Origin of the sequence: Kitasatospora azatica KCTC 9699 (assembly GCF_000744785.1) — a bacterium.
GTDB classification, from domain to species: Bacteria; Actinomycetota; Actinomycetes; order Streptomycetales; family Streptomycetaceae; genus Kitasatospora; species Kitasatospora azatica.
This window is the reverse complement of record NZ_JQMO01000002.1, coordinates 1,254,846-1,311,797: the sequence shown is the minus strand read 5'-3', so window position 1 is coordinate 1,311,797 and position 56,952 is coordinate 1,254,846. Positions and strand designations below refer to the sequence as shown.

The 56,952-nt window shown below is 71.5% G+C and carries 53 protein-coding genes, 7 tRNA genes and 1 riboswitch (1 of these 61 cut by a window edge); of the genes, 44 read left to right on the top strand and 16 right to left on the bottom strand.

Annotated features, from left to right (window positions below; translation table 11 throughout):
- Positions 1-89: 89 nt before the first annotated feature.
- Entirely contained in the window at positions 90-299 is a 210-nt protein-coding gene (locus BR98_RS06155) for a hypothetical protein (RefSeq protein WP_035840928.1), read from the top strand.
- Between the two features lie 173 nt (positions 300-472).
- Here BR98_RS06155 and BR98_RS06150 read toward each other — a convergent pair.
- The 5 genes from BR98_RS06150 to BR98_RS06130 all read right to left on the bottom strand — a co-directional run bounded on the left by BR98_RS06150 (position 473) and on the right by BR98_RS06130 (position 1,058).
- A tRNA-Val gene (locus BR98_RS06150) sits at positions 473-547 on the bottom strand.
- A 56-nt stretch (positions 548-603) separates the two neighbouring features.
- A tRNA-Val gene (locus tag BR98_RS06145) sits at positions 604-675 on the bottom strand.
- An 81-nt stretch (positions 676-756) separates the two neighbouring features.
- Positions 757-828 (bottom strand) — tRNA-Val (locus tag BR98_RS06140).
- Positions 829-862: 34 nt separating this feature from the next.
- Positions 863-933: transfer RNA gene (locus BR98_RS06135), tRNA-Cys, on the bottom strand.
- A 52-nt stretch (positions 934-985) separates the two neighbouring features.
- A tRNA-Gly gene (locus tag BR98_RS06130) sits at positions 986-1,058 on the bottom strand.
- Positions 1,059-1,289: 231 nt separating this feature from the next.
- Here BR98_RS06130 and BR98_RS06125 point away from each other — a divergent pair.
- The 3 genes from BR98_RS06125 to BR98_RS06115 all read left to right on the top strand — a co-directional run bounded on the left by BR98_RS06125 (position 1,290) and on the right by BR98_RS06115 (position 4,094).
- Positions 1,290-2,318 carry a chorismate-binding protein gene (locus tag BR98_RS06125; RefSeq protein ID WP_035843154.1) on the top strand — a complete coding sequence of 343 codons (1,029 nt, stop codon included), beginning with the start codon at positions 1,290-1,292 and terminating at the stop codon, positions 2,316-2,318.
- 27 nt (positions 2,319-2,345) lie between these two features.
- Positions 2,346-3,164: an aminotransferase class IV gene (locus tag BR98_RS06120; RefSeq protein WP_035840925.1), complete on the top strand. Its 819-nt coding sequence runs from the start codon at positions 2,346-2,348 to the stop codon at positions 3,162-3,164.
- 93 nt (positions 3,165-3,257) lie between these two features.
- Positions 3,258-4,094, top strand: a complete 837-nt coding sequence (locus BR98_RS06115) for a GNAT family N-acetyltransferase (RefSeq protein WP_035840924.1) — start codon at positions 3,258-3,260, stop codon at positions 4,092-4,094.
- A 16-nt stretch (positions 4,095-4,110) separates the two neighbouring features.
- On the opposite strand, the gene BR98_RS06110 is transcribed toward BR98_RS06115, so the two are convergent.
- Positions 4,111-4,599, bottom strand: coding sequence for a DsbA family protein (locus BR98_RS06110; RefSeq protein WP_035840921.1), 489 nt, complete (start codon positions 4,597-4,599; stop codon positions 4,111-4,113).
- 102 nt (positions 4,600-4,701) lie between these two features.
- Here BR98_RS06110 and BR98_RS06105 point away from each other — a divergent pair, with 102 nt between their 5' ends.
- Positions 4,702-5,160 carry a hypothetical protein gene (locus BR98_RS06105; protein ID WP_035840919.1) on the top strand — a complete coding sequence of 153 codons (459 nt, stop codon included), beginning with the start codon at positions 4,702-4,704 and terminating at the stop codon, positions 5,158-5,160.
- A gap of 80 nt (positions 5,161-5,240) precedes the next feature.
- Here BR98_RS06105 and BR98_RS06100 read toward each other — a convergent pair whose 3' ends face one another.
- Positions 5,241-5,813: a CGNR zinc finger domain-containing protein gene (locus tag BR98_RS06100; RefSeq protein ID WP_035840915.1), complete on the bottom strand. Its 573-nt coding sequence runs from the start codon at positions 5,811-5,813 to the stop codon at positions 5,241-5,243.
- Positions 5,814-6,159: 346 nt separating this feature from the next.
- Positions 6,160-6,573, bottom strand: a complete 414-nt coding sequence (locus BR98_RS06095; protein ID WP_030056266.1) for an SsgA family sporulation/cell division regulator — start codon at positions 6,571-6,573, stop codon at positions 6,160-6,162.
- 311 nt (positions 6,574-6,884) lie between these two features.
- Between BR98_RS06095 and BR98_RS06090 the strand changes: the two genes are divergently transcribed.
- A tRNA-Val gene (locus BR98_RS06090) sits at positions 6,885-6,956 on the top strand.
- Between the two features lie 202 nt (positions 6,957-7,158).
- A tRNA-Val gene (locus BR98_RS06085) sits at positions 7,159-7,230 on the top strand.
- A 127-nt stretch (positions 7,231-7,357) separates the two neighbouring features.
- On the opposite strand, the gene BR98_RS06080 is transcribed toward BR98_RS06085, so the two are convergent.
- Complete coding sequence (locus BR98_RS06080) at positions 7,358-8,080, bottom strand: 3'-5' exonuclease (RefSeq protein ID WP_035843153.1); 723 nt, start codon at positions 8,078-8,080, stop codon at positions 7,358-7,360.
- Between the two features lie 247 nt (positions 8,081-8,327).
- Between BR98_RS06080 and thrS the strand changes: the two genes are divergently transcribed.
- Both thrS and BR98_RS06070 read left to right on the top strand, forming a co-directional pair.
- Positions 8,328-10,307, top strand: coding sequence for a threonine--tRNA ligase (thrS, locus tag BR98_RS06075; protein WP_035840912.1), 1,980 nt, complete (start codon positions 8,328-8,330; stop codon positions 10,305-10,307).
- Positions 10,308-10,388: 81 nt separating this feature from the next.
- On the top strand, positions 10,389-10,949 hold the full coding sequence (locus BR98_RS06070; RefSeq protein ID WP_035840908.1) for an HIT family protein: 561 nt from the start codon (positions 10,389-10,391) through the stop codon (positions 10,947-10,949).
- Positions 10,950-11,055: 106 nt separating this feature from the next.
- On the opposite strand, the gene BR98_RS06065 is transcribed toward BR98_RS06070, so the two are convergent.
- Positions 11,056-12,705, bottom strand: a complete 1,650-nt coding sequence (locus BR98_RS06065) for a hypothetical protein (protein WP_035840906.1) — start codon at positions 12,703-12,705, stop codon at positions 11,056-11,058.
- A gap of 162 nt (positions 12,706-12,867) precedes the next feature.
- Here BR98_RS06065 and BR98_RS06060 point away from each other — a divergent pair, with 162 nt between their 5' ends.
- The 16 genes from BR98_RS06060 (at position 12,868) to BR98_RS05985 (ending at position 28,809) form a co-directional block, all read left to right on the top strand.
- On the top strand, positions 12,868-13,266 hold the full coding sequence (locus BR98_RS06060; protein ID WP_035840903.1) for a thiol-disulfide oxidoreductase DCC family protein: 399 nt from the start codon (positions 12,868-12,870) through the stop codon (positions 13,264-13,266).
- 150 nt (positions 13,267-13,416) lie between these two features.
- Positions 13,417-14,064 carry a phosphatidylinositol phosphate synthase gene (gene pgsA / locus BR98_RS06055; RefSeq protein WP_035840894.1) on the top strand — a complete coding sequence of 216 codons (648 nt, stop codon included), beginning with the start codon at positions 13,417-13,419 and terminating at the stop codon, positions 14,062-14,064.
- Positions 14,065-14,158: 94 nt separating this feature from the next.
- Positions 14,159-15,124 carry a phosphatidylinositol mannoside acyltransferase gene (locus BR98_RS06050; RefSeq protein WP_051969357.1) on the top strand — a complete coding sequence of 322 codons (966 nt, stop codon included), beginning with the start codon at positions 14,159-14,161 and terminating at the stop codon, positions 15,122-15,124.
- Positions 15,121-16,290, top strand: a complete 1,170-nt coding sequence (locus BR98_RS06045; RefSeq protein ID WP_035840891.1) for a glycosyltransferase family 4 protein — start codon at positions 15,121-15,123, stop codon at positions 16,288-16,290. The genes BR98_RS06050 and BR98_RS06045 overlap by 4 nt, the downstream gene beginning before the upstream one ends.
- Positions 16,291-16,365: 75 nt before the next feature.
- A complete protein-coding gene (locus tag BR98_RS06040) occupies positions 16,366-16,911 on the top strand; it encodes a LemA family protein (RefSeq protein WP_035840888.1) in 546 nt (181 codons plus the stop codon).
- A 154-nt stretch (positions 16,912-17,065) separates the two neighbouring features.
- Positions 17,066-17,980, top strand: coding sequence for a pyridoxal 5'-phosphate synthase lyase subunit PdxS (pdxS, locus tag BR98_RS06035; RefSeq protein WP_035840886.1), 915 nt, complete (start codon positions 17,066-17,068; stop codon positions 17,978-17,980).
- Between the two features lie 92 nt (positions 17,981-18,072).
- Complete coding sequence (pdxT, locus tag BR98_RS06030; RefSeq protein ID WP_232247255.1) at positions 18,073-18,699, top strand: pyridoxal 5'-phosphate synthase glutaminase subunit PdxT; 627 nt, start codon at positions 18,073-18,075, stop codon at positions 18,697-18,699.
- 79 nt (positions 18,700-18,778) lie between these two features.
- Positions 18,779-19,543, top strand: coding sequence for a YebC/PmpR family DNA-binding transcriptional regulator (locus BR98_RS06025; RefSeq protein ID WP_035840880.1), 765 nt, complete (start codon positions 18,779-18,781; stop codon positions 19,541-19,543).
- A gap of 141 nt (positions 19,544-19,684) precedes the next feature.
- Positions 19,685-20,212 carry a crossover junction endodeoxyribonuclease RuvC gene (gene ruvC / locus BR98_RS06020; RefSeq protein WP_035840877.1) on the top strand — a complete coding sequence of 176 codons (528 nt, stop codon included), beginning with the start codon at positions 19,685-19,687 and terminating at the stop codon, positions 20,210-20,212.
- Positions 20,209-20,820 (top strand): Holliday junction branch migration protein RuvA, encoded by a 612-nt coding sequence (ruvA, locus tag BR98_RS06015; protein WP_035840874.1) that lies wholly within the window; start codon positions 20,209-20,211, stop codon positions 20,818-20,820. Before ruvC ends, ruvA begins: the two co-directional genes overlap by 4 nt.
- A 75-nt stretch (positions 20,821-20,895) precedes the next feature.
- Positions 20,896-21,972 carry a Holliday junction branch migration DNA helicase RuvB gene (ruvB, locus tag BR98_RS06010; protein ID WP_035840871.1) on the top strand — a complete coding sequence of 359 codons (1,077 nt, stop codon included), beginning with the start codon at positions 20,896-20,898 and terminating at the stop codon, positions 21,970-21,972.
- Positions 21,973-22,162: 190 nt separating this feature from the next.
- Positions 22,163-22,543, top strand: a complete 381-nt coding sequence (gene yajC, locus BR98_RS06005; RefSeq protein WP_035843148.1) for a preprotein translocase subunit YajC — start codon at positions 22,163-22,165, stop codon at positions 22,541-22,543.
- Between the two features lie 108 nt (positions 22,544-22,651).
- A complete protein-coding gene (secD, locus tag BR98_RS06000; protein ID WP_407639419.1) occupies positions 22,652-24,493 on the top strand; it encodes a protein translocase subunit SecD in 1,842 nt (613 codons plus the stop codon).
- Between the two features lie 4 nt (positions 24,494-24,497).
- Complete coding sequence (gene secF, locus BR98_RS05995; RefSeq protein ID WP_035840869.1) at positions 24,498-25,622, top strand: protein translocase subunit SecF; 1,125 nt, start codon at positions 24,498-24,500, stop codon at positions 25,620-25,622.
- A 17-nt stretch (positions 25,623-25,639) separates the two neighbouring features.
- Entirely contained in the window at positions 25,640-26,185 is a 546-nt protein-coding gene (locus tag BR98_RS05990; protein ID WP_035840867.1) for an adenine phosphoribosyltransferase, read from the top strand.
- 152 nt (positions 26,186-26,337) lie between these two features.
- On the top strand, positions 26,338-28,809 hold the full coding sequence (locus BR98_RS05985; protein ID WP_083976018.1) for a RelA/SpoT family protein: 2,472 nt from the start codon (positions 26,338-26,340) through the stop codon (positions 28,807-28,809).
- Between the two features lie 79 nt (positions 28,810-28,888).
- Here BR98_RS05985 and BR98_RS05980 read toward each other — a convergent pair whose 3' ends face one another.
- Complete coding sequence (locus BR98_RS05980; RefSeq protein WP_035840863.1) at positions 28,889-30,118, bottom strand: DUF349 domain-containing protein; 1,230 nt, start codon at positions 30,116-30,118, stop codon at positions 28,889-28,891.
- A gap of 229 nt (positions 30,119-30,347) precedes the next feature.
- The gene (locus BR98_RS05975) at positions 30,348-31,166 is read right to left on the bottom strand and encodes a peptidylprolyl isomerase (RefSeq protein ID WP_035840860.1); all 819 of its coding nucleotides are present in this window, start codon (positions 31,164-31,166) and stop codon (positions 30,348-30,350) included.
- Positions 31,167-31,449: 283 nt separating this feature from the next.
- Here BR98_RS05975 and BR98_RS05970 point away from each other — a divergent pair, with 283 nt between their 5' ends.
- From BR98_RS05970 to rpsD, 6 genes are all read left to right on the top strand, one after another.
- Positions 31,450-32,157, top strand: a complete 708-nt coding sequence (locus BR98_RS05970) for an MBL fold metallo-hydrolase (RefSeq protein WP_035840859.1) — start codon at positions 31,450-31,452, stop codon at positions 32,155-32,157.
- Positions 32,158-32,168: 11 nt separating this feature from the next.
- Complete coding sequence (gene hisS / locus BR98_RS05965) at positions 32,169-33,431, top strand: histidine--tRNA ligase (RefSeq protein WP_035840857.1); 1,263 nt, start codon at positions 32,169-32,171, stop codon at positions 33,429-33,431.
- Entirely contained in the window at positions 33,428-35,200 is a 1,773-nt protein-coding gene (gene aspS / locus BR98_RS05960) for an aspartate--tRNA ligase (RefSeq protein WP_035840854.1), read from the top strand. Before hisS ends, aspS begins: the two co-directional genes overlap by 4 nt.
- Before the next feature lie 82 nt (positions 35,201-35,282).
- Positions 35,283-36,101, top strand: coding sequence for a polyphosphate kinase 2 (gene ppk2, locus BR98_RS05955; protein WP_035840850.1), 819 nt, complete (start codon positions 35,283-35,285; stop codon positions 36,099-36,101).
- A gap of 31 nt (positions 36,102-36,132) precedes the next feature.
- The gene (locus BR98_RS05950) at positions 36,133-37,482 is read left to right on the top strand and encodes a replication-associated recombination protein A (RefSeq protein WP_035840848.1); all 1,350 of its coding nucleotides are present in this window, start codon (positions 36,133-36,135) and stop codon (positions 37,480-37,482) included.
- A 291-nt stretch (positions 37,483-37,773) separates the two neighbouring features.
- Positions 37,774-38,388, top strand: a complete 615-nt coding sequence (gene rpsD, locus BR98_RS05945; RefSeq protein ID WP_035840847.1) for a 30S ribosomal protein S4 — start codon at positions 37,774-37,776, stop codon at positions 38,386-38,388.
- On the opposite strand, the gene BR98_RS05940 is transcribed toward rpsD, so the two are convergent.
- Positions 38,376-40,583 (bottom strand): ATP-binding protein, encoded by a 2,208-nt coding sequence (locus BR98_RS05940; RefSeq protein WP_051969356.1) that lies wholly within the window; start codon positions 40,581-40,583, stop codon positions 38,376-38,378. The two genes, rpsD and BR98_RS05940, sit on opposite strands and share 13 nt — an antisense overlap.
- Positions 40,584-40,752: 169 nt before the next feature.
- Between BR98_RS05940 and BR98_RS05935 the strand changes: the two genes are divergently transcribed.
- The 7 genes from BR98_RS05935 to BR98_RS05905 all read left to right on the top strand — a co-directional run bounded on the left by BR98_RS05935 (position 40,753) and on the right by BR98_RS05905 (position 49,002).
- Positions 40,753-41,229, top strand: a complete 477-nt coding sequence (locus BR98_RS05935; RefSeq protein ID WP_035840841.1) for a DUF948 domain-containing protein — start codon at positions 40,753-40,755, stop codon at positions 41,227-41,229.
- Between the two features lie 6 nt (positions 41,230-41,235).
- Complete coding sequence (locus tag BR98_RS36060; RefSeq protein WP_157537431.1) at positions 41,236-41,667, top strand: DUF6167 family protein; 432 nt, start codon at positions 41,236-41,238, stop codon at positions 41,665-41,667.
- 15 nt (positions 41,668-41,682) lie between these two features.
- Positions 41,683-44,352 (top strand): alanine--tRNA ligase, encoded by a 2,670-nt coding sequence (gene alaS, locus BR98_RS05925; protein ID WP_035840838.1) that lies wholly within the window; start codon positions 41,683-41,685, stop codon positions 44,350-44,352.
- A complete protein-coding gene (gene ruvX, locus BR98_RS05920) occupies positions 44,352-44,828 on the top strand; it encodes a Holliday junction resolvase RuvX (RefSeq protein WP_035840836.1) in 477 nt (158 codons plus the stop codon). The genes alaS and ruvX overlap by 1 nt, the downstream gene beginning before the upstream one ends.
- 92 nt (positions 44,829-44,920) lie before the next feature.
- The gene (gene mltG / locus BR98_RS36055) at positions 44,921-46,102 is read left to right on the top strand and encodes an endolytic transglycosylase MltG (protein ID WP_051969354.1); all 1,182 of its coding nucleotides are present in this window, start codon (positions 44,921-44,923) and stop codon (positions 46,100-46,102) included.
- A gap of 219 nt (positions 46,103-46,321) precedes the next feature.
- Entirely contained in the window at positions 46,322-48,175 is a 1,854-nt protein-coding gene (gene mltG / locus BR98_RS05910) for an endolytic transglycosylase MltG (protein WP_051969353.1), read from the top strand.
- Positions 48,172-49,002 (top strand): shikimate dehydrogenase, encoded by an 831-nt coding sequence (locus BR98_RS05905; RefSeq protein ID WP_035840833.1) that lies wholly within the window; start codon positions 48,172-48,174, stop codon positions 49,000-49,002. Before mltG (BR98_RS05910) ends, BR98_RS05905 begins: the two co-directional genes overlap by 4 nt.
- A 22-nt stretch (positions 49,003-49,024) precedes the next feature.
- Here BR98_RS05905 and BR98_RS05900 read toward each other — a convergent pair whose 3' ends face one another.
- Complete coding sequence (locus BR98_RS05900) at positions 49,025-49,276, bottom strand: CBU_0592 family membrane protein (RefSeq protein WP_035840831.1); 252 nt, start codon at positions 49,274-49,276, stop codon at positions 49,025-49,027.
- A 19-nt stretch (positions 49,277-49,295) separates the two neighbouring features.
- A riboswitch (guanidine-III (ykkC-III) riboswitch) is annotated at positions 49,296-49,362 on the bottom strand.
- Positions 49,363-49,547: 185 nt separating this feature from the next.
- Here BR98_RS05900 and aroC point away from each other — a divergent pair.
- From aroC to BR98_RS05870, 6 genes are all read left to right on the top strand, one after another.
- Positions 49,548-50,732 carry a chorismate synthase gene (gene aroC, locus BR98_RS05895; RefSeq protein WP_157537429.1) on the top strand — a complete coding sequence of 395 codons (1,185 nt, stop codon included), beginning with the start codon at positions 49,548-49,550 and terminating at the stop codon, positions 50,730-50,732.
- The gene (locus BR98_RS05890; protein WP_035840827.1) at positions 50,729-51,265 is read left to right on the top strand and encodes a shikimate kinase; all 537 of its coding nucleotides are present in this window, start codon (positions 50,729-50,731) and stop codon (positions 51,263-51,265) included. The genes aroC and BR98_RS05890 overlap by 4 nt, the downstream gene beginning before the upstream one ends.
- A complete protein-coding gene (gene aroB, locus BR98_RS05885) occupies positions 51,262-52,350 on the top strand; it encodes a 3-dehydroquinate synthase (protein WP_035840825.1) in 1,089 nt (362 codons plus the stop codon). Before BR98_RS05890 ends, aroB begins: the two co-directional genes overlap by 4 nt.
- Complete coding sequence (aroQ, locus tag BR98_RS05880; protein WP_035840823.1) at positions 52,347-52,802, top strand: type II 3-dehydroquinate dehydratase; 456 nt, start codon at positions 52,347-52,349, stop codon at positions 52,800-52,802. Before aroB ends, aroQ begins: the two co-directional genes overlap by 4 nt.
- A gap of 72 nt (positions 52,803-52,874) precedes the next feature.
- Positions 52,875-53,825 carry an AAA family ATPase gene (locus tag BR98_RS05875; protein WP_035840820.1) on the top strand — a complete coding sequence of 317 codons (951 nt, stop codon included), beginning with the start codon at positions 52,875-52,877 and terminating at the stop codon, positions 53,823-53,825.
- Positions 53,826-53,854: 29 nt separating this feature from the next.
- The gene (locus BR98_RS05870; RefSeq protein ID WP_035840818.1) at positions 53,855-54,661 is read left to right on the top strand and encodes an Fpg/Nei family DNA glycosylase; all 807 of its coding nucleotides are present in this window, start codon (positions 53,855-53,857) and stop codon (positions 54,659-54,661) included.
- A gap of 39 nt (positions 54,662-54,700) precedes the next feature.
- Here the strand turns inward: BR98_RS05870 and BR98_RS05865 are convergent, their stop codons facing one another.
- Both BR98_RS05865 and BR98_RS05860 read right to left on the bottom strand, forming a co-directional pair.
- A complete protein-coding gene (locus BR98_RS05865) occupies positions 54,701-55,924 on the bottom strand; it encodes an MFS transporter (protein ID WP_035840816.1) in 1,224 nt (407 codons plus the stop codon).
- A 175-nt stretch (positions 55,925-56,099) separates the two neighbouring features.
- A protein-coding gene (locus BR98_RS05860; RefSeq protein ID WP_035840814.1) for a lipase maturation factor family protein crosses the window boundary here: on the bottom strand, positions 56,100-56,952 show its 3' portion. 551 nt of this gene lie beyond the right edge of the window; only the last 853 of its 1,404 coding nucleotides appear in the window; its start codon lies off the right edge, out of view — the gene reads right to left on this strand; its stop codon occupies positions 56,100-56,102.

Sequence of the window (56,952 nt, the reverse complement as noted above, 5' to 3'; positions counted from 1 at the left end):
TCCCCCGAGGTCAACCGTCCACCGCTCCCAGACCTTCCCCCGGCACCTCCCACAGCCCTTCCCGCCACGAGCCAGCAGGAGACAGGACCATGGCCACCCAGCTCCCCCGAGCCGAGCAGCGCCGAAACCCCGTTCTCGCCCGGCTTCAGCGCACCGGGCGGCCGGCCAGTGAGGAGCGTCACCCGGCCGTCGCCCTGGCCATCGCGCTGCCCTGCGCGGTCGCGCTGCTCCTGCTCTTCGGCGGCTGGGAGCAGATGGTCACCCAGACCAAGGCGGTGGCCGACCTGATCGGGCGCTGATCCCAGGGGACAGGGATCGGACGCCGGGCCGGTGGCAGGCGCGTCTCGCGGGGACACGCGGACGGGCGACAAGCGGGACCGCCCGCCACCGGCCACACCTCCACCTGCACGGGCCGTACCCGTGCGTGGCAACGCCGAAGGGCCGGACCCTCACTGAGGATCCGGCCCTTCTCTGGTGCGCGATACTGGGATTGAACCAGTGACCCCTACCGTGTCAAGGTAGTGCTCTCCCGCTGAGCTAATCGCGCCCGTCGAGCCGCGCCCGCCAAGTCCCGCAATCCGGAACCCTGCTGGCTGATGGCCGTGCGCGATACTGGGATTGAACCAGTGACCCCTACCGTGTCAAGGTAGTGCTCTCCCGCTGAGCTAATCGCGCCTGTCGAGCGTCACCGAGTGACGTTCAGGCTGGTGACCGCGCCGCCGAGCAGCGCCGTCCAAGATCCCCGAAGGGACCGAGTGCGCGATACTGGGATTGAACCAGTGACCCCTACCGTGTCAAGGTAGTGCTCTCCCGCTGAGCTAATCGCGCGGGGAGGCCCCGGACGGAACCGGGGACCTCGTCGAGGTGGAGACGGGATTTGAACCCGTGTACACGGCTTTGCAGGCCGTTGCCTCGCCTCTCGGCCACTCCACCAGGCAACTTCATTGAACTCTATCAGTAAGAACGATCTTGCTGTTCTCCACCGAGCGGACGACGAGATTCGAACTCGCGACCCTCACCTTGGCAAGGTGATGCTCTACCAACTGAGCCACGTCCGCCTGTCTTCCGGTCCCGTCCCCGCCTCTTGGCGGCTCCGTTTCCCGGCGACGTGTTGAACTTTAGCGGAAACCCGGGCCAGCTCAAATTCCGTTCCCGCAGCGTGCCGCCCGCACGACCGGCCCGCGAGCCGGCAGCGTCCTAAACTTCGAGACACCCCACCCTGTTTCCCCACCCCCGCAAGCAGGAGCACCGTGCCCCCCGCCAGCCGCCACCTCCGCCCCGACCAGCCGATGGCCCGCTTCGGCGGTCGGCTCGCCACCGGACTGTGCGAGGTCACCGACGACCCGGCCGCCCTGGAGACCGACGGCTGGTGGGCCGTCGCCTACGACTTCGAGGGCCGGCTCAGCTGCGCCCGCTTCGCCGAGGTCCACCCCGATCCCGCGCCCACCCCGGTCCACCAGCTCTGGCGCGGACCGCGCCCCGACAGCTGGCACAGCTCACTGGACCGGGCCGGCTACCTCGCGGGCGTGCGGCGGATCCGCGAACACATCGCGGCCGGCGAGGTCTACCAGGCCAACCTCTGCCGGGTGCTCACCGCGCCGCTGCCCGACCCCGACCCCGCACACAGCGACATCGAGGCCCTCGCCGGCCTGCTCGCCCTCGGCAACCCGGCCCCCTTCGCCGGCACCATCCGGCTGCCCGAGCACGGCGTGGAGATCGCCACCGCCTCACCCGAGCTCTACCTGCGCCGCGACGGCCGCACCGTCGCCTCCGGGCCGATCAAGGGCACCGGCCGCACCGAACACGACCTGCTGGAGAAGGACCACGCCGAGAACGTGATGATCGTCGACCTGGTCCGCAACGACCTGGGCCGCGCCTGCGCCACCGGCAGCATCACCGTTCCCGACCTGTGCGTGGTCGAGAAGCACCCCGGCCTGGTCCACCTGGTCTCCACCGTCGAGGGCACTCTGCGCGAGGGCGCCGGCTGGCCGGAACTGCTCAGCGCCACCTTCCCACCCGGTTCGGTCACCGGCGCACCCAAATCCAGCGCCCTGCGGATCATCGACGCCCTGGAGACCGCCCCCCGCGGCCCCTACTGCGGGGCCGTCGGCTGGGTCGACGCCGACCGCCGCCGCGCCGAACTCGCCGTCGGCATCCGCACCTTCTGGATCGACCGGAGCAACCCCGAGACCCCCCGGCTGCACTTCGGCACCGGCGCCGGCATCACCTGGGGCTCCGAGCCCGAACGCGAATGGGACGAGACCGAACTGAAGGCCGCCCGGCTGGTCGCGATAGCGTCGGGCGAGCACGTGCACTAGCCCTCACCGCCACCAGGAGCGACCACGATGATCTGGCTCAACGGAGCACTCGTCGACGAGGCCCGCGCCGAGGTCTCCGTCCTCGACCACGGACTCACCGTCGGCGACGGCGTCTTCGAGACCGTCAAGACCATCGACGGCCAGACCTTCGCCCTCACCCGCCACCTCGACCGACTGGCCCGCTCCGCCGCCGGCCTCGGCCTGCCCGAGCCCGATCTCGAAGCCGTCCGCAAGGGCTGCCAGGCCGTGATCGCCGCCAACCCGATGCCGCTCGGCCGACTGCGGATCACCTACACCGGTGGTCTGGCCCCGCTCGGCTCCGAGCGCGGCAACACCCCGCCCACCCTGGCGATCGCGCTCGGCACCGCCAACCCGCGCCCCGACACCACCGCCGTCGCCACCGTCCCGTGGACCCGCAACGAGCACAGCGCCGTGGCCGGCCTCAAGACCACCTCCTACGCCGAGAACGTGGTCGCCCTCGCCCACGCCCACCGCCAGGGCGCCTCCGAGTCGCTCTTCGCCAACACCGCCGGACAGCTCTGCGAGGGCACCGGCTCCAACGTCTTCGTGGTCCTCGGCGGCAAGCTGCTCACCCCGCCGCTCAGCTCCGGCTGCCTGGCCGGCGTCACCCGCGCCCTGGTCGCCGACTGGTGCGGCGCCGAGGAGGCCGAGCTGCCCTACCAGGTGCTGCACGAGGCCGAGGAGGTCTTCCTCACCTCCACCCTGCGCGACGTGCAGGCCGTCGCCCGGATCGACGACCGCGAACTGCCGGCCCCCGGCCCGGTCACCGCCCGCGCCATGGCCCTGTTCGCCGAACGCGCCGCCGACGACACCGACCCTCGCTAAGACGACACCGACCCTCGCCAAGACGACACTGAGCCTCGCGACGACGACACCGAGCCTCGTTAAGCCGCGTCCCGATCGGGGAAGAGGGCACTCATGACCACCACGCTGCGCCCCGCCGGCCCAGAGGAAGCGCTCCCGGGCGGCGGTCGCAGCCGCCGCTGGCTGGTCTGCGCCAACGGCCGCCCGGTGGGCACCGTGCAGACCAGCAGCACGCGCTTCGGCAGCCACCAGGTCGGCCGGATCGACGCGCTGGAGATCACCGACGGGCGGCGCCGAGGCCGGGGCACCGTCGCCGCCCTCGCCGCCGAGGAGGTGCTGCGCGGCTGGGACTGCGCGCGGGCCGAGGTCACGGTGCCCGTCGAGGCCACCGCCGCACACGCCCTCGCGCTGGCCCTCGGCTACACCGAGACCAGCCGCAAACTCGCCAAACCGCTCGGCCAACCGCCCATCACCGCAGCAGGACTGACGACTCGTCCGATCGACGCGGCGGAGTTCCCGGACTGGCTGGCCGCGATCGGAGTCGAGTACCGGTCCCAGCTGGTCCGAACCGGACTGACGGAGCATCAGGCCGCCGAGCGCTCCGCGGTGGATGACGCCCGGCTGCTGCCCCAACAGCACGCCACCGCCCGGGTCGCGCTGCGCCGGCTGCTCGCCCACGGCGAACCCGTCGGCAGCGTCTGGGTGGCCTTCGACGGTGGCCGGCTGCCCGACGGCAGCCCGCTCGGCTGGGTGATGAACGTCGAGGTGGCGGAGCACCGGCGCGGACACGGCTTCGGCCGCGAGCTGATGCTCACGGCCGAACGCGAATGCCTCGCCGCCGGGGTCCACCACCTCGGCCTCAACGTCTACACGGACAACACCGTCGCCATCCGCCTCTACGAGTCCCTCGGCTACCGAACCACCCGCCGGGTCCTCAGCAAGAGCCTCTAGCCCTCCGGCAGGACCTCTAGCCCTCGAGCAGCGCGGTGATCTTCTCCAGCAGGCCCGCCTGGCTCTTGCCGCCGTCCAGTCGCTGCCCGGCCACCACGTAGGTCGGCGTCCCGGTCACCCCGATCGCGTTGCCCTCGGCCTGGTCCGCGTCCACCGCGAGCATGTGCCGGCCGTCGATCAGCGCCAGCTCCACCTCGTCGGTGTCCATGCCGAGCTCGGCCGCCACCTCGATCAGCAGCTCCGGACCGCGCCGCTCCAGCTCCGCGACCCGGCCCAGCACCGCCTCCACGAACGGCCAGCCCTGCCCCTGGGCGAACGCCTCCTCGGCGGCCTCCGCGGCCGCGTAGGCATGCTTGTGCTTCTCCAGGGGAAAGTGCCGCAGCGAGACGGACAGGGCGTCGCCGTAGCGCTCACGCAGGGCACGGACGTCGTCGAGCGCGGTGCCGCAGTCCGGGCACTGCAACTCGCACCAGAACTCCAGGTGGGGGAGGGAACCTTCGATCATGCGCCCAGTGTTCCACCACCAGGGACCACCGACCGACCCAGGACGAACCAGGACCGGAGGCGTCATGCCCAGCACCGACCGCAGCACCCACCGGAGGCGGGCATGCTGACCGGCGCGCTCTGCTACGCCCTGAGCGCCGCCGGACTGGCCGTCGCGGGCCTCACCGGCTGGCGCCGCCGCTGGCGCAGCGCAACCCGCTGGGCCGGCTTCGCGCTGCTGCCGGCCGGCGTCTACCTCACCGGCCTGGTCCCGGTCGGCCGCACCATCGGCCGTGCGATCGCCGACTGGGCCGGCAAACTGATCTTCGACCCGCGAGTCTGGACCGGCATCGGCCTGCTCGGTCTCGGCCTGCTGCTGGTGTTCGCCGCCGGCCTCGGCCGCGGTCGCTCGAAGGACTCGGGCGAACGCCGTCAGGCCGCCCTCGCCACGCAGCCCCAGTCCGCCGCACCCGCGGCTGCCGCCCCGCCCGCCGTCGGACCGTCCCGCCACCCCAAGAGCGCCGCCGAGGAGCTCGGCGAGTTCTCCGACGTCGAGGAGATCCTGCGCAAGCGCGGTATCTGAGCGCTGCTGCCCGGACCTCGGACGCGGCGCAGCCCTGAACGCCGCAGCCCTGAACGCCGCAGATCCGAGAGCCGCAGCCCTCAGACCACGACGGCCTCGTCCGCCGCCGAGCGCTGCCGCGCCCGGTAGGCGGCGACGTGCATCCGGTTCCCGCAGGTCCGGCTGTCGCAGTAGCGGCGCGAGCGGTTCCGCGACAGGTCGACGAAGAGCCGTGCGCAGTCCGGTGCCTCGCAGCGCCGCAGCCGCTCCCGCTCGCCGGCCATCAGGATCAGCCCGAGCGCCATCCCCAGCTCGGCCGCCAGGTGGTCGGCGAGCGCGGCGTGCGGGGCGAAGTAGTGCATGTGCCAGCCGTGGTCGTCGTGGTCGGTCAGCCGCGGCGTCGCGTTCACGGCCGCCACCAGCGTGTTCACCAGACCCGCCGCCACCTCGGTGGACGGCGCGGTGAAGATCCCCCGCAGCTGCCCGCGCAGTCCGTGCACCGCCGCGAGGTCGGCCGGACCGACCGAGTCCACCTCGCTGATGTCGTTGCGGGTGACAAAGGCGCTGAGCGCCGCCGTATCGGGCAGCTGCTCGAAGCCGTTGATCTCCGGTGCGGTGTTGAGCAGCTCGACCAGGATGCCCAGGGCGCACTCGGTGTCATGGGTGATCAGCACGTGGGAGCTCCTCGCGTGCGCGGGACGGTCGGACCCGTCCGCTGGGGGTACCTCCCGGCCGAAGGCTGGGGGCCGGTCATCACCGCCGAACTCTACCGGTCCGGCCCGATACGACGCAGGAGGCGCCCGGCACCGGTGCTGCGCCCACCCGCTGGGACGGGTGGGGACAGCACCGGTGCCGGGCGCCTGCCGACCGCACCTCTTCGGGTGCGGCGCCGCAAAGCACGGTCCGTCGGTGTGCGCGGCTCAGACGCGAGGTTCGCGCCGGAGCCTGTGGCCGTGCCCCCGAGTAGGACAGCCACCAGCGGAGTCGATCGGCCGGCGAGGGGAGCTCCCCCCGCCGGCTTCAGCTCTCGGCGAGGATGTGCGACAGCTCCCGATCCAGATCGAAGTGACGATGTTCGGTGCCGGGTGGCACCGCGGCGTCGGTTCGCTTGAGAAAAGACTCAAGCGCCCGGGCCGGGGCCTCCAGCAGGGCTTCTCCCTCAGGAGAGCTCAGCGCGATGCAGACGACCCCCTGTCCGTGGCTGCGTGACGGCCACACCCGGACATCGCCGGTTCCGGTGGGTCGGTGCAGCCCCTCCGCGAGGAGGTCGCGGGCGAACACCCACTCCACGGTCTCGTCGGCACCGGTGTGGAAGGTGGCGTGCACGGCATAGGGGTCGGCAGTGTCGTAGCGCAGGCCCGCGGGGACGGGCAGTGACGACTCGCTGGACACGATGAGGCGCAGGTGCAGCTCGCAGCTGACCGTGGTGTTCATAAGCGCCAGGGCCTTTCGCTCAGTGTGCGCTCGGGGAATCGCACGTCGGCGAACGGACCATCCCACCCCTGGCGGCGATGTAAACCCCTCTGTCCCGATTCGGGCCCCGGCGGTAACCCTTCCGGCGCATTGCGCAATGCGCCGGAACCACTGCGGATGCGGATATCGGGACGCGCTGGTAGTGGTTGCGCGGCACCCCCGAGACTGGTTACGAATGGCGGCGGACGGCCTGGTGGGGCCCGGTGCCCACGGGGACTGACACGGATGGCGCAGAGCACCCCTCGGGATGCGGTAATGTTTTCCCTGCAGCCGGGCGATTAGCTCAGCGGGAGAGCACTTCGTTCACACCGAAGGGGTCACTGGTTCGATCCCAGTATCGCCCACCGGATTGCGTTGTAAGGCGTAGGACCCTGGTTATTTTTAGACCGGGGTCCTACGCCTTTTCGGTGTTCCGGGAAGTCGGTCGGAACTGAGGCTTCGTCACCGTGCCTTTTGACGGCGGCTGCTGTCGGGGCGTCGGGCGGGCGCTGATCAACCACGTTGCGGGGCACCCCGGGGAGGGTGCTATTGTTCTTCTCGTTGCCCGGGCGATTAGCTCAGCGGGAGAGCACTTCGTTCACACCGAAGGGGTCACTGGTTCGATCCCAGTATCGCCCACCCAGCAACATCGGGCTCGGACTCCGACTGGAGTCCGAGCCCGATGCGTGTTGATCGAGAAGCGCGAGCCCCAACTGACACGGCAGTTGGGGCTCGATGCATCTCTGAGAGGGCGTCAGGCGAACCGTCAGGCCGCCGGCCGCAGCGGCCAGGAGCGGTCCACCCGCTCGGTGGCGCCGGACCGGTCGAACCAGTCCTGCAGCCCACGGGCCTGCGCCGCGTGCCAGGTCCGCTGCCGCAGGTGCAGCTCGGCGGGGGAGAAGGTGCCCAGCGCCTTGTGGTGGCGCTCGCCCAGCACCCGCACCAACTGCAGTGCGGCCCAGGCGTCCGCGCCGGCGTCGTGCGCCCCCGCGAGCTCGACGCCGTAGTGCGCGCACAGGTCGGTGAGCGTGCGTCGGCCCTTGCGGTAGCGGTCGGCGTACTTGTCCAGCACCCGCGGATCGACCACCAGCAGCTCGGCGCCACCGAGGAAGGCGTCCAGCGAGCTCTGCCGGTGCCGGCGCAACTCCCGGTCGAGCAGCGTCAGATCGTAGGGCGCGTTCATCACCACCAGCGGCACCCCGGCTCGGGCCTGCCCGGCCAGTGCGCGCGCTATCTCGGCGGTCACCGCGGCCGGCGGGCGGCCGTGCGCGCGCACCTGCTCGTCGGTGATGCCGTGCACCGCGCGGGCGCCGTCGGGGATCGGAACGCCCGGATCGGCCAGCCAGGTCAGCCGCTCGGGCGGGGCGTCGGGGCCGGACTGCAGGACCAGGGCGGCCGAGACGATCCGGTCCTGTTCCACGTCCACGCCGGTGGTCTCGGTGTCGAAAGAGGCGAACGGGCCTTCGTACCAGTGGGAGCTTCTCACCATGACCACCCCTCAAATCCCCTGGACGGACCCCGGACCCGCCAGGTGCACCGCCGAGGACTGACGGTGCACCGGCTCGTGGTGCGGTTCCGAGCAGGTGATACCCCGGGGCCGTACCCCTTCAACCCATCCGGGAGCGCGTGACGCCAAGGTGGAGATGGGTGCACGGTCGACGCGGCGGGCTCGGTACCATCGGGGCAGCGCAGCAGGAAGCTGCGGCCATCAGATCCAGCACGTCAGGAGAACACCGGTGACGGACGTCCGGGTAACCATCAACCGCGAACCCGATCGGGAAGAGCGCGTGGTGACCACGGGCACTACGGCCGCCGATCTCTTCGTCGACGACCGCAGCGTGATCGCCGCCCGGGTGGCCGGCGCCCTCAAGGACCTCGCCTACCAGCTGCAGGACGGCGACGAGGTCGAGCCCGTCGAGCTCTCCAGCCCCGACGGCCTCAACATCCTGCGCCACTCCACCGCGCACGTGATGGCCCAGGCCGTGCAGGAGATCTTCCCCGAGGCCAAGCTCGGCATCGGCCCGCCGATCAAGGACGGCTTCTACTACGACTTCGACGTCGAGAAGCCGTTCCACCCCGATGACCTCAAGGCCATCGAGAAGAAGATGCAGGAGATCATCAAGAAGGGCCAGAAGTTCGCCCGCCGGGTGGTCACCGACGAGGCCGCCCGCGAGGAGCTGGCCGGCGAGCCCTACAAGCTGGAGCTGATCGGCCTCAAGGGCTCGGCGGCGACGGCCGGCGAGGGCGCGGACGTCGAGGTGGGCAGCGGCGAGCTGACCATCTACGACAACCTGGACCCGAAGAGCGGCGAGCTGTGCTGGGGCGACCTGTGCCGTGGGCCGCACCTGCCGAGCACCCGGATGATCCCGGCGTTCAAGATCATGCGGTCGGCGGCGGCCTACTGGCGCGGGAGCGAGAAGAACAAGCAGCTCCAACGCCTCTACGGCACCGCCTGGCCGACCAAGGACGAGCTGAAGGCGCACCTGGACTTCCTGGCCGAGGCGGCCAAGCGCGACCACCGCAAGCTCGGCAGCGAGCTGGACCTCTTCTCCGTCCCCGAGGAGATCGGCTCCGGCCTGGCGGTCTTCCACCCCAAGGGCGGCATCATGCGCCGGGTGATGGAGGACTACTCGCGCAAGCGGCACGAGGAGTCGGGCTACGAGTTCGTCTACACCCCGCACGCGACCAAGGGCACGCTCTTCGAGCTCTCCGGTCACCTGGACTGGTACGCCGACGGCATGTACCCGCCCATGCAGCTCGACGGCGAGAACGACTACTACCTCAAGCCGATGAACTGCCCGATGCACAACCTGATCTACCGCTCGCGCGGTCGGTCCTACCGCGAACTTCCGCTGCGGCTCTTCGAGTTCGGCACGGTCTACCGGTACGAGAAGTCCGGCGTGGTGCACGGCCTGACCCGCGCCCGCGGCTTCACCCAGGACGACGCGCACATCTACTGCACCAAGGAGCAGATGGCCGGCGAGCTGGACTCGCTGCTCACCTTCGTCCTGGACCTGCTGCGCGACTACGGGCTGAACGACTTCTACCTGGAGCTGTCCACCAAGGACCCGGAGAAGTTCATCGGCTCGGACGAGGACTGGGAGGAGGCCACCGAGACCCTGCGGGCGGCCGCCGAGAAGCAGAACCTCGAGCTGGTGCTGGACCCGGCGGGCGCGGCCTTCTACGGTCCGAAGATCTCGGTGCAGGCCAAGGACGCGATCGGGCGCACCTGGCAGATGTCGACGATCCAGGTGGACTTCCAGCTGCCGCAGCGCTTCGAGCTGGAGTTCCAGGGCGCGGACGGCAACCGGCAGCGGCCGGTGATGATCCACCGCGCGCTGTTCGGCTCGATCGAGCGGTTCTTCGCGGTGCTGCTGGAGCACTACGCGGGCGCGATGCCGCCGTGGCTGGCGCCGGTGACCGTGGTCGGCATCCCGATCACCGACGAGCACGTGCCGTACCTGCAGGAGGTCGCGGCCGAGCTGAAGAAGCACGGGATCCGGGTCGAGGTGGACGCCTCGGACGACCGGATGCAGAAGAAGATCAGGAACGCCCAGAAGCACAAGATTCCGTTCATGCTGCTGGCCGGCAACGACGACGTCGAGGCCGGCGCGGTGAGCTTCCGCTACCGCAGCGGTGAGCAGAAGAACGGTGTCCCGGTGGCCGAGGCCGTCGCGGAGATCGTGGACGCGGTGGCGCGCCGGATCCAGGTCTGAGCGAACTGAAGCAAGCGTGCTGCGGGGCAGTCTCCGAGAGGAGACTGCCCCGCACCGGTTTGTCCGGCAGGTCGGGCGAATATGCTGATCAGCATGACGAGTGAGCCGGTACTGCAGCAGGGCGTCGGGGAGCCGGACGGCTTCCGGCGCTTGTGGACCCCCCATCGGATGGCGTACATCCAGGGCGAGAACAAGCCCACCGGGCCCGCCCCCGACGACGGCTGTCCGTTCTGCACGATTCCGTCGCTGAGCGACGAGGACGGGCTGATCGTCACCCGTGGCGCGCACGTCTTCGCGGTGCTCAACCTGTACCCGTACAACGGCGGGCACCTGATGGTCGTCCCGTACCGGCACGTGGCCGACTACACCGAGCTGACCGACGAGGAGACCGTCGAGCTCGCCGCGCTCACCAAGAACGCGATGACGGCGCTGCGGGCGGCCTCCGGGGCGCACGGCTTCAACATCGGGATGAACCAGGGTGCGGCGGCCGGCGCCGGGATCGCGGCGCACCTGCACCAGCACGTGGTGCCGCGCTGGGGCGGGGACACCAACTTCATGCCGGTGGTGAGCCACACCAAGGTGCTGCCGCAGCTGCTGGCGGACACCCGCAAGATGCTGGCCGAGGCCTGGCCGCAGAGCTGACGAAGCACTGGCGCTGATGAAGCACCGGCGTTGACGGAACACCGGCGCTGACGCGAAAAACCGGAGGGGGCCCGCAAGGGCCCCCTCCGGCAGGTCCGAGGCCTCGTCACCAGGCGTCGTACTGGTCCGACTTGAACGGCCGCACGCCCTGCATCTCGGACTTGAGGATCAGCCCGCGGTTGCTGAAGCGGTCGGTGTTGATGTCGTGGTCGGTCAGGAACTCGATGGTGGCCGCGAGGACCGCGCTGACCACGGGGGTGGCGATCCGCATCGAGTCGTCGGCCATGAAGCGGCTGTTCCAGGGGTGGTCGGCCCAGGCGGTGCGCAGGCCGAAGGGCTCGGGGAGCTTCATCGTGCCGCCGAGCCAGGCCAGCAGCCCGGGGGCCTTGAGGAAGGGCGCGCGCAGGGCCTGGCGGAGGACCTCCATGTTGTCGACCAGCGGCAGCTGGATGGTCTCCTCCTCCCAGAACTTGCCGGTCTTGGCGCGGGTCACCTCCTTGGGCTTGGGCTTGTCGTGGAAGACGCCCTTGACCGGCCCGAGGGTGTGGCCGTTGACCGAGACCCGCAGGGTGTTGCTGAGCACGGTGACGGTGACCAGCACGCTGACGATCAACCGGCCCTTGTTGAGGACGAACTGGGTGCCGAGGTAGTGGCGCGGCCCGTCGAGGCCGAAGCCCTGCCGGTTGGCGATGTTGATCACGGCGTGGTCGCGCATCCGGTGCCCGTCCATGTCCGGCCCCTCGGGCCGGCCGATCTCGTCGGCGCCGGCGCCGACCTCCATGATCACCCACTGCTCGACCGAGGAGTTGGGGACGGCGCCGTTGCCGACCTCGCTGCGGCCCAGGCTGTTCAACCGGTCGGTGATCTTCTTGACCAGGTCCCAGGTGTGGAAGGTGCGGAAGTCCTCGTGGCCCTCGGCGGGCCTGAGGTCCTCGACCAGTTCCCAGGAGCCCCAGCGTCGGCCGAGGCCGAGTATCCCCTTGACGCCCGCGTAGTGCAGGACGTTGGTGTCCTGCTCCAGGGCGAGCTGGGTGAGGCCCTGCTTGAGTGTCGCGGCGCGCTCGTCCTGGTCGTTGCGCGGCACCGCCTGCGGGACGACGGCGGCTGTCACGTTGCCGTCGATCAGGTCGGACCAGCGGGCCCGCAGGTCCTTGACCGAGGCGACCACGATCCGCTTGGCCAGCAGCCAGCCGACCAGCGGCACGATCAGCACGATCCGGGTGTAGATGCCGCCGAGGCCGGCGAACGGCGGCTTGAGCGCGAGCACCACGGCCAGGCCGAGCGGCAGCAGCATCAGCAGCGGACCGTAGAGGGCGTCGCGGTTGGTCTTGCCGGTCCGCAGCCAGATCCGGACCCGGATCGCGGCCAGCCAGAGCAGCGTGCCGGGCAGGAAGAGCACGCCGGTCAGCAGGGTGACCAGCATCAGCCGCTTGTCCCGGGAGTCGCGCAGCGCCTCGGCGGCGAGGCAGTGCTCGACCACCATGCGGGGTTCGGTGCCGTAGGAGGGCACGATCGGTTTGCGGCCCTTGTTGAGGGTGCGGGCGATCACGGCCTTGCTGAAGGCTTCGCCGACGTTGGGCCGGAAGAACTCGTGCCAGCCCGCCTTGCCGACCACGCCGTCCTGGACGGCGGCGACGAAAGCGTCCAGATCGCTGTCGCGGTAGGCGGCAGACGAGAGTGCCTGGGTGACTGCGGTCTGCGGTCCGGCGTCCGTGCGGGGTATCTGCGCACCAGGGGTCATGTCCAGCTTGGTCATGGCGGCGGCCTCCCCTCCCTCCCTGTCAGCGGCAGGTTACCGTGCCGCTGCACCCTTGCGGCGGTGATCGTCTGAAGAACCGTCACCTGACGGTGGCAACTTCCCGTCAGCTTCCTTCCCCCGTGTGAAGCGGTTCGATCCCGATGGGGCAGGATCAGTCCCATGACTTCTGCTGATCCGGTGTTGGTCTTCGACGGGGACTGCGCGTTCTGCAGTTCATGTGTCCGGTTCGCCGAGCGGTACCTGCGGCAGACCCTGGCCTCGGCGGGGTGGACGGCGGTGCCGTTCCAGTTCGCGGATCTGGCGGCGCTGGGGGTGACGCGGGAGTGGGCGGAGCGCGAGGTGCTCTGGGTGACGCCGACCGGCCAGGTGTACGGCGGCGCCCGGGCGGTGGCGAAGCTGCTGCTGCGGTCCGGCAATGTCTGGGCCTACCTGGGCGGGGTGCTGAGCCTGGCGCCGGTGCGGCCGGTGGCGGCGGCGGTCTACCGGCTGGTAGCGAAGTACCGGCACCGGATGCCGGGCGGTACGGCGGCCTGCGCGTTGCCCCGCAGGGCGGCCTGAGCCCGATCGGGTGTGCGCGGCTCAGCGGTGCCGGTGGCCTGGATACCATGGGTCACGCCGGGTGGGCTGATCCGCTCGGCCGTCCGGCGCTGCTGCTGATGGCCGCCGGTGCACCACCTTGGACGTGAGATCGGAGCGGTCCGGAAGGCCATGCTCAACAAATACGCGCGTGCCTTCTTCACACGTGTCCTGACCCCGTTCGCCGCCCTGCTGCTGCGCTGGGGGGTGAGCCCGGACGCGGTGACGCTGATCGGTACGGCCGGTTCGGTGGCCGGCGCGCTGGTCTTCTTCCCGCGCGGGGAGTTCTTCTGGGGCACGATCACGATCACCCTGTTCATCTTCTCGGACCTGGTGGACGGGAACATGGCCCGGCAGGCCGGCACCTCCAACAAGTGGGGGGCGTTCCTGGACTCCACGCTGGACCGGGTGGCGGACGCGGCGATCTTCGGCGGCCTGGCGCTCTGGTACTCGGGCAGCGGCAACAACGACCTGCTCTGCGCGGTCTCGGTGCTCTGCCTGGCCAGCGGCCAGGTGGTCTCGTACACCAAGGCGCGGGCCGAGAGCCTGGGACTGCCGTGCGACGTGTCCGGGCTGGTGGAGCGGGCCGAGCGGCTGGTGGTCAGCCTGGTGGCGGCCGGGGTCGCGGGGCTGCACAAGTTCGGCGTGCCGTATGTGGAGTGGCTGCTTCCGGTGGCACTCTGGGCGGTCGGCGTCGGCAGTGTGATCACGGTGCTGCAGCGGATGCTGACGGTACGCCGGGAGGCCTTCGAGGCGGCGGCCGCCACCCGGGAGAGCTGACCGGGGACAACGACAGGACCCGAGAGACCCGAGAGACCCGAGCGAGCCACCGAGCCCGAGAGACCTGAGAGACCCGAGAGAACCGAGGAAGTCGATGCGGGAGAAGCTGGTCGAGACCGGGTACGCGGCCGGCTGGGCGACCTTGAAACTGCTGCCGGAGCCGGTGGTGCGCGGGCTGGGCAACCAGCTGGCGGACTTCGCCTGGCGGCGGCAGGGCAAGGGGGTGCGCCAGCTGGAGGCGAACCTCGGCCGGGTCCGCCCGCAGGCCTCCTACGTCGAGTTGCGCGAACTCTCCCGGGCCGGGATGCGCTCCTACCTGCGGTACTGGATGGAGTCCTTCCGACTGCCGGTGTGGAACGACCGCAAGATCGCCGACAGCATGCGGGTGGAGGGCGTCGAGCACCTGGTCGCGGCGATGGAGTCGAACCGGGGCGCGATCCTGGCGCTGCCGCACATGGGGAACTGGGACCTGGCCGGCGCCTGGGTGGTGCGGCACCTCGGCTTCAAGTTCACCACCGTCGCCGAGCGGCTGAAGCCGGAGACGCTCTTCGACCGGTTCGTCGCCTACCGCGAGGGCCTGGGCATGGAGGTGCTGGCGCTGACCGGCAGCGGCACCTCCGTGATAGGGACGCTGGCCCGGCGGCTGCGCGAGGGCAAGCTGATCTGCCTGGTCGGCGACCGGGACCTGTCCGAGTCGGGCACCCCGGTGCAGTTCTTCGGCGAGACCACCCGGATGCCGGCCGGACCGGCCGCGCTGGCCCAGCGCACCGGGGCGGCGCTGCTGCCGGTCTCGCTCTGGTACGACGGCCCGGTGATGGGCGCGCGGATCCACCCGCCGATCCCGGTGCCGGAGGACGCGGCCCGGCAGTCGGCCAAGGAGCGGATGACGCAGGCGATGGCCGACGTCTGGGCGGGAGAGATCGCCCGGCACCCGCAGGACTGGCACATGCTGCAGAAGTTCTGGCTGGCCGACCTGCCCAGCCGGCCCAAGGCCGACCCCGCACCGGCGTCGCCGCCCCCGGCCGTGCCCGAGCCGCCCGCCGAGGAGGTGGCCTCGTGAAGATCGGCATCGTCTGCCCGTACGACTGGGACGTCCCCGGCGGGGTGCAGTTCCACATCCGGGACCTGGCCGAGTACCTGATCGGCCAGGGGCACAAGGTCTCGGTGCTCGCGCCGGCTGACGACGAGTCAGGTCTGCCGTCCTACGTGGTCTCGGCGGGCCGGGCGGTGGCCGTGCCGTACAACGGCTCGGTGGCCCGGCTGAGCTTCGGGATCATCTCGGCGACCCGGGTGCGGCGCTGGCTGCGGGACGGCGACTTCGACATCCTGCACGTGCACGAGCCGGCCTCGCCGAGCCTGTCGATGCTGGCCGGCTGGGCGGCGACCGGTCCGATGGTCGCCACCTTCCACACCTCCAACCCGCGCTCGCGGGTGATGATCGCGGCCTCGCCGATCCTGCAGCCGACCCTGGAGAAGATCAGCGCCCGGATCGCGGTCAGCGAGTACGCCCGGCGCACCCTGGTGGAGCACCTGGGCGGGGACGCGGTGGTGATCCCGAACGGGGTGGATGTCTCGTTCTTCGCCAAGGCCGAGCCCGATCCGCGCTGGACCGGCTCGACGATCGGCTTCATCGGCCGGATCAACGAACCGCGCAAGGGCCTGCCGACGCTGCTGGCCGCGCTGCCGGCGATCCTCGCGGCCCGCCCCGAGGTGCGGCTGCTGGTGGCGGGCAAGGGCGACGAGGAGGAGGCGGTCGCCGGCCTGGCGCCCGAGGTGCGGGCCCGGGTGGAGTTCCTCGGCATGGTGAGCGACGAGGAGAAGGCCCGGCTGCTGCGCAGCGTGGACCTGTACGTGGCGCCGAACACCGGGGGCGAGAGCTTCGGGATCATCCTGGTGGAGGCGATGTCGGCGGCGGCCCCGGTGCTGGCCAGCGACCTGGACGCGTTCGCGCAGGTGCTGGACGACGGGCAGGCGGGCGAGCTGTTCCCGGTGGAGGACGCGGCGGCGCTGGCGGCGGCCGCGGTGCGGCTGCTCGGCGACCCGGAGCGGCTGGCCGAGCTGCGGGTGGCGGCCTCGGAGCACGTCCGGCGGTTCGACTGGTCGACGGTGGGTGCGGACATCCTGTCGGTGTACGAGACGGTCACCGACGGCATGGGCTCCGCGCCGAAGGTCCGCGAGGACGACCGCACCGGCTGGCGCGATCGGCTGGGGCTGGCCCGGAGCTGACGGACGGCCCGGCGCCCTGCCGGTCGCATTGCCGGTTGCTTGCCGCCGGGTGGACTGCCGGTAGCGTTGCGCCTCGTGACTACCTGGATCTGGGCCGCCGTCGCGGTGGTGCTCTTCGCGCTGTACCTGAGCTGGACGGCCGGCCGGCTGGACCGGCTGCACGCGCGGATCGACACCGCGCGGGCCGCGCTGGACGCGCAGCTGCTGCGCCGTGCCTCGGTGGCCCAGGAGTTGGCCACCTCCTCGCTGCTCGACCCGGCGACCTCGCTGGTGCTGTACGAGGCCTCGCACGCGGCCCGGCAGGCGGACGAGGAGCACCGCGAGGTGGCGGAGAGCGAGTTGAGCCAGGCGCTGCGGGCGGTCTTCGCCGAGCCGGAGCAGGTCACCGAGCTGCGGGCGGCGCCCGGCGGCGAGGAGGCGCTGCGCGATCTGACCTCGGCGGCGCGGCGGGTGCCGATGGCCCGGCGGTTCCACAACGACGCGGTGCGCGCGGCCCGCGCGCTGCGCACGCACCGGCTGGTGCGCTACTTCCGGCTGGCCGGCCGGGCGCCGTTTCCGCTCGCTTTCGAGATGGACGACGAGCCTCCGGCAGCCCTGGTCCCGCAAGGCGCTCCGGCGTAGGTCGGGCGTAGCCGCAGCGGTGTTCGGAGGGCGGTTTCCCTCCTCTTTGTCGATTCTGTCAAGCCGGGATGGACCGGGTGGCGCATCGATCGGGCGGTTCGACGGCCTACGATAGGGCGATAGCACACCGGTTCGTCTTCGAGTGAGGTCTCACGTGTCCACCAGCACTCCCGCTTCCGCCGACCAGCCGCAGATCGGTACCGCCCGGGTCAAGCGCGGAATGGCCGAGCAGCTCAAGGGCGGTGTGATCATGGACGTGGTCAACGCCGAGCAGGCCAAGATCGCCGAGGATGCGGGTGCCGTCGCCGTCATGGCGCTCGAGCGGGTTCCCGCCGACATCCGCAAGGACGGCGGCGTGGCCCGGATGTCCGACCCGGACATGATCGACGGCATCATCAACGCCGTCTCCATCCCGGTCATGGCCAAGTCCCGGATCGGCCACTTCGTGGAGGCCCAGGTCCTGCAGGCGCTCGGCGTCGACTACATCGACGAGTCCGAGGTCCTGACCCCGGCCGACGAGGTCAACCACTCCGACAAGTGGGCCTTCACCACCCCCTTCGTCTGCGGCGCCACCAACCTCGGTGAGGCGCTGCGCCGGATCGCCGAGGGCGCGGCCATGATCCGCTCCAAGGGCGAGGCCGGCACCGGCAACGTGGTCGAGGCGGTTCGCCACATGCGCCAGATCAACGCCGACATCCGCCGCCTGACCACCCTCGACGAGAACGAGCTGTACGTCGCGGCGAAGAACCTGCAGGCCCCGTACGAGCTGGTCAAGGAGGTCTCGCAGCTGGGCAAGCTCCCGGTCGTGCTGTTCTCCGCCGGTGGCGTGGCCACCCCGGCCGACGCCGCGCTGATGATGCAGCTGGGCGCCGAGGGCGTCTTCGTCGGCTCCGGCATCTTCAAGTCCGGCGACCCGGCCAAGCGCGCCGCCGCCGTCGTCAAGGCCACCACCTTCTTCGACGACCCGAAGGTGATCGCGGACGTCTCCCGCGGTCTGGGTGAGGCCATGGTCGGCATCAACTGCGACACCCTGCCGGAGACCGAGCGCTACGCCAACCGCGGCTGGTAACAGCTCCGCGCTCCGTCGGCCCGCCGCGCGCGATCCAGGCGCGGCGGGCCGCCCTGCTTCCCGCCTTTATCGACATGAAGAGGTTCTCAGCCGTGTCCACCACCACTCCTGTGATCGGCGTCCTGGCTCTGCAGGGCGACGTCCGCGAGCACCTGATCGCCCTCGCCGAGGCGGACGCCCTGGCCCGTCCGGTCCGTCGGCCCGAGGAGCTGGCCGAGGTCGACGCCCTGGTGATACCCGGTGGCGAGTCCACCACCATGTCCAACCTGGCGCTGGCCTTCGGGCTGATGGCGCCGCTGCGCGAGCGGGTCGCCGCCGGGATGCCGGTCTACGGCTCCTGCGCCGGCATGATCATGCTGGCCGAGAAGATCCTGGACGGCCGGGACGACCAGCAGAGCGTCGGCGGCATCGACATGACGGTGCGTCGCAACGCCTTCGGCCGGCAGAACGAGTCCTTCGAGTCGGCGATCGACTTCAAGGGCTTCGAGGGCGCGCCGGTGCACGGCGTCTTCATCCGGGCCCCCTGGGTCGAGTCGGTGGGCGCCGGGGTCGAGGTGCTGGCCGAGCTGCCGGCCGCCGACGGCGCCGAGTCGCGGATCGTCGCGGTGCGCCAGGGCAATCTGCTGGCCACCTCCTTCCACCCCGAGCTGACGGGTGATCACCGGGTGCACGCCCTCTTCGTGCGGATCGTCGAGGAGTCGCTGAGCACCCGGGCCTGACCGGTGCCCGTCCAGCCGTCCCGACACCGGTAAGATCTCCTCTGTTTCATTCCCCTTTGGCGACGTAAAGGAGCTGGTGATGTCCGGCCACTCTAAGTGGGCTACCACCAAGCACAAGAAGGCCGTGATCGACGCCAAGCGCGGCAAGCTCTTCGCCAAGATGATCAAGAACATCGAGGTGGCGGCGAAGACCGGCGGGCCCGACCCGGCCGGCAACCCGACGCTCTACGACGCCATCCAGAAGGCCAAGAAGAGCTCGGTCCCGATCGACAACATCAACCGCGCGGTCAAGCGCGGCGGCGGCCTCGAGGCCGGCGGCGCCGACTACGCCACGATCATGTACGAGGGCTACGGCCCGAACGGTGTCGCGGTGCTGATCGAGTGCCTGACCGACAACCGCAACCGCGCCGCCTCCGACGTGCGCGTGGCGATGACCCGCAACGGCGGCTCGATGGCCGACCCGGGTTCGGTCTCGTACCTGTTCAACCGCAAGGGCCAGGTCATCGTCCCCAAGAGCGACGGCGTGGACGAGGACAAGGTCCTCGAGGTCGTGCTCGAGGCCGGCCTGGACGTCGAGGAGGTCAACGACCTCGGCGACACCCTCGAGGTGCTCTCCGAGGCCACCGACCTGGTCGCGGTCCGCAGCGCGCTGGTGGACGCCGGCCTGGACTACGACTCGGCCGAGGCCAACTTCGTGCCCAGCATGCAGGTCGAGCTGGACGTGGACGGCGCCCGCAAGATCTTGAAGCTGATCGACGCGCTGGAGGACAGCGACGACGTGCAGAACGTCTTCGCCAACTTCGACATCTCCGACGAGGTCGGCGCGCAGCTCGACGCCGAGTAGTCCTGACGCCCCGTCCGGCCCGGTGGTCCCCGCGGGACTGCCGGGCCGGTGTCATTGGTGCCGGGGGCCAGGTGTCGCCGAGGGCGCTGTCAGTGCCGGCAGCTAGGGTCTGACCAGGCACGACTGACGAAGGGTGGGAGCGTGCGGGTACTGGGTGTGGACCCCGGGCTGACCAGGTGCGGTGTCGGCGTGGTCGACGGCGCGCCGGGCCGACCGCTGCGGATGGTCGCGGTCGGCGTGGTGCGCACCCCCGCCGAGTACGAGGTGCCGCTGCGGCTGCTGGCGATCGAGCAGGGTCTGGAGGAGTGGGTGGAGACCCACCGGCCCGACGTGGTCGCGATCGAGCGGGTCTTCGCCCAGCACAACGTGTCCACCGTGATGGGCACCGCGCAGGCCAGCGCGGTGGCGATGCTCTGCGCCACCCGGCGCGGGATACCGGTGGTGCTGCACACCCCGAGCGAGGTCAAGGCCGCCGTCACCGGCTCGGGGCGGGCCGACAAGGCCCAGGTCACCGCCATGGTGACCAGGCTGCTGCGACTGGACGCCCCGCCCAAGCCCGCCGACGCCGCCGACGCCCTGGCGCTGGCGATCTGTCACATCTGGCGCGGCAGCGCCGCCGACAAAATCGCCGCAGCCGTGGCCAGAACCCGCAAGGAGTACCGCCCGTGATCGCCTTCGTCCAGGGCCCGGTCGCCGCCATCACCCCGGGCAGCGCGGTGGTCGAGGTGGGAGGGGTCGGCATGCTGGTCAAGTGCACGCCCCGGACCCTCGCCGAGCTGAGGATCGGCCAGCACACCAGGCTCACCACCTCGCTGATCGTCAAGGAGGACTCGCTCACCCTCTACGGTTTCGCCGACGAGGACGAGCGGGCCACCTTCGAGATCCTGCTCACCGCCAGTGGCGTGGCCGCCACCATGGCGCTGGCCATGCTCGGCGTCTTCACCCCGGACGAGCTGCGCCGGGCGGTCGCCCAGGGCGACGCCAAGTCGCTGACCGCGGTGCCGCGGATCGGCCCCAAGCTCGCCCAGAAGCTGCTGCTCGAGTACAAGGACAAGCTCGGCGCCCCGCACGGCAGCGTGCCGGCCCAGCAGCCGGTGGCCAGCGGGCCGGCGCCCTGGAGCGAGCAGCTGCACGCGGCCCTGGTCGGGTTGGGCTACGCTCCGCGCGAGGCCGAGGAGGCGGTGGCCGCCGTCACCCCGGAGGCCGAGGCACAGCAGCGCACCGATGTGGGCGCCCTGTTGAAGTCCGCGCTGCGCAGCCTCAACCGCACCCGGTAGCCGCACCCGATGACCCTGCTCTGTTCCTAGATCTCCCTGACTACTCGTCACTTTGTCGACTTGGAGCCCGCTTTCATGAGCCCGTACGACTCCGACTCCGCCGACCGGTTGGTGGGCGCCGCGGCCGACGACGCGGACCAGGCGGTCGAGGCGGCGCTGCGGCCCAAGCTGCTGGACGAGTTCATCGGTCAGGAGCGGGTCCGCGAGCAGCTGTCGCTGGTGCTGCGGGCCGCCCGCAAGCGCGGCAGCGCCCCGGACCACGTGCTGCTCAGCGGCCCGCCCGGGCTCGGCAAGACCACCCTGTCGATGATCATCGCCGCCGAGCTGAACGCGCCGATCCGGATCACCTCCGGGCCGGCCATCCAGCACGCCGGCGACCTGGCCGCGATCCTCTCCTCGCTGACCGAGGGCGAGGTGCTCTTCCTCGACGAGATCCACCGGATGTCCCGGCCGGCCGAGGAGATGCTCTACATGGCGATGGAGGACTACCGGGTCGACGTGATCGTCGGCAAGGGCCCCGGCGCCACCGCGATCCCGCTGGAGCTGCCGCCGTTCACCCTGGTCGGCGCGACCACCCGGGCCGGCCTGCTGCCGCCCCCGCTGCGCGACCGGTTCGGCTTCACCGGCCACATGGAGTTCTACGCCCCCGCCGAGCTGCAGCGGGTGGTGCACCGCTCGGCCGCGCTGCTGGACGTCGAGATCGACCCGGCCGGCGCCGCCGAGATCGCCGGCCGCTCGCGCGGCACCCCGCGGATCGCCAACCGGCTGCTGCGCCGGGTCCGCGACTACGCCCAGGTCGAGCACGACGGCGTGGTCGACCAGCGGATCGCCGCTCGCGCGCTGCAGGTCTACGAGGTGGACGAGCGCGGTCTGGACCGCCTCGACCGGGCGGTCCTGCACGCGCTGCTGCGACTGTTCGGTGGCGGTCCGGTGGGCCTGTCAACGCTGGCCGTCGCGGTGGGGGAGGAGGCCGAGACGGTCGAGGAGGTGGCCGAGCCCTTCCTGGTGCGCGAGGGACTGCTGGCCCGTACCCCGCGCGGGCGGATCGCCACCGCCGCCGCCTGGCAGCACCTGGGCCTGACGCCACCGGTCCAGGCCGGACGCGGTAGCGTGCCCCCGCAGCAGGAGCTGTTCGGCACCGCCGAGCCCTGAGCCGAGGGGCATTGTGAGACGGGACACGTCAGGGACTCGCCACCTTCGGCGGCAGGATGCGATGCTTGGCGTTGTCCGATCAGAGCGGGTCTCCTAGACTTCGCCGGACCGCCCCGTCTCGCCTGGCGGGCCGACCATCGCCACTGGGCCATCCGTCAGATGCCCGTAAAGGACCCTGTCAGCTGTGCAAATGATCATTTTTCTCCTCCCGATCGCCGCGATCTTCCTGATGTTCCGATCGCAGAAGAAGCGGCAGCAGCAGGCGCAGACCATGCAGTCGGCCATGACTGAGGGCTCCGCCGTGCGGACCATCGGGGGGCTGTACGCGACGGTGAAGTCGGTCAACGACTCCACCGTCGAGCTGGAGCTCGCGCCCGGCGTGGTGACCCACTTCGCGAAGAACGCCATCGCCGCGGTGATCGACCCGCAGGAGTACGACGAGATCATCAACGGCCGTCCCGAGGAGGACGCGTCGCTCGATGGTGTCGAGACCGAGTCCGTCGAGGACGCGGCGTCGGACGAGGCCATCAGCCTCGACAAGACCGACAGCGAGAAGCCCGCAGCCAAGTAGTTCGGGCGGTCTGCACCACTTCACGGTTGTCCGCGGTTCGCGCCGCCCCCTGCCTGCGCAGGCCGGCGGCGCTGTGCCGACGGCATGGGACAGGGAGAAACGAGCAAGGTGGCAACACCCAAGTCGCGTCCGCGCGACGGTTATCCGGGGCGGGCTTTGGCCCTCATCCTGGTGGTCACCGTCGGACTGGTCGCCCTCATGTTCGGGACGGGCCACAGGACGCCTCGCCTCGGGATCGATCTCGCCGGCGGCACCAGCATCACGCTGACCGCCAAGTCCACGGACAAGGCCGCGATCAACCAGTCCAACATGGACATCGCGGTCGGGATCATCCAGAAGCGAGTCAATGCCTTCGGTGTCTCCGAGGCCGAGGTCCAGACCCAGGGCAATGACAACATCATTGTCAACATCCCCCGGGGGACCAACAGCCAGCAGGCCGCCGAGCAGGTCGGCACCACGGCCAAGCTCTACTTCCGGCCGGTGCTGGCCACCGCGATGTCGGGTCAGCCTCCCGTCGCCCCCAGCGCCAAGCCCAGTGGCAGCGCCTCGCCGAGCGGCAGTGCTTCGCCGAGCGCCTCGGCGTCCGCCAGTGGCGCCTCGGCCGCGGCCGGCTCGCCCAGCGCGAGCGGCAGTGCGAGCGCCAGCCCGTCCAAGGCCGGCCGCGCCGTCTCCGACGGTCTGAAGGCCGCAGACCCGAGCAGCAGCGCCTCCGCGCCGGCCTCCGGCTCCGCTTCCGCCTCGGCGAACTCCAGCGGCAGTGCCGCGCCCAGCGCCTCCGCCGCGCCCTCCGCCCCGAGCAACGCGGACATCACCGCGCTGACCACCCAGGGCACCGTCCCCGCCGAGCTGCAGCAGCAGTTCACCTCGCTGGACTGCTCCAACGCCACCCAGCGCCAGGACTACCAGGGCACCGACCCGAGCAAGAACGCGGTGGCCTGCTCCTACGACAAGGAGCAGGGCACCTGGTTCAAGTTCGCGCTCGGCCCGGTCGCGGTCAACGGCTCGGACATCTCCAAGGCCCAGGCCGGCTACGACACCCAGCGTGCCGCCGGCTGGCAGGTCCAGCTGGCCTTCAACGACACCGGCTCCAAGGCCTTCGCGGACACCACCGGCAAGCTCGCCGCCCAGCAGGCCCCGGCCAACCAGTTCGCCATCGTGCTGGACGGCAAGGTCGTCTCGCACCCGTACGTGCAGCAGTCGATCACCGGCGGCAGCGCCGTGATCTCCGGCACCTTCAGCCAGGACCAGGCCACCGGCCTGGCCAACGTGCTGAGCTTCGGCGCCCTGCCGCTGAGCTTCGACAAGAGCGACATCACCACCGTCACCGCGCAGCTCGGTGGCGACCAGCTGCACGCCGGTCTGATCGCCGGCGCGATCGGCCTGGCGCTGGTGGTCCTCTACTCGCTGATCTACTACCGCGGTCTGGGCCTGGTCTCGATCGCCGGTCTGGTGGTCTCCGCGATCCTGACCTACTCGATCATGGCCCTGCTCGGCGCCGGCATCGGCTTCGCGCTGAACCTGCCGGCGGTCTGCGGTGCGATCGTGGCGATCGGTATCACAGCGGACTCCTTCATCGTGTACTTCGAACGCATCCGCGACGAGGTCCGCGAGGGCGCCCCGCTGCGCCCGGCCGTCCAGCGCGCCTGGCCGCGCGCCCGCCGCACCATCCTGGTCTCCGACTTCGTGTCGTTCCTGTGTGCCGCGGTGCTGTACTTCGTCTCGGTCGGCAAGGTGCAGGGCTTCGCCTTCACCCTGGGCCTGACCACCCTGCTCGACATCGTGGTGATCTTCCTGTTCACCAAGCCGCTGATCACACTGCTGGCGCGGAAGAAGTTCTTCGCCGAGGGTCACCCCTGGTCCGGCCTGGACCCGAAGCGCCTGGGCGCCCGCCCGCCGCTGCGGAGCAGCCGTCGTCGCCCCGCCACCTCCGCCGCCGTCAAGGAGGCCTGACGCAATGTCGCGCTTCAGCAACCTCGGCCACCGTCTCTACCAGGGCGAGGTCAGCTTCGACTTCGTCGGCCGGCGCAAGCTCTGGTACAGCATCTCCGCGGCGATCGCCGGCGCGGCGCTGATCGGTCTGACCGTGATCGGCCTGCACCTGGGCATCGAGTTCAAGGGCGGCTCGGTCTACACCGTGCAGAAGGCCGGCCTGTCGGTCAGCCAGGCGCAGACCGAGATCGACAAGATCGTCGGCGACTCCACCTCCCAGGTGCAGTCCACCGGTGACGGCAAGATCCGGATCCAGGTCAGCTCCGGCGAGAAGGTGTCCTCGGACACCGTCGTCAAGCAGCTCTCCACCGACCTGTCGGTGCCGAGCTCGGACATCAACGCCCAGGTGGTCGGCCCCAGCTGGGGTCACCAGATCTCCCAGAAGGCGCTGCTCGGCCTGGTCATCTTCATGGTCCTGGTCACCGCCTACCTGGCGATCGCCTTCGAGTGGCGGATGGCGGTGGCCGCCCTGGTCGCCCTCATCCACGACCTGCTGATCACCATCGGCGTCTACGCCCTGGTCGGCTTCGAGGTCACCCCCGGTACGGTGATCGGCTTCCTGACGATCCTCGGTTACTCGCTCTACGACACGGTCGTCGTCTTCGACACCGTGAAGGAGAACACCAAGAACCTGGAGAAGCAGAACAAGCTCACCTACAGCGAGGCGGCCAACGCGGGCCTCAACCAGACCCTGGTGCGTTCGCTGAACACCACCGTGGTCGCCCTGCTGCCGGTCGCGGCGCTGCTCTTCATCGGCGGCGGCCTGCTCGGCGCCGGCACCCTGAACGACATCTCGCTGGCGCTGTTCATCGGTCTGTCGGCCGGTGCCTACTCCTCGATCTGCGTCGCCACCCCGCTGCTCGCGCAGCTCAAGGAGCAGACCCCGGAGATGAAGGCGCTCGCCAAGCGGGTCGCCCAGCGCCGCGCGGCGGATGCCAAGGCCGCGGCCGCGGCCGAGGCGGCCGGCGAGGGCGTCTCCGACGAGGCCGAGGACGTGGTGGTGGACAGCGTGGCTGCGGGTATGGTCGGTCAGCGTAACCAGCCGGTCAACCGGGCCCGTGGCAAGGGCCGTCCGTCCGGCAAGCGCTGAGCCCTGAAGGAAACCCTGTGACTGACACACTCCTGGCCGACCTGCTCACCAGCAGGATCCGGGACGTCCCCGACTACCCGAAGCCGGGGGTGCTGTTCAAGGACATCGCCCCGCTGCTCGCCGACGCCGAGGCCTTCGCGGCCCTGACCAAGGCGCTGGCGGGCCGGGCCGAGGAGCTCGGGGCGACCAAGATCGTGGGCCTGGAGGCGCGCGGTTTCGTGCTCGCGGCTCCGGCGGCCTTCGCGGCCGGGCTCGGCTTCGTGCCGATCCGCAAGAAGGGCAAGCTGCCCGGCGAGGTGTTCCAGCAGTCCTACGACCTGGAGTACGGCTCGGCCACCCTGGAGGTGCAGTGCGACGCCTTCGCGCCGGGTGAGCGGGTGCTGGTGGTGGACGACGTGCTGGCCACCGGCGGCACCATCGCCGCCTCGCTGGACCTGGTCCAGCGGACCGGCGCCCAGCTGGTCGGCGTGGTCGTGCTGATGGAGCTCGGCTTCCTGGACGGGCGCGCGAAGCTCGCCCCGCACCTGGGCGGCGCGCCGCTGGAGACCCTGGTCACGGTCTGAGTAGGCCCGAGCAGTAGCTCGCGGAGCAGCAACGAGAGCGGTGGTCGCGGTGGCGACCGCCGCTCTCGGCATGTCAGCCCCCGGGCGGCGAAACGTCGGCGCGCCCAGCTCGGTACCATGAAGGTTCATCCGGTGCGTACCGAGGAGTGTCATTGCCCGACGAGGTTGTGCCCACGGCTACCGCGCCCACCAGTCAGTCGGCCGGCGGGCCCGGCACGGGCGCCGCCGCGCCCGCGTCGTCCGGCGCCACGCCGGCGCGTCCGGCGCCGCCCTCCGGTCTGGCCCGCGCGGTGGCACCCGCCCTGCGCCAGGCCTCCCCCAGCGGCGGCATGCGGGCCCGGCTGGCCCGCTTCGGCGGCCAGCGCTCCTCGGTGCTCAACCCCGTCCTGGAACCGCTGTTCCGCAGCATCCGGGCCAACGACCCGAAGGCCGACCCGGCCCTGCTGCGCGACATCGAGCGCGCCTACGCGGTGGCCGAGCGCTGGCACCGCGGCCAGAAGCGCAAGAGCGGCGACCCGTACATCACCCACCCGCTGGCGGTGGCCACCATCCTGGCCGAGCTGGGGATGGACGCGGCGACCCTGATGGCCGGCCTGCTGCACGACACCGTCGAGGACACCGACTACGGCCTGGAGACCCTGCGCCAGGACTTCGGCGACTCGGTCGCGCTGCTGGTGGACGGCGTCACCAAGCTGGACAAGGTCAAGTTCGGCGAGGCCGCGCAGGCCGAAACGGTTCGCAAGATGGTCGTCGCGATGGCCAAGGACCCGCGGGTCCTGGTGATCAAGCTCGCCGACCGGCTGCACAACATGCGCACCATGCGGTACCTCAAGCGGGAGAAGCAGGAGAAGAAGGCCCGCGAGACGCTGGAGATCTACGCCCCGCTGGCGCACCGGCTGGGCATGAACACCATCAAGTGGGAGCTGGAGGACCTGGCCTTCGCCATCCTCTACCCCAAGATGTACGACGAGATCGTGCGTCTGGTCGCCGAGCGGGCGCCCAAGCGGGACGAGTACCTGGCCACCGTGATCGACCAGGTCCAGGGTGACCTGCGCGGCGCCCGGATCTCCGCCTCGGTGACCGGCCGACCGAAGCACTACTACTCGGTCTACCAGAAGATGATCGTCCGAGGCCGCGACTTCGCGGAGATCTACGACCTGGTGGGCATCCGGGTCCTGGTCGACACCGTGCGCGACTGCTACGCGGCGCTCGGCACCATCCACGCGCGATGGAACCCGGTCCCCGGCCGGTTCAAGGACTACATCGCGATGCCCAAGTTCAACATGTACCAGTCGCTGCACACCACGGTGATCGGCCCCGGCGGCAAGCCGGTCGAACTGCAGATCCGCACCTTCGACATGCACCGCCGCGCCGAGTACGGCATCGCCGCGCACTGGAAGTACAAGCAGCGCGCGGTGGCCGGCACCTCCAAGGTGCGCACCGACACGCCGTCCCAGGTCCGCAAGGAGGACAAGGCCGGCGCGGTCAACGAGATGGCCTGGCTGCGCCAGCTGCTCGACTGGCAGAAGGAGACCGAGGACCCGAGCGAGTTCCTCGAGTCGCTGCGCTTCGACCTGTCCAACAACGAGGTCTTCGTCTTCACGCCCAAGGGCGACGTGATAGCGCTGCCCGCCGGCGCCACGCCGGTGGACTTCGCCTTCGCGGTGCACACCGAGGTCGGCTACCGCTGCATAGGAGCCCGGGTCAACGGGCGGCTGGTGCCGCTGGAGTCGACCCTGGAGAACGGCGACCTGGTCGAGGTCTTCACCTCCAAGGCCGAGGGCGCCGGGCCGTCCCGGGACTGGCTCGGCTTCGTCAAGTCGCCGCGGGCCCGCAACAAGATCAAGGCCTGGTTCTCCAAGGAGCGCCGCGAGGAGGCGATCGAGCAGGGCAAGGAGGCCATCGCCCGCGCGATGCGCAAGCAGGGCCTGCCGATCCAGCGGATCCTCACCGGCGACTCGCTGGTCACCCTGGCGCACGAGATGCGCTACCCCGACATCTCCTCGCTCTACGCGGCGATCGGCGAGGGGCACGTCTCCGCGCAGTCCATCGTGCAGAAGCTGGTCCAGGCGCTCGGCGGCGAGGAGGGCGCCAGCGAGGAGTTCGCCGAGACCGCCACCGTCCCGACCCACGACGGCCGGGCCCAGCGCCGCCGCCGGGCCAAGGGCGACCCGGGAATCATCGTCAAGGGCGTGGACGACGTCTGGGTCAAGCTCTCGCGCTGCTGCACCCCGGTGCCGGGCGACCCGATCGTCGGCTTCGTGACCCGCGGCAACGGCGTCTCGGTGCACCGCGCGGACTGCGTCAACGTGGACTCGCTGACCCAGCAGCCGGAGCGGATGATCGAGGTCGAGTGGGCGCCCACCCAGTCCTCGGTCTTCCTGGTGGCGATCCAGGTCGAGGCGCTGGACCGGTCGCGACTGCTCTCGGACGTCACCCGGGTGCTCTCCGACCAGCACGTCAACATCCTGTCGGCGGCCGTCCAGACCTCCCGCGACCGAGTGGCGATGAGCCGCTTCACCTTCGAGATGGGTGACCCCAAGCACCTGGGGCACGTGCTCAAGGCGGTCCGCGGCGTGGAGGGCGTCTACGACGTCTACCGGGTCACCTCGGCCCGGAAGTAGGGCCGATACGGAAAGGGCCCCACCGTTCGCAACGGTGGGGCCCTTTCCGTTCGGGCTCGGTTCTGCTCGGGCTCCGGGGTCAGCCGCTGAACTCCTGCAGGCTCTTCAGCGCCTGGTCCAGCAGCGCCTGACGGCCCGCCAGCTCGCTCTCCAGCTTGGCGACCTTGCTCGCGTTGCCCGCGGCGCGGGCCTTGTTGAGCTCGGCCTGGAGCTTGTCCACCGCCGCCTGGAGCAGGCTGGTCATGCCGGTGGCCCGCGCCTTGGCCTCCGGGTTGGAGCGCTGCCACTCGGCCTCCTCGGCCTCGCGGATCGCCCGCTCCACCGAGTTGAGCCGCCCGTCCAGCCGCGGCTTGGCGTCGCGCGGCACGTGCCCGATCGCCTCCCAGCGCTCGCTGACGTCGCGCAGCGCCGCCTTGGCCGCCTTCAGGTCGGTGATCGGCAGGATCGCCTCGGCCTCGGTGGCCAGCGCCTCCTTGAGCTTCTGGTTCTCGGTCTGCTCCGCGTCGCGCTCGGTGAAGACCGCCGAACGGGCCTGGAAGAAGACGTCCTGGGCGCCGCGGAACCGCGCCCACAGCTCGTCCTCGGCGTCGCGCTGCGCACGGCCCGCGGCCTTCCACTGCGCCATCAGGTCGCGGTAGCGGGCCGCGGTGTCGCCCCACTCGGTGGAGCTGGACAGCGCCTCGGCCTCGGTGACCAGCCGCTCCTTGACCGCCCTGGCCTGCTCACGCTCGGCGTCCAGCTGAGCGAAGTGCGCCTTGCGGTGCTTGGAGAAGACCGACCGGGCGTGCGAGAAGCGGTGCCACAGCTCGTCGTCGCTCTTGCGGTCCAGACGCGGCAGGCCCTTCCAGGTGTCCACCAGGGCGCGCAGCCGGTCGCCGGCCTCCCGCCACTGGGTGGACTCGGCGAGCTGCTCGGCCTCGGCGACCAGCGCCTCCTTGGCCGCACGGGTCTCGTCGGCCGCCTTGGCCCGGGCCGCCTTGCGCTCCACCTGGCGGGACTCGATCTCGCCGGCCAGCGTGTCGAGCCGCTTGGCGAGCGCGTCCAGGTCGCCGACCGCGTGCGCCTCGACCACCTGCGCCCGCAGGTGGTCCAGCGCGGTCTGCGCGTCCTTGGCCGCCAGGTCGGTCTTGCGCACCCGGTGCTCCAGCAGACCGATCTCGGCGGACAGGCCCTGGTACTTGCGCTCGAAGTAGGCGAGAGCCTCTTCAGGAGAGCCCGCCTGCCAGGAGCCGACGACGCGTTCGCCCTCGGCGGTCCTGACGTAGACGGTCCCCTGCTCGTCGACACGGCCCCACGGGTCGCTGCTCACAGCGCCTCCTCCACATGACGTCCCGCCCACCGCCTCGCGGTGCGGATCCGTCGTCCACAGTTGAATGTGCGACGGACCCGATGGTCCGCCGTCCCCGTCCGCCCGGTTCGCTGCCGAGGGTGACGGCGAGCGGGTCAGGGCACCCTATACAACAGCAACATAGGCGACCAGGCCCGGTGCTGTCCGCATCCGGGCCCGGCCAATTCGCGCGGCGGGCGCGCGAAGTGGATCAGCTCTTCGCGGTGGTCACCTTGTTGAGCACCACGTTGGCGTTGGGCGCACCGTCACCAGGGCCGTTGGCGTCGTTCTCGCCGCCGGCCGCGATGTTGGTCAGCACGTCCAGGCCACCGGTGATCTTGCCGAACGGGGTGTAGTTCGGCGGCAGCTGGGTGTCCTTGTAGACCAGGAAGAACTGGCTGCCGTTGGTGTTCGCACCGGAGTTGGCCATCGCCACGGTGCCGGCCGGGTAGGTCGCGCCGGTCAGGTTCTCGTCGGTGAACTTGTAGCCGGGGCTGCCGCTGCCGGACGCGGTCGGGTCGCCGCACTGCAGGACGTAGATGCCCTGGGTGGTCAGGCGGTGGCACTTGGTGTGGTCGAAGTAGTTCTCACCCGCCAGGAAGGCGAAGGAGTTGACCGTGTGCGGCGCCTTGGCGGCGTCCAGGGACAGTGTCACCTGGCCGCAACTGGTGTCCAGGGTGGCCGTGTAGGACGCCTTGGTGTCGATCGACATGGCCGGCTCGCTCGGCCACTGCTTCTTGTTCGGGTCGCCCGGCTGCGGGGCCGAGCAGCCCTTGACGTCCACCGGGCTGGGCTTGGCCGTCGGCGCGACCGGGGTGGGCGCCGCGTTGGCGGTGTCGCTCTTCTTGCTGCTGGAGTCGAACACGCCGCCTGCCCAGGCGCCGCCGGCCGCCACCACGACGACGGCGAGGGCGGCGCTGAGGACAATGTTGCGGCGCTTGGCCTTGACCGCGGCCTCGGCACGGGCCTTCTGCTGCCGCTCGTACTTCTCGCGGGCGAGCTGCCGCCGCCGCTGTTCGCTGCTGACCACCGGGCCGTGTCTCCTCGTTCGCGCTGAACATGTGTGTGGATGTGTCGGGCGGATCATCCCATCCACCAGGCGCCAAGTGTAGGGACCAGATCTGTAAGAACCCGGTGAACGGTTCGATCGCGGGCTCACGAACCACCGGCCCGGCGGCACACCACTATCCGGTTCGCAACCGACGGCTTACCGCCGGTAGGCTGCACCGAAGGACTTTTTCGCGCCCTGCGCCGCCTGCGCCGCCTTTGACGCTTCGCGCCGCCCCTCGACCCGCCGAGACCCAAGGACTGCCGTGTTCATCGCCGGATTTCCCGCCGGAGCCTGGGGTACCAACTGCTACCTCGTGGCACCGGCCGCCGGCGAGGAGTGCGTGATCGTGGACCCGGGGCACGAGGCCACCGCCGGGGTCGAGGCGATGATCCGCGAGCACCGGCTCAAGCCGGTCGCCGTGGTGCTCACCCACGGGCACCTCGATCACGTCGCCTCGGTGGTCCCGGTCTGCGGCGCCAAGAACGTGCCGGCCTGGATCCACCCCGAGGACCGGTACATGCTGACCGACCCGGAGAAGGCGCTCGGCCGCTCGATCGGCGCCCAGCTGCTCGGCGAGCTCACCATCGGCGAGCCCGACGACCTGCGGCTGCTGACCGACGGCAGCGAGCTGGAGCTGGCCGGTCTGAAGCTGACCGTCGACCACGCGCCCGGCCATACCAAGGGGTCGGTGACGTTCCGGACGCCCGCCACCGAGGAGATCCCACCGGTTCTCTTCTCGGGCGACCTGCTCTTCGCCGGCTCCATCGGGCGCACGGACCTCCCGGGCGGCAACCACACCGCGATCATGCAGTCGCTGGCCCGGGTCTGCCTGCCCCTCGACGACGCCACCGTGGTGCTCTCCGGCCACGGCGAACAGACCACCATCGGCCGCGAGCGCGCCACCAACCCCTACCTCAAGCAAGCGGCGGGGGCGGTCACCGCTCCCGCAGCCCCGCGACGAGGAATGTGACGGAAGAGAAGTTGAGCACCTTCACCGCCCCCAAGGGCACCTACGACCTGCTCCCGCCCAGCTCCGCGACCTTCCTGGCGGTCCGTCAGGCGCTGGCCGCCCCGCTGCGCCGGGCCGGCTACGGCTACATCGAGACCCCGGTCTTCGAGGACGTGAAGCTCTTCTCCCGCGGTGTCGGCGAGTCCACCGACATCGTCACCAAGGAGATGTACACCCTCACCACCAAGGGCGGTGACGAGCTGGCGCTGCGCCCCGAGGGCACCGCCTCGGTGGTTCGGGCCGCCCTGCAGGCCAACCTGCACAAGCTCGGCAACCTTCCGGTCAAGCTCTGGTACTCCGGCTCCTTCTACCGCTACGAGCGGGCCCAGAAGGGCCGCTACCGCCAGTTCGCCCAGATCGGCGCCGAGGCGATCGGCGCCGAGGACCCGGCACTGGACGCCGAGCTGATCATCCTGGCGGACGACGCGTTCCGCTCGCTCGGCCTGAGCGACTACCGCCTCCTGGTCAACAGCCTCGGCGACAAGCAGTGCCGCCCGGTCTACCGGGCCGCGCTGCAGGAGTTCCTGACCGGCCTGGACCTGGACGAGGACACCCGCCGCCGGGCCGAGATCAACCCGCTGCGGGTGCTCGACGACAAGCGCGAGGCGGTGCAGGCCCAGCTGACCGACGCGCCGATGCTGCGCGACTACCTCTGCGAGGACTGCAAGGCGTACGACCTCCAGGTGCGCGAGCTGCTCACCGCCGCCGGCGTGGCCTGGGTGGACGACCCCAAGCTGGTCCGCGGCCTGGACTACTACACCCGCACCACCTTCGAGTTCGTGCACAACGGCCTGGGCGCGCAGTCCGCGATCGGCGGTGGCGGGCGCTACGACGGCCTCTCCGAGATGCTCGGCGGCCCGGCGCTGCCCTCGGTCGGCTGGGGCCTCGGGGTGGACCGCACCTATCTGGCGCTGGAGGCCGAGGGCATCACCCTCGACCTGCCCGCCACCACCTCGGTCTACGCCGTCGCGCTCGGCGAGGGGGCCAAGAACGTCCTGTTCGCCAAGGTCACCGAGCTGCGCCGAGCCGGCGTGGCCACCGACCTGGCGTTCGGCGTCAAGGGCATCAAGAACGCCATGAAGTCCGCCGACCGCTCCGGAGCCCGGTTCGCCCTGATCGCGGGCGACCGCGATCTCGCCGAGGGCGTCGTCCAGTTGAAGGACATGACCACCGGCGAGCAGACCGCCGTCGCACTCGACGCACTCGTCACCACCCTGAAGGAGAAGCAGCTGTGATCCGCACGCACGACGCGGGCACGCTCCGCGCGGAGCACGCCGGAGCGACCGTCACCCTGGCCGGCTGGGTCGCCCGCCGCCGCGACCACGGTGGCGTGGCGTTCATCGACCTGCGCGACGCCTCCGGCACCGTGCAGGTCGTGGTCCGCGACCTCGACTCGGTGCACGGCCTTCGCGCCGAGTACTGCGTCAAGGTGGTCGGCGAGGTCCGGGTCCGCCCCGAGGGCAACGAGAACCCGGACATCCCGACCGGCGCGGTCGAGGTCGTGGTGGCCGAGATCGAGGTGCTCTCCGAGGCCGCCCCGCTGCCCTTCCAGGTCGCCGAGTACGAGCCGGGCACGGTCAACGAGGAGGTCCGGCTGCGCTACCGCTACCTGGACCTGCGCCGCGAGGGCCCGGCCCGCGCGCTGCGGCTGCGCTCCAAGGTCAACAACATCATCCGCACGGTGATGGAGGAGAACGACTACCTCGACATCGAGACGCCGTACCTCACCCGCTCCACCCCCGAGGGCGCCCGCGACTTCCTGGTCCCGGTCCGGCTGCAGCCCGGCCACTGGTACGCCCTGCCGCAGTCGCCGCAGCTGTTCAAGCAGCTGCTGATGGTGGCCGGCATGGAGCGGTACTACCAGATCGCCCGCTGCTTCCGCGACGAGGACTTCCGCGCCGACCGGCAGCCGGAGTTCACCCAGCTGGACATCGAGGCCTCGTTCGTCGACCAGGAGGACATCCTGGCGCTCGGCGAGGAGATCGTCTCGCGGGTCTGGTCCGAGGTGCACGGCTACCAGATCCCCAACCCGCTGCCGCGGCTGTCCTACGCCGACGCCATGTCGCGCTACGGCTCGGACAAGCCGGACGTCCGCTTCGGCCAGGAACTCACCGACCTGACCGAGTACTTCAAGGGCACCGAGTTCCGGGTCTTCCAGGCCCCGTACGTCGGCGCCGTGGTCATGCCGGGCGGCGCCTCGCAGCCCCGCAAGGCCTTCGACGCCTGGCAGGACTGGGCCAAGGCGCGCGGCGCCCGCGGCCTGGCCTACGTGATCATCGACGCGGAGACCGGCGAGCTGCGCGGCCCGGTGGCCAAGAACCTCTCCGAGGAGCACCTGGCCGGCCTGGCGGCCGCCGCGGGCGCCAAGAACGGTGACGCGATCTTCTTCGCGGCCGGCAAGAAGACCCCGTCCCAGGAGCTGCTGGGCGCCGCCCGCCTGGAGATCGGCCGCCGCTGCGAGCTGATCGACGAGTCCAAGTGGGCGTTCCTGTGGGTCGTGGACTTCCCGATGTTCGAGCCGATCGAGGACGACAAGGGCGAGTTCCAGGGCTGGCACGCGGTGCACCACCCGTTCACCGCGCCCACCGCCGAGTCGCTGGCCACCTTCGACACCGACCCGGGCAGCGCCCTGTCGAACGCCTACGACCTGGTGCTCAACGGCTCCGAGCTGGGCGGCGGTTCGATCCGTATCCACCAGCGCGAGGTGCAGAAGCGGGCGTTCGACGCGATCGGCCTCTCCGAGGAGGAGGCGGCCTCGCAGTTCGGCTTCCTGCTCGACGCCTTCAACTACGGCCCGCCGCCGCACGGCGGGATCGCGCTGGGCCTGGACCGGGTGGTCACGCTGCTCGGCGGCTACGACACCATCCGCGACGTGATCGCCTTCCCGAAGACCTCCACCGGTGGCGACCCGCTGACCGGCGCGCCGACGCCGATCACGGCGGCCCAGCGCAAGGAGGCCGGCGTGGACGCCACGCCTAAGTCCGAGGTGAAGCAGGACAGCTGATCCGGCGCGCTCGACCAGTGGATGCTGATGACCCGTCATAACGTGAGGGGTCATCAGCATCCGTCTTTCTGGAGCCGCCGCCGTGACCGACCTGCCCCGCCTCAACAAGCACCTGTACGAGACCGAACTCCTGCGTCTGCAGAACGAGCTGGTGAAGCTCCAGGAGTGGGTGCGGCTGGAGGGGATCCGGCTGGTGGTGGTCTTCGAGGGCCGGGACGCCGCCGGCAAGGGCGGCGCGATCAAGCGGGTCACCGAGTTCCTCAACCCGCGCATCGCGCGGATCGCCGCCCTGCCGGCGCCCACCGAGCGCCAGCGCGGCCAGTGGTACTTCCAGCGCTACGTCGAGCAGTTGCCGGCCGCCGGCGAGATCGTGCTGTTCGACCGCAGCTGGTACAACCGCGCCGGGGTGGAGAAGGTGATGGGCTTCTGCACCGACGAGGAGTACTGGCAGTTCCTGCACCAGTGCCCGACCTTCGAACGGATGCTGATCGAGGCGGGCATCGTGCTGCGCAAGTACTGGTTCTCGGTCAGTGACACCGAGCAGGAACGCCGCTTCCGGGCCCGGCTGAAGGACCCGATGCGCCGCTGGAAGCTCTCCCCGATGGACACCGAGTCGATCAGCCGCTGGGAGGACTACTCCCGGGCCAAGGACGAGATGTTCGTCTACACCGACATCCCCGAGGCCCCCTGGAACGTGGTGGAGAGCGACGACAAGCGCCGCGCCCGGATCAACATGATCGCCCACCTGCTCTCCACCATCCCGTACCAGGACGTCACCAAGCCCCCCGTCGCGCTACCGCCCCGCCCGGCCCCCAAGGGCTACCAGCGCCCGCCGCGCGACCTGCAGAAGTACGTCCCGGACTACGCCCACGAGCTGGAGCGCGGCAAGAAGCGGAAGTAGGGCTGTCGGCGCCCTCGCATAGGGTGGCGGGGTGGACGAACCGGACCTCTTCACCGTCGCCGCCGAACAGCACCAGGCCGCCGAACCGGGCCGGGCGCCGTTGGCCGTGCGGATGCGGCCGCGCACCCTGGACGAGGTGGCCGGCCAGCGGCAACTTCTGAGGGACGGCTCGCCGCTGCGCCGCCTGGTGGCCGGCTCCAAGGGGCCGGCGGCGACCAGTTCGGTGATCCTGTGGGGGCCGCCCGGCACCGGCAAGACCACCCTGGCGCACGTGATCAGCCAGGCCGTCGAGGGTCGGTTCGTCGAGCTGTCCGCGATCACTGCCGGGGTCAAGGAGGTGCGCGCCGTGATCGAGGGCGCCCGCCGGGCGGTCGGCATGAGCGGCAAGGAGACCGTCCTCTTCCTGGACGAGATCCACCGCTTCTCCAAGGCCCAGCAGGACTCGCTGCTGCCCGCCGTGGAGAACCGCTGGGTGACCCTGATCGCCGCCACCACCGAGAACCCGTACTTCTCGGTGATCTCACCCCTGCTGTCGCGCTCGCTGCTGCTCACCCTGCAGTCGCTCACCGACGAGGACATCCGCGCGCTGCTGCGCCGCGCGGTGGCCGACGAACGCGGCCTGGCCGCGAGCGTGACGCTGGGTCAGGAGGCCGAGGACCACCTGGTCCGGCTCGCCGGCGGGGATGCCCGCCGGGCCCTGACCACGCTGGAGGCGGCGGCCGGCGCGGCGCTGGAGCAGGGCGCGGCCGAGATCACCCTGGCCACCACCGAGACCGCCGTCAACCAGGCCGCCGTCCGCTACGACAAGGACGGCGACCAGCACTACGACGTGGCCAGTGCGCTGATCAAGTCGATCCGGGGCAGCGACGTGGACGCCACCCTGCACTACCTGGCCCGGATGATCGAGGCGGGGGAGGACCCGCGGTTCATCGCCAGGCGGCTGATGATCTCGGCCAGCGAGGACATCGGCCTGGCCGACCCGACCGCGCTGCCCACCGCCGTCGCGGCCGCCCAGGCGGTGGCGCTGATCGGCTTCCCCGAGGCCCGGATCATCCTCTCTCAGGCGGCCATCGCGCTGGCCCTGGCGCCGAAGTCCAACGCCGCCTACCTGGCGATCGACGCGGCCCTGGCGGACGTCAAGGCGGGGCTGGCCGGCGCCGTCCCGCCGCATCTGCGCGACGCGCACTACGGCGGCGCCGGCAAGCTCGGCCACGGCCAGGGCTACCAGTACCCGCACGACCTGCCCGGCTCGATCGCCGCCCAGCAGTACGCGCCGGACGAGGTGCACGGCAAGGCGTACTACCAGCCGACCCGCAACGGCGCCGAGGCCCGGTACGCGGACACCGTGGAGTGGACCAGGGCCCGGCTCAAGGGCGAGTGATCGGCCGGTATACTCGATCGAAGTGCCATGTCCCGGGTCCGGCAGCAGTCTCCACCGCTGACCGGCCACCACCAGCGGGACACCGGCCCGTGGCCCCTCGGGGCCACCAGGAGCGTCGCGCACCGTCATCGGTGTCACGGACCACTTGCTGATTCGTGTGCTTGCACTTCTGTGCCCGGCTCCGGAGAGCGGCTGATCACCCTCGGGTGGTTTTTCTCCGGACCGCGAGAGGCGACCTCCGTCAACACCTGGTGACAGCCGTATTCGCAACGTGAAAGAGGTAATGGTTCCATGGCGAACCAGAAGCGTCCCAAGGTCAAGATCGCTCGTGCCCTGGGCGTTCCGCTGACCCCGAAGTCCGTCAAGTACTTCGAGGCCCGCCCGTACCCGCCCGGCCAGCACGGCCGTGGTCGCAAGCAGAACTCGGACTACAAGGTCCGTCTGCTCGAGAAGCAGCGCCTTCGCGCCCAGTACGACCTGAGCGAGAAGCAGATGGCCCGCGCGTTCGACCGCGCGAAGAAGGCCGAGGGCAAGACCGGTGAGGCGCTGGTTGCCGAGCTCGAGACCCGTCTCGACTCGCTGGTGCTGCGTTCGGGCATCGCCCGGACCATCTACCAGGCCCGCCAGATGGTCGTGCACGGTCACATCGAGGTCAACGGCGGCAAGGTCAACAAGCCGTCGTACCAGATGAAGCCGGGCTACGTCGTCACGGTCAAGGAGAAGTCCAAGGAGAAGGTTCCGTTCCAGGTCGCCCGTGAGGGTGGCTACGCGGGCGAGGGCCAGACTCCGAAGTACCTCGAGGTCAACCTCAAGGCGCTGGCCTTCCGCCTGGACCGCGCCCCGCAGCGTCGTGAGGTCCCCGTGATCTGCGACGAGCAGCTGGTCGTCGAGTACTACTCGCGCTGACCCGCAGGCAGTACCGGAGCCCCCGCAGCCGCTGGCTGCGGGGGCTCCGCGCCGTCTCCAAGACAGGCGGAGTCCATGGCACACGCAGGGGAGTCCGCCTCGGCGCGGGACAGCACCCGCTGGACGGCCGCGTCCAGATCGAGCGCGGTGCCGCGCTCGAAGGCGCCGTCGAACTCCTCCTCGGTCAGGCCGGCCCGGGCCCGGGCGGCGCACTCCAGGTGCGCGCCGTTGAAGTTGCGCGAGCCGAACAGCGGGATGCCCACCGCCTGCCAGATCCGGTGCGCCGCGCCCTGCAGCAGCCGGGCCTCCAGCAGGTCGGGGCGCTCCTCGGGCCGGTCCACCGGCTCGGTCTCCAGCAGTGCGAGCATCTCCAGGCCGAGCACGGTGCCCACCAGGTCGCGGAACAGGTGGTTGAGCCGGACGCACTCGCGGGCGTGCGCGCGGGCCTGCCGGATGTCGCCGGCCAGCCACTGCGAGTAGGCCATCGCGTAGAGCCCGTAGGCGTACGCCCACTGCTCGCCGTACTCCTCGCAGAGCGTCCGGACCCGGCTCATCCAGTGCTCGCCCTTGTCCAGGTCGCCCTCGAAGAGCAGCGCCAGGCCGAGCTCGAACATCGCCATCAGCACGTTGCTGTTGAGCTCGCCGATGCTCTCGTAGTGCCAGAGCGCGTCGGTGAACAGCTCGGCGGCGCGCGCCGGCTGGTCGCCGATCAGCGCGGCACAGCCCAGCCGGTGCAGGGCGTAGGCGAGCGCCCGGTCGTCGCCGGTGTCCAGCGCCTGGGTGCGGCACTCCTCCAGCACCGGCAGCGCGCGGGCCGGGTCGCCCTGCAGGGTGGCGATGTAGCCGGTCACCCAGAGCGCCTTGGCCCGCGCCTCGGTGGGCTCGGGGGCCAGCGCCAGCGCGCGGTCCAGCCAGTGCCGGCCCTCGCCGAGGTGGCCGGAGCCGACCCAGTAGTACCAGAGCGTGCCGGCCAGCAGCAGCGCCAACTGCTCCTCGCCCGGCTCGCTCAGGCAGAACTCCAGCGCGGCCCGCAGATTGCTGTGCGCCAGCGTGGTGCGCTCGGCGGCCTCCGGCTGGCGCGGGCCGAACCACTCCAGCTCGCCCCAGCCGGCCAGCCCCAGGTACCAGTCCCGGTGTCGGCGGCGCAGCCGGTGGCCCTCCCCGGCCGCCCGCAGCCACAGCGCGCCGTAGTCGCGCAGGGTGGCGAGCAGCCGGTAGCGGACCGCGCCCGCCTCCTCCAGGCGCAGCAGCACCGACTTGCCGACCAGGCCGGCGACCAGGTCGAGGACCTCCTCCGGGTCGATCCCGTCGCCCGCGCAGACGAACTCCGCCGCCTCCAGGTCGAAGCAGCCGGCGAAGACCGTGAGCCGCGCCCAGAGCAAACGTTCCTGCGCCGTGCAGAGCTCGTGGCTCCAGCCGATCGTGGTGCGCAGCGTCTGGTGCCGGGGCAGCGTGCCGAGGCAGCCGCCGGTCAGCAGCCGGAACCGGTCGTCCAGTCGGCTGCTCACCTGCTCCAGCGAGAGCGCCGAGAGCCGCCCGGCGGCCAGCTCCAGGGCCAGCGGGATGCCGTCCAGGCGCCGGCAGAGCAGCGCGACCTCGGCGCCGTTGCGCTCGGTCAGCGCGAAGCCGGGCAGCACCGCGGCGGCCCGGTCGACGAACAACCGCACCGCCTCGGCCGGTCCGCCCGCGGTGCCGTCCACCGGCAGCGGGGCGACCGGCAGCAGGTGCTCGCCGTCCGCGCGCAGCCGCTCCCGGCTGGTGGCCAGCACCCGCAGGCCGGGCACCCCGCGCAGCAGCGCGCCGACCAGCTCGGCGCAGGGCGCCACCAGGTGCTCGCAGCCGTCCAGCAGGACCAGCAGCCGACGGTCCGCCAGCTGCTCGAGCAGCACCTCCAGCGGCGGCCGCGCGGTGGCGTCGGTCAATCCGAGCGATTCCAGCACGGCGTGGCCGAGCAGCAGCGGGTCCTGCACCTGGCCGACCTCGACCAGGAACGCGCCGTCCGGGTAGCCCTCGGCGGCGGCGCGGGCCGCCCGCAGCGCCAGCCGGGACTTGCCCACCCCGCCCGGGCCGGTCACGGTCACCAGTCGCGCCCGGGTCAGCAGCTCGGCCAGCTCGGCCAGTTCGGCCCGCCGTCCGACGAAGCTGGTGACCTCCGCGGGCAGCCGCCCGTGCCCGACCGTCGCCTGCTGCGCCACTGGCCACCCTTCCCATCTCGGGCCCGCCGACCGGGGCCCCGGTCGGCCCAACGAGGTGACCGGTCGGTACGTTACGCCCGGGGGAGCGCCTCGCCAGCGGTTATCGAGTCGGGGAAGCGGGTCCGGGCGCGATAGGGTTCCCTCCTGAGGGAGTGGAAGGGAGCATCCGGTGTCCGTGGGAGAGCTGGCCGGCCTACTGGTGGCCGTGGGCTGGGCCGTCCTGGTCACCTTGCTCGCCGTCGTGCTGGTGCGCCTGTCCAAGGTGCTGCGCGAGGCCACCGTGCTGGTCGGCGCCGTCACCGAGCAAGCCGTCCCGTTGCTGCACGAGGCCAGTGCCGCCGTGCGCAGCGCGCAGGAGCAGCTGGTGCGGGTGGACGACATCACCGCCAACGTGCAGGACGCCGCCGCCAACGCCAACGCGCTCTCCTCCACCGTCGCCGCCACCCTCGGCGGTCCGCTGGTCAAGGTCGCGGCCTTCAGCTACGGCGTCCGCAAGGCGGTCGGCCGGCAGCAGGCCTCGCTGACCCTGCCTCAGCAGGGCAGCGAGCGCGAGGCGCTGGCCCGGCTGATCCGCGCCGAGGTGCGCGCAGCCACCGCCCCCAAGGGCGGGCTGCTCGCCCGCGTCCGGCGAGCCGTGAAGGGCTGATGGACCGTGGTTCGACGCATCTTCTGGATGACGGTCGGCGCCGGCGCCGCCGTCTGGGCCATGAACAAGGCCAACGAGGCCACCCGCCGGCTCACCCCTGACAGCCTGTCAGGCACCGCCGCGCGCGGCGCCCTGCAGCTCGGCGACGCCGCCAAGCGGTTCGCCCTGGAGGTGCGGGCCGGGATGGCCGAGCGCGAGGAGCAGCTCCGGTCCGACCTCGGGCTGGACGGCACCGCGGTGGTCGAGCCGCCGCGCCGTCGCCTGACCCTCTCCCAGCCTTCGGCCGGGGGTACCCCCACCGCGGGCGGTGGGTACCGAGCTATCTCGGCGGCACCGGGCTCCCCGGCCGCCGCCCTGCCTCCGTCGCGTACCGCCACCCCCGAAATCATCGCCTCAACGCCCCGTCAGCTCGAACAGCGCCGGGGCCAGCACCCTTAACCGGAAGGACCACTCATGGAGTCGGCAGAGATCCGCCGCCGCTGGCTGCGCTTCTTCGAGGAGCGCGGCCACACCGTCGTTCCCTCGGCGTCCCTGGTCGCCGACGACCCCACCCTGCTGCTGGTCAACGCCGGCATGGTGCCGTTCAAGCCGTACTTCCTGGGCGAGGTCAAGCCGCAGTTCTCCCGTGCCACCAGTGTCCAGAAGTGCGTGCGCACGTTGGACATCGAGGAGGTCGGCAAGACCACCCGGCACGGCTCGTTCTTCCAGATGTGCGGCAACTTCTCCTTCGGCGACTACTTCAAGGAAGGGGCCATCAAGTTCGCGTGGGAGCTGCTCACCACGCCCGTCGCGGACGGCGGCTACGGCCTGGAGAAGGAGAAGCTCTGGATCACCGTCTACAAGGACGACGACGAGGCCGAGCAGATCTGGCGTGACGTCATCGGCGTCCCGTCCGAGCGGATCCAGCGCCTGGGCATGAAGGACAACTTCTGGTCGATGGGCGTGCCCGGCCCGTGCGGCCCGTGCTCGGAGATCAACTACGACCGCGGCCCCGCCTACGGCGAGGAGGGCGGCCCCGCCGTCAACGGCGAGCGCTACCTGGAGATCTGGAACCTGGTCTTCATGCAGTACGAGCGCGGCCACGGCGACGGCAAGGACGGCTTCGAGATCCTCGGCGACCTGCCGAGCAAGAACATCGACACCGGCCTCGGCCTGGAGCGCCTGGCCGCCATCCTGCAGGACGTCGACAACCTCTTCGAGATCGACACCAGCCGGCTGATCCTGGACCGGGCCGCCGAGCTCACCGGCCACAGCTACGGCGCCGACCACAAGTCGGACGTCTCGCTGCGCGTGGTCACCGACCACATCCGGACCGCGCTGATGCTGGTCGGCGACGGCGTCACCCCGGGCAACGAGGGCCGCGGCTACGTGCTGCGCCGGATCCTGCGCCGGGCGATCCGCAACATGCGCCTGCTCGGCGCCACCGAGCCGGTGGCCAAGGAGCTGATCGACGTCTCGATCAAGGCGATGGCCCCGCAGTACCCGGAGCTGGACGCCGACCGCAAGCGGATCGAGACCGTGGTGGTCGCCGAGGAGACCCGCTTCCTGCAGACCCTGCGGGCCGGCACCAACCTGCTGGACACCGCCGTCACCGAGGCCAAGCAGGCCGGCCACCCCGCGCTCGCCGGCGAGAAGGCCTTCCAGCTGCACGACACCTTCGGCTTCCCGATCGACCTCACCCTGGAGATGGCCGAGGAGCAGGGCCTGCAGGTCGACGAGGCCGGCTTCCGCCGGCTGATGCAGGAGCAGCGCGACCGGGCCAAGGCCGACGCCAAGGCCAAGAAGATGGGCCACGCCGACGTCGCCGCCTACCGCGAGGTGGCCGACCGGGCCGGCGCCAGCGTCTTCACCGGCTACAACGCCACCGAGGGCGAGGCCACCGTGGTCGGCCTGCTGGTGGACGGCGTCCCCGCGCCGGCCGCCACCGAGGGCGACGAGGTCGAGCTGATCCTCGACCGCACCCCGTTCTACGCCGAGGGCGGCGGCCAGCTCGCCGACCACGGCCGGATCCGCCTGGACTCCGGCGCGGTGGTCGAGATCCGCGACGTGCAGCAGCCGGTGCCCGGCGTGGTCGTGCACTCCGGCGGGGTGCTCTTCGGCGAGGTGGTGCTCGGCGCCGCCGCGTACGCCACCATCGACATCGACCGCCGCCGCGCCGTCTCGCGCGCCCACTCGGCCACCCACCTGACCCACCAGGCGCTGCGCGACGCGCTCGGCCCCACCGCCGCCCAGGCCGGTTCGGAGAACGCCCCCGGCCGGTTCCGGTTCGACTTCGGCTCGCCGGCCGCCGTCCCCGGCACCGTGCTGGTGGACGTCGAGCAGAAGATCAACGAGGTGCTGGCCCGCGAGCTGGACGTCACCGCCGAGGTGATGACCATGGACCAGGCCCGCAAGCAGGGCGCCATCGCGATGTTCGGCGAGAAGTACGGCGACTCGGTGCGCGTGGTGACCATCGGCGACTTCTCCAAGGAGCTCTGCGGTGGCACGCACGTCGGCAACACCGCCCAGCTGGGCCTGGTGAAGCTGCTCGGCGAGTCCTCGATCGGCGCCGGCGTGCGCCGGGTCGAGGCGCTGGTCGGCGTGGACGCCTACAAGTTCCTGGCCCGCGAGCACACCGTGGTCTCCCAGCTCACCGAGCTGGTCAAGGGCCGCCCGGAGGAGCTGCCGGAGAAGATCGCCGGCATGCTCGGCAAGCTCAAGGACGCCGAGAAGGAGATCGAGAAGTTCCGCGCCGAGAAGGTGCTGGCCGCCGCCGCCGGTCTGGTGGACAGCGCCCAGGACATCCACGGCGTGGCCCTGGTCGCCGCCCGGGTGCCGGACGGCACCGGCGCCGACGACCTGCGCAAGCTGGTCCTCGACGTCCGGGCCCGACTGGGCTCGCGCCCGGGCGTGGTGGCCGCCTTCACGGTCGCCAACGACCGTCCGCTGACCGTGATCGCCACCAACGAGCTGGCCCGCGAGCGCGGCGTCAAGGCCGGTGAGCTGGTCCGGGTCGCCGCCAAGACCCTCGGCGGCGGCGGTGGCGGCAAGGACGACGTGGCCCAGGGCGGCGGCTCCAACCCGGGCGCCGTGGACGAGGCCGTCGAGGCGGTCCGTCGGCTGGTCGCGGAGCGCGCGGCCTGATGGAGGAGCCCAAGCCCTGGCGCCGGGGTCGACGGATCGCCGTCGACGTCGGTGACGCCCGGATCGGGGTGGCCTCCTGCGACCCCGACGGGCTGATCGCCACGCCCGTGGAGACGGTCCCCGCCGGGGGCCGCTCCCAGGCGCGGCTCAAGGAGATCGTCGAGGAGTACGACGCCATCGAGGTGGTGGTCGGCCTGCCGCGCTCGCTCAGCGGCAAGGAGGGCCCGGCCGCCGAGAAGGTCCGCTCCTACGCCGGTCGGCTGGCCGCGCTGCTCGCGCCGGTGCCGGTGCGGCTGGTGGACGAGCGGATGACCACGGTCACCGCCGCCGCCGGCATGCGGGCCTCCGGCGTCAAGGCCAAGAAGGGCCGCTCGGCGATCGACCAGGCCGCCGCCGTGGTGATCCTGCAGAGCGCCCTGGAGACCGAACGGGTGAGCGGTCGGGCGCCCGGCGAGAGTGTCGAGCCGATCAGCTGATCAGCCTGGCCTAGCGTGCTGCTCATGGGCCCGTCCGGACGCGTCCGGACGGGCCCTCGCTGCTGCGCACCCGGGACTTCCAGGGGGTCGGGATGGATCAGGACGCCGTGCCCGGGCTGACACCGGGTCACCTCGGCGCACCGGTCCACGAGCCGGGGCCCGACCCGGAACGGCCCCCGCCGAAGCCCCGACGGCGCCGGCCGCACCGCACCGGCCTGGCCTGCTCGCTCACCGTCCTGCTGCTCGCCCTGCTGGCCGGCGGCGCGCTGCTGACCGGGCAGCAGATCGTCGCGGCGCTGCGCCAGGGCACCCCCACCCCGTCCGCCGACTACCCGGGTGCGGGCAGCGGCGCCGTGCGGGTCTCGGTGCCCCAGGGCGCCAGCCTGACCAGCATCGGGCAGATCCTGCAGCGCAACCAGGTGGTGGCCAGCGTCAAGGCGTTCACCGACGCGGCGGCCGGCTCCGGCATCGGCGACCGGATCCAGCCGGGCACCTACGCGCTGCGCCGGAAGATGTCCGCCGGCGCCGCGCTGCAGGTGCTCGGCGACCCGGCCAACGCCAACGCGCTGACCGTCCCCGAGGGCTGGCGGGCCAGCCAGATCTACGCCGCCGTGGACCAGCGCCTGGCGCTCGCGGCCGGCACCACCCAGCACACCGCGCAGCAGCACAGCGCCGAGCTCGGGCTGCCCGAGTACGCGGGCGGCAACCCCGAGGGGCTGCTCTACCCCGCCACCTACAGCGTGACCGCCGACAGCACGCCGCTGACCCTGCTGCAGCAGATGGTCCACCACGGCGCGGGCGAGCTGTCGGACGCCGGCCTGGACCATCCGGCGGTCGGCGAGCTGACCCCGTACCAGGTCCTGGCGGTGGCCAGCCTGCTGCAGGGCGAGTCGGACAACCCCGGCGACATGGCCAGGGTGGCCCGGGTGATCTACAACCGGCTGGACCGCGCGATGCCGCTGCAGCTGGACTCCACGATCAACTACGCGCTCGGGCGCACCAGCCTGCACACCACCGTCACCGACACCCAGCTCGACTCGCCGTACAACACCTACCGCGCCCCCGGCCTGCCGCCGACCCCGATCGACAACCCCGGGCACGACGCGGTGGAGGCCGCGCTCAACCCGGCGCCGGGGGACTGGTTGTACTTCGTGACCGTGCGGCCGGGCGACACCAGGTTCACGGACAGTGAGGAACAGCAGCGCAAGAACGTCGAGGAGTTCAACGCGAACCAGGCCCACAGCGGTTCCTCGCCGCACCCCGGCGGGCGCTGAGGCGCGCGGGGTGGGGGCCGAAGCACCTCGGGGCGGGCGCTGAGCGCCAGGACGGGACCGTGGACGGTACCGTGCGGTACGGTAACGTCTCCCCTCAAGCGCTGCGCTAGCACGCCGGTTCGACCCGCTCTCCGGTCGAGCCTTCGGGATACTGCACGGGACGCCGTCCCGGACGGGCCGTCCGCTCAACCGTCCGTCTCCGTCGGCCTAAGGGAATCGATGACTGATCTGGGTCGGGGCTACGGCTCCCAGCCGTGGCACCCCAGCGCTCCCGGTTACGGTGAGCAGTCGCCGCAGGCGGCCGCCCAGGGCGAGCCGGAGTTCGTCCCGCAGGACCCGTACGGGCAGGCCCAGTACCCGGTCCAGGGGACCGAGCAGTACGGGCAGCAGCAGAACTACGTGCCGATGGACCCGTACCAGCAGGCCCAGCAGCAGCAACAGTGGCAGCAGCAGGGCGGGTACCCCCAGCAGCAGGGCTACCCGCAGCAGCAGGGGTATCCGCAGCAGGGCTACCCCCAGCAGGGCGGGTATCCGCAGCAGGGCCAGCCGATGCCGCAGGGCCAGCCGATGCAGCAGGGCCAGCAGATGCCTCAGCAGATGCCGCAGCCCGGGCAGCAGATGCCACCGATGCAGGGCATGCCGCAGCAGCCGATGCAGCAGCAGGTCCCCCAGCAGTCGATGCCCCAGCAGGTCCCGCCGCAGCAGGTCCGCCGACCGGCTTCCGGGCCGGCCCCCGCGCCGGCCGTGCCGCAGCCCGCCGGTCCCGGTCCGGACGGCATCGACTGGGAGGCCGAGGCCGCCGCGCTCGACAACCCGCACGCGGCCGAGGGCGAGTACGCCGAGCACGAGGACTACGCCGAGGACGGCGAGTACCAGGAGCACGGCGAGTACACCGAGGACGACTACGCCGAGGGCGAGCAGGAGCAGCACGACTCCTTCCTCGGCACCGAGGACGACAGCCAGGACGCCCAGCGCAAGCGCAAGGAGAAGGGCAAGAAGTCCGGCCGCCGCAACGGCGGTGCCTGCCTGCTGGTCGCCCTGGTGCTGCTCGGCGGGGTCGGCGGCGCCGGCTGGTGGGGCTACGGCTTCTACCAGCGCACCTTCGGCCCGCCCCCGGACTTCACCGGCGCCGGCACCGGCAAGGTGCAGATCCAGATCAAGGACGGCGCCTCGGGCGCCGACATGGCCCAGGTGCTCAAGGACGCCGGCGTGGTGAAGAGCGTCGGTGCCTTCAACAACGCCTTCACCAAGGCCGCCAAGCCGATCCAGCCCGGCTACTACTACATGCAGCAGCAGATGTCCGGCGACGCCGCCGTGCAGCTGATGCTCAGTGAGGCCGGCGGCGACTCGCTGATCATCCCCGAGGGCAAGACCGCGGCGAGCATCTACACGATGATCGACAAGAAGCTGAAGCTGCAGGCCGGCGCGACCGCGGACGCGGCCAAGGCGAACGCGGGCAACCTCGGTCTGCCGCCGTACGCCAACAACAACCCCGAGGGCTTCCTCTGGCCGGCCAAGTACTCGGTCAGCCAGGGCATGAAGCCCGAGGACCTGCTCAAGCAGATGGTGACCAACGCCACCAACGAGTACAGCCAGCTCAACCTGGACGCCGCGGCGCAGAAGGTCGGCCTGAAGAACGCCTACGACGTGATCACCGAGGCGAGCATCCTGCAGGCCGAGGGCAACAACACCGCCGACTTCGGCAAGATGGCCAAGACCATCCAGAACCGCCTGAACACCGAACCCGTCATCCACCACAAGCTCGGCATGGACACCACGCTGCAGTACTCGGTCGGCTCCAAGCAGCTCACCGACGCGCAGATCAAGGACGGGTCCAACAAGTACAACACCTACATCAACCCCGGCCTGCCGCCCACGCCGATCTCCAACCCGGGCGAGGACGCGATCAAGGCCGTGCTCAACCCGGCCGACGGCACCTGGCTGTACTTCATCGCGATGAGCCCCACCGAGACCCGGTTCTCCACCTCCCCGAGCGAGTTCGCGGCCAACGTCAAGGAGTACTGCACCAACAACGGCAAGGGGTTCAACGCGAAGGACGTCACCTGCTCATGACCCCGCAGCAGCCCCGCGCCGCGGTACTCGGCTCACCGATCGCGCACTCGCTCTCCCCGGTGCTGCACAACGCCGGGTACCGGGCGGTCGGCCTGGACGACTGGGCGTACGACCGGTTCGAGCTGGACGAGGCCGCGCTGCCCGGGTTCCTCGCGGGACTGGAGCCGGGCGGCTGGGCGGGCTTCTCGCTGACCATGCCGCTGAAGCGGGCGGTGATCCCGCTGCTGGACGAGGTGAGCGAGACGGCGCTGGCGGTGGACGCCGTGAACACGCTGGTCTTCCAGGCGGACGGGCGGCGGACCGGGGACAACACCGACGTGCCCGGGCTGATCGCGGCGCTGCGCGAGCGCGGCATCGAGCAGGTGCCGGCGGCGGCAGTTCTCGGCGCGGGGGCCACGGCCTCCTCGGCGCTGGCCGCGCTGGCGCAGGTGTGCACCGGCGAGGTGACGGTCCACGTCCGCAGCGCCGAACGGGCGCGCGAGATGCGGGAGCTCGGGGAGCGGCTGGGGGTGGCGGTGCGGACCGCCGACTGGGCGCGCGGCGCCGAGGCGCTGACCGGCCCGCTGACCATCTCCACCACGCCGGTGGGCGCGACCGACGGCTTCGTCGGCGAGCTGACCGCCACGCCCGGGGCGCTCTTCGACGTGCTCTACCACCCCTGGCCGACGCCGCTGGCCGCCGCCTGCGCCGAGCGCGGGGCGCCGGTGCTGGGCGGGCTCGACCTGCTGGTGCACCAGGCGGTGCTGCAGTTCGAACTGTTCACCGGGGTCCGGCCCGGACCGCTGGCGGCGATGCGCGCGGCGGGCGAGGCGGCGCTGGGGGCGTAGGGCCTGTCCGGGCCGCCCGGGGTCAGTGCGCCCCGCGCGGTTCGCGCCCGCGCAGCACGGCGATCAGTCCGAAGAACGAGACGATCGCCCAGACCCCCTCCAGCAGCAGGAATCCCCACTGCGAGGTGAGTCCGGCCTGAGCGGCCAACACGGCCGAACCGCAGAGGTTGAGGGTCAGATATCCCTTGGAATGCGCGCTGGTCCTGCCCCACTGGGCCAGCGCGAAAGGGATCAGAATAAGTATCGAGCCGAAGATCTGAACGGCCTGTTCCATGGCGGCACACTCCTGACCAGCAGCGTCGTCTTGTCAGTCCGGGTACGGCGCGTCTCGTCCGGTGGCTCGCGGAATGGCGACCCCGAACAAGTCTGCCCCATGAGCACAAGCGGGCGAAATACGATTGTGCATGTCCGCCCACCGGACCGTGGCTGGATCGACGGGGCGAACGTGAAAGGATTCGGAGGTGGGCCGCAGCAGGAGCCCACTGGAGCCCGGCCGGGCCCGCGGTACCGAGGGCCGCACCCGGGCCGCTGACGAAGGAGCACCGTTGGGTACGTTGCGCTGGCTGACGGCGGGGGAGTCGCACGGCCCCGCCCTGGTTGCCACCCTGGAGGGCCTGCCCGCGGGCGTCCCCGTGACCACGGCGGCGGTGGCTGACGCGCTGGCCCGACGCCGGCTGGGCTACGGCCGCGGCGCCCGGATGAAGTTCGAGCAGGACGAGGTGACCTTCCTCGGCGGTGTCCGGCACGGCCTGAGCATGGGCAGCCCGGTCGCGATCATGGTCGGCAACACCGAGTGGCCCAAGTGGGAGCAGGTGATGTCGGCCGACCCGGTGGATCCGGAGATCCTGGCCGGCCTCGCCCGCAACGAGGCGCTCACCCGCCCCCGCCCCGGCCACGCCGACCTGGCCGGCATGCAGAAGTACTCGATCGACGAGGCCCGCCCGATCCTGGAGCGCGCCAGCGCCCGCGAGACGGCCGCCCGGGTCGCGCTGGGCACCGTCGCCCGCGCCTTCCTCAAGGAGACCTGCGGCATCGAGATCGTCTCGCACGTGGTCGAGCTGGGCGCCGCCAAGGCCCCGGCCGGCGTGCTGCCGCTGCCCGCCGACGAGGCCCGCCTGGACGAGGACCCGGTGCGCTGCCTGGACGCCGACGCCTCCAAGCGGATGGTCGCCGAGATCGACCAGGCCCACAAGGACGGCGACACGCTCGGCGGCGTGGTCGAGGTCCTCGCGTACGGCGTGCCGGTGGGCCTCGGCTCGCACGTGCACTGGGACCGCCGCCTGGACGCCCGGCTGGCCGCCGCGCTGATGGGCATCCAGGCGATCAAGGGCGTCGAGGTCGGCGACGGCTTCGAGCTGGCCCGGATCCCCGGCTCGCAGGCGCACGACGAGATCGTGCCGACCCCGGACGGCGTCAAGCGCACCGCCAACCGCTCCGGCGGCACCGAGGGCGGCCTGTCCACCGGCGAGCTGCTGCGGGTGCGGGCCGCGATGAAGCCGATCGCCACCGTGCCGCGCGCCCTGCAGACCATCGACGTGCGCACCGGCGAGCCCGCCAAGGCCCACCACCAGCGTTCCGACGTCTGCGCGGTGCCGGCCGCCGGCATCGTCGCCGAGGCGATGGTCGCGCTGGTGCTGGCCGACGCGGTGAGCGAGAAGTTCGGCGGCGACCACGTCTCGGAGACCCGCCGCAACGTGCAGAGCTACCTCGACCACCTGATCGTCCGATGACCGGTCCCGCCGGTCCGACGACCGGTCCGCTGGTGGTGCTGGTCGGCCCGCCCGGGGCCGGCAAGAGCACGGTCGGCCGGCTGCTCGCCGAGCGCCTGGGCACCGACTTCCGGGACACCGACGCCGACATCGAGCAGCGGGCCGGCAAGCCGATCCCGGAGATCTTCATCGAGGACGGCGAACCGCACTTCCGCGAGCTGGAGCGGCAGGCCGTGGCCGACGGGCTGGCCGAGCACCCCGGCGTGCTGGCGCTCGGCGGTGGCGCGGTGATGGCCGAGGCCACCCGTACCCTGCTGAAGGGCCGTCCGGTCGCCTACCTGGAGGTCGCGCTCGCCGACGCCGTCCGGAGGGTCGGCCTGGACGCCCCGCGCCCGCTGCTCGCGGTCAACCCGCGCCAGCAGTGGCGCGAGCTGATGGAGCGCCGCCGCCCCCTCTACCTGGAGGTGGCCGCCGCCGTGGTCGACACCGAGGGGCGCACCCCGGAGCAGGTCGCGGACGCCGTCCTGGAATCCCTGGAGCTGAAGGAAGCATGACTGAGACCGTCACCATCCACGTCGGCGGTTCGGCCGGCCACGAGCCCTACGACGTGCTGATCGGCCGTCAGCTGCTGGGCGAGCTCGGCGCGCTGATCGGCAACCAGGCGAGGCGGGTCGCGATCATCCACCCGGAGGCGCTGGCCGCCACCGGCGAGGCGATCCGCGAGGACCTGCTCGCCCAGGGGTACGAGGCGATCGCGCTCCAGGTGCCGAACGCCGAGGACGCCAAGAGCGCCGAGGTCGCCGCGTTCTGCTGGTCGGCGCTCGGCCAGACCGGCTTCACCCGCACCGATGTGATCGTCGGCCTGGGCGGCGGGGCGACCACCGACCTGGCCGGCTTCGTCGCGGCCACCTGGCTGCGCGGGGTCCGCTGGATCTCGATGCCCACCACGCTGCTCGGCATGGTGGACGCGGCGGTCGGCGGCAAGACCGGCATCAACATCGCCGAGGGCAAGAACATGGTCGGCGCTTTCCACCCGCCGGCCGGCGTGCTGGCCGACCTGGCCACCCTGGAGACCGTGCCCAAGCACGACTACGTCTCCGGCCTGGCCGAGGTGATCAAGTGCGGCTTCATCGCCGACCCGGTCATCCTCGACCTGGTGGAGGCCGACCCGGAGGGCGCCAAGACCCCGGCCGGCCCGCACACCGTGGAGCTGATCCAGCGGGCCATCCAGGTGAAGGCGGACGTGGTCTCCGGCGACCTCAAGGAGGCCGGCCGGCGCGAGATCCTCAACTACGGCCACACCCTGGCGCACGCCATCGAGCGCAACGAGCGGTACAAGTGGCGGCACGGCGCCGCGGTCTCGGTCGGCATGGTGTTCGCCGCCGAACTGGGCCGGCTGGCCGGGCGGTTGGACGACGCGACGGCCGACCGGCACCGCACCGTGCTGGCCTCGGTCGGCCTGCCGCTGAGCTACCGGGCGGACGCCTGGCCGAAGCTGCTGGACGCCATGAAGATCGACAAGAAGTCGCGTGGCGACCTGATCCGCTTCATCGTGCTGGACGGTCTGGCCAAGACCTCGGTGCTGGAGGGCCCGGACCCGTCGCTGCTGGTCGCGGCCTACGCGGAGGTGTCCGCGTGAGCCAGGCCTTCGGTCAGCGCGTCCTGGTGCTGAACGGTCCGAACCTGGGCCGGCTCGGCAGCCGGGAGCCCGACGTCTACGGCGCCACCTCCTACGCCGGCCTGGTCGAGCGCTGCACCAAGCTCGGCAAGGAGCTCGGCTTCGAGGTCGAGGTCAAGGAGACCAACTCCGAGCAGCAGATGATCGAGTGGCTGCACTGGGCGGCCGATGAGAAGACCCCCGTGGTGATCAACCCGGGTGCCTTCACGCACTACTCGTACGCGATGCGCGACGCGGCCGCCCAGCGCACCGCGCCGCTGATCGAGGTGCACATCTCCAACCCGTACGCACGCGAGGAGTTCCGCCACACCTCGGTGATCGCCTCGATCGCCTCGGGGACCATCGCGGGCTTCGGTCTCGGGTCGTACGAGCTGGCCCTGCGCGCACTGGCGGAGCAGCTCACCACGCGTTGACCTCGACATATCAGTGTGCTCGGCGTCAGGCGGCCCGGCGGCGGACTGTGCTCGCCGCCGGGCCGCCGTGTAATGTCCCCGCCGGGAGGTGTGACCGTGACGCAGCAGTACGCCGGGGGAGTGCCCCCGCGACCGCCGGTGCCGCCTGCGCCCGTACCGCACGCGCAGCAGCTGCCGCCGTCGCCCGCCGACCAGCACGCGCCGCAGCAGCCGACGGGTCAGCCGACGGTCGCTCAGCCCGCCGTGCCCCCGCCGCCCGTGACGGTCGCTCAGCCGCCGGCTGCCGCGCCCGCCGCCCCTGCCGCGCCTCCCGCACCGACCGCACCTCCGGCGCCGGCCCGCCGGCTGCAGGTCAGTGCGCCGAGCGCCGCCGTGCCGCCGGGGTCGACCGGGCACTTCGTGATGCCCACCGGCGCGCCGGTCCAGCTCCCGACCCACCCCGCGCCGCACCCCGGCCAGTTGCCCCCCGGCCCGCTGGCGGTGCTGCTGATCGGCCCGGCCGGGGCCGGCAAGACCACGGTGGCCCGGCACTGGGCCGAACGCCGCCCGGTGCCCACCGCGCACATCAGCCTGGACGACGTCCGCGAGTGGGTGCAGTCCGGCTTCGCCAACCCGCAGTCCGGCTGGAACAGCGCCTCCGAGGCCCAGTACCGGCTGGCCCGCCGCACCTGCGGCTTCGCCTGCCGCAACTACCTGGCCAACGGGATCTCCTGCATCATCGACGACGCGGTCTTCCCGGACCGTCCGGCGATCGGGCTGGGCGGCTGGAAGCGGCACATCGGTCCCGGCATGATCCCGGTGGTGCTGCTGCCCGGCCTGGACTCGGTGCTCGCCCGCAACGCCCGCCGCAGCGGCAACCGGCGGCTCAGCGACGAGCAGGTGGCGCTGATCCACGGCCGGATGGCCGGCTGGTACAACTCCGGCCTGCCGATCATCGACAACTCCCAGCTGGACGTGGCCGGCACCGCCGACGCGCTGGACCGGGTGATCGCCGCCCGACTGACCGGGCAGCCGGTCCGCTGAACCGTTCGACCAGAGAGCTCTGATCCGCCATGCCCGAAGGCCACGTCCTGCACCGGCTCGCCGCCGAGAACCTCCGTGCGTTCGGCAGCCGCCCGGTCGCCGTCTCCAGTCCGCAGGGCCGGTTCGCCGAGGGCGCCAAGCTGGTCGACGGGCAGGTGCTGGAGCAGGCCGAGGCGGACGGCAAGCACCTCTTCCTCGGCTTCGCCGACGCCTGGCTGCACATCCACCTGGGCCTCTACGGCGGTTTCACCTTCGGTGCCGCGCCCGCGCCCGACCCGGTCGGCCTGATCCGGCTGCGGCTGGAGAACCAGGAGCACTACGCGGACCTGCGCGGCCCGGCCACCTGCGAGCTGCTCACCCCCGCCGAGAAGGACGTGGTGCACGCCCGGCTGGGTCCCGACCCGCTGCGCGCCGACGCCGAGCCCGAGCGCGCCTGGGACCGGATCACCCGCAGCCGCAGCACGATAGCCGCCCTCCTGATGGACCAGAAGATCCTGGCGGGCGTCGGCAACGTCTACCGTGCCGAGGTGCTCTTCCGGCACGGCATCGACCCGCACCGGGCCGGCCGGGACCTCGCCCGCGCCGAGTGGGAGCTGATCTGGCGGGACCTGGTCGAGCTGATGCGCGAGGGCGCCGCGATCGGCCGGATCGACACCGTCCGCCCCGAGCACACGCCCGAGGCGATGGGCCGCCCGCCCCGGGTGGACGACCACGGCGGCGAGGTCTACGTCTACCGCCGCACCGGCCAGGCCTGCCTGGTCTGCGGCACCGAGGTCCGCACCGAGCAGCACGCCGCCCGCAACCTCTTCTGGTGCCCGAACTGCCAGCAGCGCTGACCACCCGGCCGGCCTGACCGGGTCAGGCGGGCAGCAGGGTCAGGCATGCAGCAGCTGGCGCGGGGTGGCGGCGTCCGCGTCGCGCAGCGCGTCCAGCCGCCGCAGGCAGGCGCGCCGCTGCAGCAGCGACAGGCCGGTGACGCCCGCCCCGAGGGCGAGCCAGCCGACCGGTCCGGCCGTCATCACCGCGCCGGTCAGCAGCAGCGGCCCGACCGACTTCTGCACGGACTGGGACATCCCGGCCACGCCCAGGTAGGAGGCCCGCGCCCGGGCGGGTGCCAGCGAGACGGCCAGCTCCCAGGAGGTGACCGAGCGGACCAGCTCGGCCAGGGTGACCAGGACCGCGGCCAGCAGCAGGGCCGCCGCCGCCGACCAGGCCCCGGCGCCGGTGCTCGCGGCCAGTACGGCGCAGCAGGCGAGCAGCGTCACCCCGTACCAGGCCACCGCCCCGGCCGCCCGGCGCGGGCCCTCGGTCCGCCTGGAGACCGGCAACTGCAGCAGCACCACCACCACGGTGTTGATCACCAGGAAGGCCGGCACGAAGGCGTGCGGGGCCGTGGTGTGGTGCACGAGCCAGAGCGGCAGCCCGACGTTGAGCACCGAGTCCTCGAGGCACATCGGGATGTCCAGCAGCACGAAGAGCAGGTAGCCGCGGTCCCGCCAGGGGCTGGGCGCGGGTGCCGGGTCGTCGGCGGGCTCGTCCGCGGAGCGGGCCACCACCTGCCCGAGCCCGCTCGGCTCCCGGGTGTGCCAGATCAGGGCGGCGGCCAGCAGGTAGGAGAGCGCGTCGGCCAGGATCAGTGCCCGGTAGGCGTTCGTCGTCCCCACCGCGAGTCCGATCGCCGCGATGCCGGCGCCCACCGCGTACCCGGCGTTGGCCACGGTGCGGAACAGTGCCTGGTAGGTGCCCCGCTGCCGGCCGGCGACCCGGGTGGCGAAGAGCATCTCCAGTGTCTTGGCCCCGCGCTCCGCCAGGCAGGTGACCGCCACCACCGGCAGCAGCGCCGCGAAGCCGTGCACCGCCAGCATCAGGCCCATGGTCCCGAGCCGCAGCAGGTGACTGCCGATCAGCAGTCCGCGCACCGGCAGGCGTTCGGCCAACCGGCCCGCGATCGGCGACCCCGCGATCCCCGCGACCGCCGCCACGCCCACCAGCAGCCCCACCTGTCGCGCGTCCAGTCGGCAGACGAAGGTGAAGTACAGCACCGAGGCCGCCGCCCACACCCCCGTGCCGGTCCGGTCCAGGCCCTGCGCGAGCAGCATGATCCGCGCATCCCGCCCACCCGGCGGCCGCCGCAACTGCGCGATCAACCCGTCGCCGTCCCACCTCATGCCACGACCCCCGTCTCACCGTTCCATCAATCTCGACGTCAAGATACTTGATGTCGAAAGAATCGCGGAAGGATTTTCCTGCGGGCCGACCCGGGCAGGGCGGTTCTCAGATTCTCCTGACCGGCGCCAGGTAGAGCCGCCGCCCGGACCGGTGCCACCAGGCGCCGGTCTCCCGTCGCTCGGCCCAGCTGGTGTACCGGTACCGGTACTGCACCGCGCGGACGTAGCGCGGCGGCTCGGTCGGGAACGGGTTGTGCCGCAGCAGCCGCAGGGTCGGCGGGTCCGCGGTCAGCAGCCGCTCCACGAGGAGCCGCAGCCACGGCCGGGCGTAGCCGGGGGAGAGCGCGGCGAACCACATCAGCCAGTCCAGCCGCAGGTGGTAGGGCGCGTACTGGCGCGGGCGCCGGCGCACGTCCCCCGGCTTGCCCTTGAAGCCGTACTCCCGCCAGACGGTGGACGGGGTCAGCACCGCCTCGTCCGTGCCCTCCAGCACCACCTCGAAGCGGACCCGGCTGATGCTGCCGAAGGCGCCGTAGGTGTTCACCAGGTGCAGCCGGTTGAAGGAGTAGTTCATCAGCTGACGGCGTGACAGCAGGTTGCGGGCCGGCCAGTAGCTGAGCACCAGCACCAGGGCGGTGCAGAGCAGCACCGCCACCTCGAACCAGAGCGGCGCCCGGGCGGTGGCCGGCCCCGGCGCGCCCGGCAGCCGCAGCGCGCCGAAGGCCAGCGCGATGGTCAGCCAGTTGAGCCAGGCGAAGTTCCCGGACAGCACCAGCCAGAGCTGGGTCACCACCATCGCCCCGGCCGCCACCGAGGCGATCGGCTGGGGGGTGAAGAGCAGCACCGGGAAGCCGAGCTGCGCGACATGGTTGGCCGCCACCTCGACCCGGTGCAGCGGCATCGGCAGATGGTGGAAGTACCAGCTCAGCGGCCCGGGCATCGGCTGGGTCTCGTGGTGG

Coding starts and splice junctions, on each gene's coding strand:
- BR98_RS06155 (WP_035840928.1), top strand. CDS start 90: ATGGCCACCCAGCTCCCCCGAGCCGAGCAGCGCCGAAACCCCGTTCTC.
- BR98_RS06125 (WP_035843154.1), top strand. CDS start 1,290: ATGGCCCGCTTCGGCGGTCGGCTCGCCACCGGACTGTGCGAGGTCACC.
- BR98_RS06120 (WP_035840925.1), top strand. CDS start 2,346: ATGATCTGGCTCAACGGAGCACTCGTCGACGAGGCCCGCGCCGAGGTC.
- BR98_RS06115 (WP_035840924.1), top strand. CDS start 3,258: ATGACCACCACGCTGCGCCCCGCCGGCCCAGAGGAAGCGCTCCCGGGC.
- BR98_RS06110 (WP_035840921.1), bottom strand. CDS start 4,599: ATGATCGAAGGTTCCCTCCCCCACCTGGAGTTCTGGTGCGAGTTGCAG.
- BR98_RS06105 (WP_035840919.1), top strand. CDS start 4,702: ATGCTGACCGGCGCGCTCTGCTACGCCCTGAGCGCCGCCGGACTGGCC.
- BR98_RS06095 (WP_030056266.1), bottom strand. CDS start 6,573: ATGAACACCACGGTCAGCTGCGAGCTGCACCTGCGCCTCATCGTGTCC.
- BR98_RS06080 (WP_035843153.1), bottom strand. CDS start 8,080: ATGGTGAGAAGCTCCCACTGGTACGAAGGCCCGTTCGCCTCTTTCGAC.
- BR98_RS06070 (WP_035840908.1), top strand. CDS start 10,389: ATGCTGATCAGCATGACGAGTGAGCCGGTACTGCAGCAGGGCGTCGGG.
- BR98_RS06065 (WP_035840906.1), bottom strand. CDS start 12,705: ATGACCAAGCTGGACATGACCCCTGGTGCGCAGATACCCCGCACGGAC.
- BR98_RS06060 (WP_035840903.1), top strand. CDS start 12,868: ATGACTTCTGCTGATCCGGTGTTGGTCTTCGACGGGGACTGCGCGTTC.
- pgsA (WP_035840894.1), top strand. CDS start 13,417: ATGCTCAACAAATACGCGCGTGCCTTCTTCACACGTGTCCTGACCCCG.
- BR98_RS06050 (WP_051969357.1), top strand. CDS start 14,159: ATGCGGGAGAAGCTGGTCGAGACCGGGTACGCGGCCGGCTGGGCGACC.
- BR98_RS06025 (WP_035840880.1), top strand. CDS start 18,779: ATGTCCGGCCACTCTAAGTGGGCTACCACCAAGCACAAGAAGGCCGTG.
- ruvB (WP_035840871.1), top strand. CDS start 20,896: ATGAGCCCGTACGACTCCGACTCCGCCGACCGGTTGGTGGGCGCCGCG.
- yajC (WP_035843148.1), top strand. CDS start 22,163: ATGATCATTTTTCTCCTCCCGATCGCCGCGATCTTCCTGATGTTCCGA.
- secF (WP_035840869.1), top strand. CDS start 24,498: ATGTCGCGCTTCAGCAACCTCGGCCACCGTCTCTACCAGGGCGAGGTC.
- rpsD (WP_035840847.1), top strand. CDS start 37,774: ATGGCGAACCAGAAGCGTCCCAAGGTCAAGATCGCTCGTGCCCTGGGC.
- alaS (WP_035840838.1), top strand. CDS start 41,683: ATGGAGTCGGCAGAGATCCGCCGCCGCTGGCTGCGCTTCTTCGAGGAG.
- ruvX (WP_035840836.1), top strand. CDS start 44,352: ATGGAGGAGCCCAAGCCCTGGCGCCGGGGTCGACGGATCGCCGTCGAC.
- mltG (WP_051969354.1), top strand. CDS start 44,921: ATGGATCAGGACGCCGTGCCCGGGCTGACACCGGGTCACCTCGGCGCA.
- mltG (WP_051969353.1), top strand. CDS start 46,322: ATGACTGATCTGGGTCGGGGCTACGGCTCCCAGCCGTGGCACCCCAGC.
- BR98_RS05905 (WP_035840833.1), top strand. CDS start 48,172: ATGACCCCGCAGCAGCCCCGCGCCGCGGTACTCGGCTCACCGATCGCG.
- BR98_RS05900 (WP_035840831.1), bottom strand. CDS start 49,276: ATGGAACAGGCCGTTCAGATCTTCGGCTCGATACTTATTCTGATCCCT.
- BR98_RS05890 (WP_035840827.1), top strand. CDS start 50,729: ATGACCGGTCCCGCCGGTCCGACGACCGGTCCGCTGGTGGTGCTGGTC.
- aroB (WP_035840825.1), top strand. CDS start 51,262: ATGACTGAGACCGTCACCATCCACGTCGGCGGTTCGGCCGGCCACGAG.
- BR98_RS05875 (WP_035840820.1), top strand. CDS start 52,875: ATGTCCCCGCCGGGAGGTGTGACCGTGACGCAGCAGTACGCCGGGGGA.
- BR98_RS05870 (WP_035840818.1), top strand. CDS start 53,855: ATGCCCGAAGGCCACGTCCTGCACCGGCTCGCCGCCGAGAACCTCCGT.
- BR98_RS05865 (WP_035840816.1), bottom strand. CDS start 55,924: ATGCTGCTCGCGCAGGGCCTGGACCGGACCGGCACGGGGGTGTGGGCG.